Source organism: Methylotuvimicrobium buryatense 5G (assembly GCF_000341735.1).
GTDB lineage: Bacteria > Pseudomonadota > Gammaproteobacteria > Methylococcales > Methylomonadaceae > Methylotuvimicrobium > Methylotuvimicrobium buryatense.
Map to the genome: position 1 here is coordinate 1,734,873 of NZ_KB455575.1, position 57,671 is coordinate 1,792,543.

Consider the following 57,671-nt stretch of genomic DNA (forward strand, 5'->3'; position numbering starts at 1 on the left):
CGGGTTATTGATTGCTTTCAAAATTTTTCAGTCTCGAATTTCGTTAGAGCTTCTATATTTTCCAACGAAAAAAACTGCTGTTGCCAACTTTCGACCTTTGATCGCCCAAGCACCTCGCTCAATTGAGCATATCGAACTTGCACCGAACCCAAATGACGCTCTACTTTCATTCGATTATCGCTTGATAAATAACTAGGGTTTCATATTCTTACCCCAGTTATTCCGGGATGCTTCCCTTTGTTTGTCCTGCAACCGCAATCCTTTATGTGCTTGTATTTAATGACTTGATCTTTCAGGCTAGAAACGGTTTCGCAATTTTGATCCTACCTTTGATTTACTTGGGAACCCTAACTTGAGAATTTAGCATAAAATATAGACTTGACCCTGCTCGCGATATTTGCCCGTATCGATCAGCTCGGCAACCAAAGCCGTTTTATCGACATAATAATAATTGCCCTCGATCAGTTACGAGAACGTTTGTATACCGATTGGCGGCTTTTTCACACATAAACCTTCAATTCGGATGCAAACTCATGTGGATCTAACTCAGCCAATTGTGAGCGCACCCGTTGACGCAATTCTTTTGCCGGCGTTAAAACATACGCTTCATAATCAGAATGATCAGGATTTATCAACAGCAACTTCGATAACGCCGTCGCTAAACGGGTCACGGCTTTAACATCACGAATATCACTATCTTTACTAAAAATTGGGCACTGACCAAAAGGAAATTCAGTCGTGCTCACCGTGCGCAGTTGATGCAGATATTCACCAAATACATCGGCTTTCATGCCCAACCCTTGCGCGGCGTTTCCTGTCACAAAGCGTGGAATTTCCCATCCTGCAATAAACCCATGAAAACGGTCAAGCAACGCGCTTTCATGAAACATCTCCGGTAGATGCCTAATATAATCGGTTCGACGCGGTTTGCTTTCGTACAAATCAATATTCGCTAAAATCATCAAGCCGCAGTCACTGGTGATTTTGTCGCCACCAATCGTGTAATGTCCCGATTCCAAATAATCTTTAAATTTTGCCTGGATATCATCAGCGCCTTTAAAACTAATCGACTGCCCCTCATCTAAAACCAGCACATCGTTTTTCGCTAATAAGCCCACGACTTTGGTGTTTAAGTTCTTAAACAACTGCGCGGGCGTTAAACCACCGCCGCTGTTCAAATAAACATAACGGCTTAAATTCGAGAAAATAAACGATTTACCTGTGCCTTTAGGCGCAAGTTCCATCATGTTCAAATTGTTTTGCAACATCGGCAATAAGCGCAAAATTAAATTCGTTTGTTCGTTATCGCTGTATGTGCATGGTTCATAGCCCATTGCCCGCAAAATAAACGCGATCCATTCCTGCGTTGTAAATTGCTGCCGAGCTTTGATTAATTGCTGCAAATTCACCTTGCCCGACTGCATCGGATTAAATTCAATCAGCTCAATGACTTTTTTATCTTTGCCATCGTCACGCAAAATCAAACGTCCCGCCCCCCATTGCCCGCCTTCAAGCAAAGATTCGTTGTTGTCTAACACCTCATGCGTAACGCTAGCCTGCGTTTCATCCAAAGAGGGAATAGTCACCCGTTGTTTGTTATTTTTTATATCAATCTGTACTTCAAAACGGTCTAACAAAACAAGTGACTCACCGCGTTGCAATAGGCGTTTAAGTTTGTCTTTTTCGGTTTTTGTGGGCAAATGCTTACTCATGAAACCGGTAATCGCTTGATAAATTTCACTGTCCGTTTTTTCAGGTTCTTGAAAACGGGCAATAAGCCATTCTTCAACAAAACTAGGAATCGCCCTATTTTCACGAATTTTTAAACGCCGTACTAAAGCCTTATCAATCACCAATTCAGCAAAATTAGCACGGATTTTCTCGTCCAAATCTTCTTTATTCAAAACATTCCCTCAAAACTTTGTACGCCCCCATCTTTTTTTAATAAAGATGCCGGAAAATTAACATCAATAAACTTAATAAGCTGCTCGTTAGCCCCGGAATGATGATAAGAAATGACTAGCTCTATTCGAATAAGACCTTCTTGTCCATTACTGCAATTAAATCGTAACGCGACCTTCTGGCTCTTATTAACGCGCAAACTATCCACCGTTTCTGCCCCTGAAAAAACGCTGTCATTGATTTTTATGCAAATATCACTAGCGGTTACACTGGAAGTTAATACCAAATCAATTTGCCAATGCTTATCATCTATACGCCGCGCCTGATTATTTTCAAGGCTCACTTCAAGGTGCGTTTCAGGCAACTCAGGTGTTTTAGTGGTTAACGTAATAAACGGAATCAGCACTTCCTCAGGCGTTAAACCGCCGTGGGCGAGATGTCCGTCAGTCGTTAAACGCCAACGTTGTTTAGGAATAACATAGCGATCAATTTGCACAAAACTTGCCGGTATTTCGGTATTAGTTACTTTGCTTTTAAAACAGCGCTCTTTGATGTCGCCGAACGGTACACCCTCATAAAATGCTTGTGTTACTGTCATGCCATGGTCGGCGGTGATGAAAAACACAATATCGCGCCCTAACTGCTGCGCATCTTTAACTAACGTTTTAATTTTGCTTTTAATCCGATGACTAATGGGTTTCAAATCCCCACGATGCTTTTCAAAACTGACGCAATCATGCAGTCGCTCGTCCAGCTCATTTTCAAAAATGACGAACAATTTAGTCTGTGCGTCTAATATTTCATTTTTAGACTCGCGCCAACTGCGCCCTACTTTCAATGAATGAGGTTCGGGCAAAAATGCCTGATAGGTTTCCCGCAACGCCGTTTCTTGGTCGTTTGGCAATTGATTAGCGGGCTTTCCCGTTAGCACCGCCATTTTCCCGACTTCGGTTAAGGTCGGAAGTGGCGCAAATAAGGTTTCTGAAGCCAGCGCCAACTGTTCCTGTTGCGTTAGGGATTCCAGTTCAGCCAGCAATACGTCCCGATTTAATGCCGAAAGCGCATCAACCATAATCACCACAACGGCATAATCGGTGTTTAAAAATTTAGTTATTTGTTGGCTGCAATACAACCAATACGATTCAGAGCGCGAAATTCGTGCATTTTGTGTTAGCAGCCAGTCAGCAAAGCTGCCGTTAATGGTTTCATCAAGCGTCTGCTTATACGAAAACGCATGACGGCAATACTCAAAATAACCTTCGCTCCATGCCAAAACCTCTTCAACACTGGCCGAATTAGCAAGCAAAGGATACGAAGCTTGTTTTAATTTTTTAGCTAACAAGCTTGCTTCGGGGCTAGAAAAAGTGGCTACTTTTTGCGCCAATGCATCGCTGACAATCTCCGGATGGCTTTCAACTGAATCTGTTGTCTCTGTCCAAAGTTCAGGCCAATCGGCGATAAATAAATCGGCCAATGCTTCAGCCGGTATGTCATACGCTAAAACTTTACGTACTGCCGCATTCAACACTAACGAAAACGTTTCGACCAATGAATTAGCGCTTGTGTCATCCAAACAAAACAGCGGCAACCCCAACAATAGCGAGGGCAATGCTTGAGCAGGGAGAGCAATTTCTAACTGATGATAACTGGTAAAACGGCGCAAATAAGACAAATGCTGTTGATGGGCAAGTTTTTTTACAAATACGGATATGTCGCCACTCGCCACTAATTCCGCGATAAAGCACTGCGCAATTTCGTGTTCAATGTTTAAATCAAATTCGAGATGATCAACTAAGGTTTGTTTTATCGGTTCAGACTCAAGCAACAACAAAAACGCGACACCTTGATTTTTTAGCGCATCAGCAAACGCTTGAAAACTTTGCCCCGAAATTAAATCCGCACCGCAAAGGTATAATAAATTTCGTTCAAAGGCTTCAAAAGGTACTTTAATCGACGGATTTTTTAATAATCCTAACGCCACGCAAGTCTCATTCGTCAGCCAATCCGGCAACGTCAATTTAAATTTCTCAGCCACCAAAGCACGAGGAATTAACGTCTGTGTTTTCAAAACACCGTCCAAACCTTCCAGATGTTCAAACCGATGATACAGTGCTTGACTCGTTAAGCGTACCCGATGCAGCACAGGCGATTGCTCACGTAAATACTGATGAATTTGCCGTGTTACCGCTGCAATAGAAGGTTCAGAAGGCTCGACACACAGCGCATCATCAGCATCAACGCCAAAATAATCTAAAATGAGTTGCACGGGCATGAATTAAGCCTCGTAATCGCGCAACAACTCTACCAATGCCTGCTTTACCGTATCAGTGGGTAAATTTAACGCGCTAATGTGCTGACGTAATATCGCGACCACTTCGGTAGGATTTGCCTCCCCTTTTCTAGTTTCGTTAATCTGCGGTGGGTCAATCGGTGGAACTGGCTCAGGTGGCGACTGCGGCGGATGATAATCAACCAATGAATCCAATTGTCCAAGACACCTATGAATTTCCCGCTCTTCGCACTTTTCAACGGCTTGATTCAATAACGCCGAAGTCAAATCATCCGGGCTAACATGGTCACGCTCTAATAAATCACCTACTTTTTTAGCAAAATCACTGGCTCTTTCATGCGTTAAACGCAAAATCAAATTTTCCTTGTCTTGAACAATTTTAGTTAAAAATTCTTTCCAACTTTGGTTGATTTCATGGCGTTTGGCATCTTCGATGCGGGCAAAATCATCTAGCGCGATTTTTAAGGCGTGTCCGGTGTTTTCGGTACCGAACGCGTCTAAAAGTTTGTCGGCGATTTCTTGCTGTGTTTTGCCGACGGCATTAAAAATTTTCACCAACTCCTTGGTCGCTTGGTTCAATTGTGGCGATTGTTTGATGACATCAGGCTTGTGGACGATAAATTCACGCAGTTTAGCGACCGCTTGCCCCGCAAAATCCGCATCAGTTTGATCCGGCTCCCTTGTCAATTCGAAATATTCATTAACGGCTTGCAAAACCTTTAATTGTTTCGAGCTAAAATCATGCAAACGAATCGTAAGCTTGCTGTCGGCAACAAAGGCATTGTTCAAATTCACTGCAAAATCGGTTTCAGTGCCGCAACTTCCCCAGCGTAAGCGATTGACATCATGGCGAATGGCGACGGCGGCAAGAATAGCTATGTTACAAGCGGGAATGCCATAAGGCGGCGATACCAATTTTTTGCGCAAATCGACGACCGAATAAGTTTTTTCGCGTGTGCGCGTCAACGTGTCGAACAAAAGCATCAACACATCTTTGATGCCCCCCTCGGTTTCATCAACTCGCTTAATGTCCCAGCGCTTAGGCTCGCGCTGGATGAACAAATTATTCGCGCCCAACACGCCATCGATCAACGCCGATGTTTCGCTGGTATCATTACGTTCGCCCAGCAAATCAGTTTGATAACTGAGATTGCTATCAAACTCTAAAATGCGTTCAACGATTTTTTGAGATTTCGACTTACCCGTGTAGCTTTCATTATTCAGGCCATTCATATTCATGGCGCGAATAGGAATTTCATTAAGGTATTCGGCTTGAATTTTTTCGGCCAACACTCCTTTAAATTCATACCAGCTTTTGCAATCAATCGCCTGAGTCGCGCCCGCTTGCAAAATCTCACTTCTTCCGCTGGTCAAGCCTTCACGGCCATAAAAAATGTGCAGAAGTCGCTGTAAATCCGTGCGGGATTTTTCCCACTTTGCCGTAAGTTGACGGCGTAAATCATCGGTTGCCGTTTTTTCCTTCAGCAATAATTCAATCGCCAGATAACGACATAATAAGCCGCTAAATTTTAATTCCTTGCCTTCATAACTAACCGACTCAGAACGAATACCGCTAGTTGGCAACCAAAAATAAAGATTAGCGCGAGCCGTTTCTTGAATCCTAGCTTTAACTTGCACGATCTCTTCCGCGTCCTTCGCTAATACCAAATAAACGTGTCCGCTGATAAGCGGGTTAGTCAATTTTAAAGTGTTTGGAAACGGCGGCGTAAGCAAACTGACCTGAAAGGAACGAACAATGCCGCAAAGCGATGGCTCTAAATCGTGCTCTCCTAAAATGGGCAACAAATCCGCTTTCATTTCAGGATGGTCATTTAGCAAGGTTTCCAGGCTGCGGCCCGCAAAATAATTTAATTTTTCTCCGATTAATTTTTCAACATTTATCCCCGTATCCCCCAGCAATGTCCATTGTTGGGTCGCGTCATTTTTCCAAATCAATGCGGCAGCTTTTAGCCAATTCAAATCGGTATTTAATGTCGATGCGGCTAATGAATTCGGTTCTGTATCGTACAAGGCACAGGCTAAAAAAGCTTCATTGGTTTGAAAGTTTTCACCCAAAAATTCACTGAGTAACAGCAATTTTAAAATGTCGTGCTTACCTTGCGATTCGTTAACCGGGATTTTACCCGCAGCGCGTTTATAACGTTCCCATTCGTGGCCGTTATATTTTTTGATGGCCTCGCTGTAGTAATCGACCAGTTCCGGCAGGCGAATCAACTCATCGGTAAAAAGCCCATTTTCGCTTATTGCACGCGCGTTAATCGCGTTTTTGTTATCCCGAAAAAAAGTCAAGGCGGTACGAGTCGCTTGCGCCATAGCTGATAAACCAAACAAGCCAGCGGCCATGACGGGATGCAACGGATAAGTTTCGTTGCTAACTTCATGCAAATGTTGTCCCAAAGTTTTAAACAACGGCAACGCACTACAAACGCTAATCAGTTTTTCTTGATTAGCTTTAGATTGCGCGAATTGTTGTTGACCGAATTCCGTCCATGATTTTTGCATGCCCAACAAGTGATAGCCTTCACTCTCAGCTACCGAAAGTTCGATTTTAAATGCTTTAAAACGCCCGAAAATAGCTTCTAAACGGTTTTTTATCGTCGCGTCGCAATTCATCCGCTGCCCGTATTCGGTAAAAGAAACATGCGTTAAACCGATAAACAGCGTATGCCCCTGAACAGGACTACAAGCGGATTCGACAAAATGTTGCAAGTCAAAAATCTCTGCAACCGCATTACGATAGGGATTACTGATTAACTCCTCCAATGCCAAACCGAATTCATCCCATAGCACCAAAATGCCACCGAATGAATATTTTTCGGCTAAGTTTTTACCCGCCTCGACATAAGCCTTAATAAAATTACTACCGCCTTCACTAGCCGGATTAAACGCTTGTCCGTGACAAACCGCTTGATGCCAACGTTTAAATAATTCCAACGCCATCGGCTGATGGTTTTTTAAATCATCGCACATATCCTCGGTCGTCAGATAATGTTCGGCCAACTGCCATTGAGATAAATCGGCTTTTACAAATTCGGGCGATTGGCTGCACATGGTTTCAAACCGTTTTAGGCACACATCATATTCGGTAGTGGGCAAAATATCGGCGGAATTTATGCTCGGATGGCGTTTGATAGCGTCATAAAGCCCCTCCATGAGCTTATCGCCAAGTGCGGGGGTTTCTGAACCGTATAAAGAAACCAATAAATAAGGTTTTGCATTCTTATCGTCGGCGGCTAGAAACGTGTTATTCAGATTATCAGCAAGCGCGGGCTCGCCAAAATTGCGTAACCGATCAAAAAAATGTTGAAAAGCGCTATCGCCCGAACCGTCGCGCAATAATTGAGCAATGAGCACCGACAAATGGCTCTTTCCAGAACCATAACTGCCGTGGATATTGAGTGCGCGTTGTTCTTGGGTAGCATGTGGCAGAAAAGCCTCGCACAGTTGTTTTAAAACCGCTACCGCCGCTTTAGTGGGCGCAAAACTTTCAACTAAATGGTGATCGCTTAAACTGCGTTGAACGACAATCGCAGCGTCATTTGAATGGGCATTGATGGTAATAATTTCATTTAAGCAAGTCATGAAAAATCCGTGTTAACAAAGTGCTGTTTTTGTTGAAACCCAAGAGGTGACAGGTATAGCATCTAATGCGTGTGGGCTAAAATAATGTTGGTTAATTTTGGCAAAGCTATCGCCCTCGGCAAAAACCACAATAACAGGATGGCCACCGTGCCGTGTGCTTAACGCAGACCAAAAAGCCTGTTTATCCAAAATGTCCCAGCGGGAAAGCCAGTAATCCGGTTGACTAATAATCAAACCGGTATGCGGCGCATCGAAGGCTTGGGCGATAAAATATTGGCGCGGACACGGTAAACTCGGCGCAACGCTAATATCGGGTTTCTCACCATTCCAAACCGTATAATGAGGCAATTGCATTTGTAAGATATGAGTGACTTGCTCAAGCACCGCAAAATTTTTGCTGGAAAATGCCAAATGCCGATAACGCACTATTGGCGCATGATAGTGGGTGATCACGGTTTTAATTTGAGCTTCTAAAAGTGCTTTGTTCATAGCGAGGTATCGTTGGTGTTTTGCAGCAATGAAATAACCGCACTTTTAATTTCATTTAACTTTTCTTCGCCCAGTTTGCCGACAATGCCGGAAAATAAACTTTCATGTGCCGTGAATAATTTACCTACCCTCGCATAACTTACACAGTGCAGGCTACCGTCGATAAAATTGTCATTGTTTATTTCAATAGCCCGAATGTCCGTATAAGCTCTGCTGGTAATTTGGCACGCAACCCAATCGCCCCGTTCAGCATTGGCTAATAACAAAGCGGGACGTGATTTATTTTGCGTTAAATCTGAAAAAGGAAACGGCAACACCACTACTTGACCGGTTGTAAGTGCGCCCATGCTTCATCCTCCTCTGGTTTCAGCCAATCTTCCGATAAGGCTTGCTCCGATAAAAGCGCCGATTCATAATTTATCGGCTCTAACAGGGTTAACAATGCATAGCCAACGGGGAGTTTTTCTGACGATTTCAAAGGAAAAACATGACCGTCATCATCTATCCTAACTTCAATTGTTTGTAACATGCCAGCCTCCTTTGTGCATTTTAAAGCCAAGTATCGTTGCCGTATTGTAATAGCGGCAATAGGGTTATTTTCGGGTCGCAGCGTTCGGTAAACGACACCGAATCTAAGTTCACCGCCTCGGTAAAACTAAAGTAATCTTTCCAAGTGTTGGTTTGGTTCATGCGACGCAAATGTTGTCTTAGTTCTTCAGGCGAGCAGCACAAGAAATGCGCAAACCCCGCTTTAATAATTTCCGAGAAATCGACAGTAGAGCGACTTTTAAAACTGTGAAATTTCAACATGGCGAGAGCATGGATGATGATTTCATCGGTGAGTTTAGGTGAGCCTAAACGAACCTGTATCTGTTTGTCGTCTTCGTGGTTTTTGCGGATTTCAATCAGACCTAAATCCGCGAGCGGGCGGTCGTTTTGGAACATGCCTCGAACACCTTGCAAATTAGAGTCGAGACTTCCTTTTGCGGCATCTTCAATAACTAAATTTATTCTGTTTTTTAAAGAATCCCATTTGAGCCAATCTTTAGAAAGGTTATCCAAGCTTTGGAAAAATGCGGCATAAGGTTCGTTTCTTTCAGAAAAACAAATTGATATATGAATTGCCCACCATGTTGATGATTTGTTTAATACTGGGTCATTACTATAGATGCTGCGAGCAAAATCGGTTAACTCATACTCGCCCGCTTTTATTTTATTGATTAGCTGCGAAGCTTGCATCCAACCTTGAATGCCTTTTACAACGCCTGAGCCTGCAATTAGAGCTTTTTGCGTTTCCCTAAAATTATTTTTAGAAAAAAGATTTCGGTTTTTTCTAACAAGGTCAATAGTTTTACTTGTCCAGAATCTCGATAAAGAGAAAGTTTGATTTCCTATTAATGCCATTGGTGATTTCCTATATTCAAATAAACATTGTTTTTCAGTTATGTTTAATAAGGCAAATACTTTGTCATGTAACTTAGGGTCGATATAGGTTTCCAAAATATAGTTGAAGACTGACCTTAAAATTTCCTTATCTTGATTGAAAGCGTTATATACCTCTTCAATAAAACCGCCTGTTACATTATTATCAAGCAATTCTTTTTTGTATAAATGCCCAACACTTGTGCGCTTTAAAATTTTGCTGCCAGTGACTTCCCAAATACCGTCATTTTCTAATTTGCCGAATGGGTAATGAGCGTTTTCGCTTTTACCTTGAATATCAAGTTTCAAAAAAATATCTTGAAATGCGTTATCAATTCCCTGAAAACCAAGTAATCTGTCTTTGCCATGAAAACATTGAGCCAGAGCGTAAAGCAATAAAATAGGTTTATGCAAACTGATTTGATCGTTTTCTTTATAAACTCTGATTGATTTGAATGTATTTAAGATTTCTTGGTTATTCATATTTACAACATACAGATTAAACAACCTTCGTCATCGTCATCATCATCGCTTGAAAGAGTTTGCATTAAACCTTTAGATTTTTTTTCTTTACTTGAACTTAAAAAAAACTTTGCTTTGATTTCATTTTTTCGCGCTAATAACTCATCCAATGATTCGCCTTGTGACCGTAATCGTTTAGCCCCCCATCACTAAAAAAGTAGCATCTCCCGTTAAAACATGAAAAGCTATAGGACATGACGTTGAGCGACCGAGACCTTAGCCAAATGGACACGGACTATCTGGATGATTTGCCGGAGGGTGAGTTGCGTCCATTGAGTAAGCAACTGTTGGCGGATCTCAAAGAAGCCCGAGAACGACTCAAACAATCCCCGGATACGAGTTCGCGTCCGCCGTCATCCCGGGAGCCTTGGCAATCGAATCAATCCAGCGCCGAACCGTCGGAAGAAGCGCCGGCAACGGACGACTTGTCGGCACTGGATTCGTCTGAGTCTTCGTCAGATGACTTACCTAGCCAGGACTCGGCAACACCTCCGGCGGCGACCGGTNATAGCGNAAAGCCTAAAAAAGCCGGGCGCCAAGTCGGTANCCCAGGCTATAGCCGCAACCTGACCTTACCGGTGACACGGACAATTGAGCATCGCCCGGATTGCTGCGCCGCGTGTAGGCAATCGTTTGCCGACAACACCGACTACCGACCCTGGAACGCCCGGTTCGAACTGGAGCTTGAAATCGGCAACGCCGAATCGCCGAAATTACAAATCGAACATAGCCGACATGACTACTTCTCGGCGACCTGTCCCTGCGGTCATCAAACCCGCGCCGAGCCCGGGCGAGGCGCCGACGAAGATGGCTGGAGCGTAGCCCTGAGCGAATGGCATCTGTGCGGCCCTCGGTTGGTTAGCTTTTTGGTTTATCTCTCATTGTCCCTACGGGCATCGCGCAGCAGAATCCAAGCCTATTTGCGCGATTGGCTGGGAATCTACCTCAGCACCAGCACCATCAATCAATGCATTCATGAAGCGGGACGTGCCGTTGCGCCGGTCGTCGACGAGCAGTTGATCGCGGAACTCAAGGCCGCCGGCCTCTTACATATCGATGAAACACCCTGGAAAGAAGCCGGGCAGTTATTTTGGCTCTGGGTCTTTGTCAGCGCACAGACGGTGATTTATCAAGTGGGCAAACGCCATCGTCTCGTCGTGAACCAGCTCTTAGGGGAAGCGTTTTGCGGCTTACTGATGACCGACGGCTACAGCGTCTATCGCATCTTTCCTAGGCGCTTGCGCTGTTGGGCGCACTTGGTGCGCAAGGCCCGAGCACTGTATCAGTGCCTGGATAGCGAAGGACAAGCTTTCGGCGAAGCCTTGTTATTGGCCATGATCCTGTTGATGCGCAACATCCACCGACTCCGCGAATCGCCGCCGGATGCCGAATCCTTATGGGCGCAGAATCAACAGTTGCTGACCTTGCTGCGCTCGCTCTGCGAGACGCACCGAGACATCGCGCATGTTGACAGCCGACAATTAGCCGGCGAATTTCTCAACGATTGGGAGGCCATCGTGCGCGTGGTCGAAACGCCGGCGCATCCATTGACCAACAACGTGGCGGAACGCAGTTTGCGGCACTGGGTATTGCTGCGCAAAATCACCTTCGGTTCGCGGACGGCACAAGGCAGTCGCGTGGTTGCCTTGCTGGCGAGCGTGATTGATACCGCGCGTTTGAGAGACCTGAATCCTTGGGAGTTTATTGCTCAAACACTGGCCGAACGCCGTAAAAACCAACCCGTCCCTCGTTTGCCTATGCCGGTTTTGGCGTGATAGGAACAGGGGGGGGCTAAACGATTACTTGTGACCAGGTATATCTTTTTCCCGATTTCTCATCGTACTTTTCATATTTTTTAGCATCTTCAAATAAGTCAGGATGGTTTTCGTATAATCCTATCCATTCTATTTTTCGCTGATAAAAACAAAAATGACAACCTGATCGGCTACGCCATTCATAATATTTAGGTAGTCCTAAACCAGAATCTTCAAGTAACTTAATAATATCGCTTTTTACTAAACCATCTTCCTTGAATGGAAATACTGCTTTGATATTTGGTTTTGAAGAAATATAACCTTCCCTTTGCGGTTCGTCTGCTCTAATACCTACATAACTAATAACCTCATCATCACCAACAAATTCTTCGAAAGGTTTGAGTTTTAAATTGATAGTACACCACCTCTGCTGCGCAGATGGTAAAAAGTTATTATGTAACTTAAGGTAATAATCAAACTGCCTGCCACCATTTAACCTTACGATTTCCTTTCCTAAATAATCTTCCATTAAATCAACAAACTCTAAAGTCTCGGGAAGCTCTGCGCCTGTATCGGTAAAGTAATACTCCATCTCCGGTACCTTATCACGCATATAAATCGCAAGCGCCGCGCTATCCTTGCCGCCGGATAAGCCTAATAAATGCCTGACTGGTTTTTGATCGCTCATGATTACATCTTCCTAACATTAAATATTTATAATTGGCGTCAATCTTGATTGCTAATCATACATCAATAACTAGGCTTCAAGTTCTGTTTTTCGCTGTTTTCTAAACGCCGATTTGGAAACCTCTTCACGCAAGCCCTTGCTTGCCGGTTCGTGAAGCTGGAGCTTCTCATACTGCATTCCCAAGCAAAGAGCTTTGGAATGAGTGAAGACGTAAGTATTCAGACCCCGTTGGCAAATTACCGCAATCCAGGCGTATTGTTGGCCTCCCCTTTGAAAAAGGGGATTGAGGGGGCTTTATTTAAAAAATCTCCCCTAGCCCCTCTTTTTCAAAGAGGGGGACTGAATACTTACGTGAAGACTAATCCAATATTCAGTATTAACTATTGTCGATGGGTAATTGTATTTTGATAGCCTTCTCTATCAATTATTGCTTCGAATAACCGCTACGCTTTATTGAGGTACGGCGCAACAAATACTTTCACGCTTTCGAGAACCTCAAGCAGCCGTTGCGCTAATTCGAATGCCTTATTCAATGTTATCGCTTGCAACTCGGGATCCTCCGGTTAGTCTTGCGAAAAAGAGTTTCTGACTTCTCGCATAAGCAGCCAATCGTCCGCCGAATCGATTACACCGATTTTTTCCAAGTGATAGAGCTTATCGATGAATGCTTTTAATTCGCCGGGCTCTTTAGTCAATTCCAATACTGCCGGAAATAACTGCGCCCCCATCAGATCTTGTAGCTTTGAAAAACGCGTCGAAAACTGATCAAGTATTGCAAGTTCTACATTGCTTAATCGCGATAACGCATCTGCTGCAAATGGCGAATGCGGCTGTAATTCTGTCATAGCCCAACGGAGCCGTTCGGCATGACGGTCACATATTTTCAATACGCCTTCGATTTGCTCTTTCATTGCAATCGCACCCCAGTCTGTTTAGCTATCCGATAGATCGGCAAATCGACTGACGTAGCGGCTCTGTGCAAAACGATATCGATTTTTTGATCGCCGATTTTTTTTTGTGGAGTTCGCGTAAAAACTGTAATTTGGCCGTTATCAATTCCTCGGCATTTTGTGTTGGTGTTTCGATATACAAATCAATATCGCCGCCTTTGCGTGTATCGTCAACTCTCGATCCGAATAACCAAACCTGCACTTCCTTGCCGAAGTAGCGTAACGCACTTTCACAGATGGCTTGCTTTTGCATGGGGCTTAGACGCATGATTCGTCCACGTTTCTGATTGGGCACATCTGCCTGATTTGCCGCGGCATTGGGATTGCCATGCGCCCAGAAGGCAGCATCTCACCCGCCGTGCTCATCCAGCCATGTTTGTAGATCGCTCAATTCTCTGAAATCCAACAACGCATCGGCCAAGTCTTCCAGAGCTTCGAGTGAGAGTGCGGGTAATCTTGACAGCAGTTGTTCGAGCGTTGGTTGTAGCCCGAGTTTTCGGCGCAATTGACGGTTTATTAGCGCCATGCATTCGCTTTTACGACCTTCTTCGCGACCTTCTTCGCGGCCTTCTTCGCGACCTTCTTGTCTCAGTAATTGTGCTATACCCATGGTTTCACCTGCTTCTGATAGATAACGCTCACAATAGTTTTGTGTTTCTTGCTCGGTAAGATCCGCATAGTAATCAATAAATTCCACATATTTCAATTGCTTTTCCGGATTGCGTTCCAACGTCGCCAAGCCTATTTGCGCATCGGAATAGATGTCCAGTTTGTCCTCCGGCGCATACTGCATATTCGGCAGATTCAGCCGAGCCACGATGTTATCGCTCTGACGATAGTGTTCCGCCGGCAGGCGCTTTAGTTCGCACGCTAAATAAAGAAACTGCAAATAGCAGTATCGTTCACCGCCCAATTTCAATTCCTGTGGACGTCTGCCTTCGTTCAGAAATATGACAACCGGGACAATTCGATCGGTATCCATCAGTTCTGACAAATCCAAACAATAATGCGCCAGTCGGTGTATCGAAAAACGGCGCTGTTCGGTTTCTTCTTCGAGCACGAATAAAATTGCTTCTTTTCTGCCATCCGGCCATTCCACCAACAATGGCACGTCCAATTCACGAAAGCGGTCTCCTAGGCGATTTTTCAACTGTTCTTGACGAATTGGAATGATACGCGCTTGTGCGAAGTCAGCTGTCGCTTCTTCAGCCGCGAAAAACTCCAGCGCTTGAAGCGGATAATCTAAAATCAGGTTTTTGAAGTTTTGATCATGCATGAAAATTCATTACCTTTATTTCTTTCAATTAACACGAGTAACGGCTATATCAATTCCTTCATGAACCTCCCGAGAATAGCCTGTTTTAGCGCTTTGTTTCCTTGATCTAGCCGGGGGCGATAGCCGTAACCCGATCATCAATTGGGTACCCTGCCGGGTTACGCTCAAGCTAACCCGACCTACATTACTACTTTCTTATTCAAATAAACGACTTAATAGTTCGTCTCGGGTTAGATTAAAATGCGATGCAACATCGTTCAATATGGCTGATAACACACCCGTTCTCAGCGGATTATGTGCTGGGATTGTTATGTGATGTTCGCCTTTTTCTAATGTCGTTAACCGCATGTGGCTACCTGTTTGCCGCGTTATTTGGTAGCCTAGAACCGCTAATTTTTTAGCGAGTAATATTCCTGTTAGATCTCGCGGCAACTTCATGCTGCAATCACTTCGTCACGGACAAAATGCAAACGAATAATGCTCGGCTTGTCTTCCGACTCGAAGTGGCAGGCGACCGCATCTCGAACATTAGCATGCAGTTGTTCTATATCATCCGCCTCGGTATATATTGAACAGCCAAGCGCTTTAGCGATAAAACCGCCCTCCGCGGCTTCTTCTACAACAAAAATTATTTCGTTCATTTGCGCATTATCTCAGTTGTTTTTAATAATAATCCTAGAAAGAGCAGTTGGCATGTGTTGTAGACCGTTCGTGCTGAGCCAAGTCGAAGCATGAAGGGTCTACAACACTTTCACCGGCCTGGTGAAGCCTCAAACTACCGTTCACCCTTCGACAGGGCTCTCCTGAGCGCAGTCGAAGGGCTCAGGGCGAACGGTAGTTTGAGGCTCTCAGCTGCTCTTTTTAGGATAATCGTTTCACGATCATAACCCGAATATCTATAGAGTAACTATTCAGTCCCCGGCAATTATCGTTCCCACGCTCTACACCACTGCCATTAAGTTAAGCCGTCACAGAGATAAGTAATGCTTGCATTCAGGCTCTAATGTGCCTCAAAAGCTTGCCATCCATGGCACTGGATTCCTCCACAAATCCGTACGGAACGGATTTGAATTTACCCGAAGGGCTCCGGGCAGGATAGCCCGGAGTGAATCCATGACGGAATGACGGGTTTCCCTTAACTTAATGGCAGTGACGCTCTCCCGCTCATCGTTATACATAAGTCAAAAATTTCTCTTTTGCAATCTTAGCCAATGAGAGCTCGATACCTTTATTGTCATTTAACACACTCGGCTATCCTTCACCTAGCGCTAGGCGATCCGCGTAGGGTACGCTGTGCGTACCATGGTAACCCCGCAATGTTCATGTGCCAACCGAACCGTCAGGGCACGGCTTTGGTACGCGCAGCGTACCCTACAATTTATGTATAACGATGAGAGCTCTGCGTAGGAACGATAGTGGGATACGAATAATTACTCGATCGACACCCTTATTCAAGATGACCACTCCTTTATCAATCGCGCAAGAATAGCCTGTTTCAATGCCTGGCTTCCTTGATCCAGCTTCAGTTCCGCTATTTTGGCGTCGGCCTGTTCTTTTAATTCTTCGGTCAAATAGGCCACTTGTTTGTATTCGCCATTTTCGCTCACGATGCGGATCAACGTCGCTTCACTGCCGGCTTCTGCTTTTTGTTGCTCGGCGTGGACGATCGCAAGCTCTTTCAGTCTTCCGCTTAATTCGATTAAACGATAAGCGGCTTCGGTGGTGTTGTTTGGCTTCCATTTATCGGGCGGCGCTTTGCCTAAAAATGCGGCGACCGATTCCAACCAAGCCGTATCGGTGTCTTTGTCGTTCTGCAATCGGATAATGAATGCCTTCAAGCCTACGCCATCGATTGTATAGTTTTCCAGGCCGGAATAGCGTTGTTTCAACGTTTGCCTCAGACTTTTTAGATCGACATTTTCGTTCATGTCGAACGCCTGGCTAAGTTGCTGTTGAAATTGCACCAATAAATTTTGATAGGCTTTGTTCAGGATATTCAGGCTTTCAACCAGAACATTTAAAAAGTCGTTCGGATTGCTATCGTTAAAGTGTGTTTCGTCGGTATATGCATGGAAACCGCAGGCTTCCGGCAACTCTTTAAATAAGAGTTGCATTGGGCTTTGAGTGTTCTGGAATGCATCGCGCACGGCCTGAGCTTTTTGATCCAAATTTCGGCTCGCTAAGGTATAAGGCGGCAATTGATGAATGAATTTGGCCAAGGGTTTGACGATGTCTAACAGTGTGCTGTTTTCCGGCGATTTTCCGACCAATTTTTCTAAATATTGATTAAAGAGATCGGCTCTAATACCACTAAAATCAAAGGCTTCAATGGAAAATAATTCAGGCCGCTTTAATAAAATTTCAAAATATTCTTGTGACACATGCGGACAAAACACACCGCTTTCGTATAAAGCTAAGGAGCGTTGTTTTGAGAGGTAATAGGCGATAAAAAGCAGCGGCACAACACCTTGTTTAATACCGTACGGCGGCTTGCTCAACAATTTATAAAGCGCCGTCAACGGTTGCGGACGGCCGTCGGATTTTAAATAGTTATCAATGCCTTGCCATACACGAAACAATTGATAGGCATTATCGGGCGACGGTTCGACAATCTGCCAAAAGCCATTGCGATTGACATGAATGCCGGTTTCTTTAAAAACCGCTCGGTATATGGATTTTTCGGGGGGATATTTGGTCGAGTCAAACCCTAAGTCTTCTAGGTGCGCATGGTTTAATAAGGCCGCTACTAATTTATTTCTTGCCGAGCTTGCTTGCGCCGAGATTTTGTTACGGTTGACTAATTCATTTTTGATAATCGGCGTTTTGGCGTAAACAGTCTGCAAAATTGTAGACAATTGATGTTGCAATGTCTTTTTGTTCGCTATGTTTAGCGTATCGGCTCGCCAAATCCACAGATTTTGTTCCGGTTGTTCCAGTATTTGATTTAACAGAAACGCTTCCGTTTGCCGTGCAGCGTTCAATCTGTCTTTCAATTCCCTCCCCGCAACGGGGTCCGATTTTATCTCCGGACTTTCGGTTTGAATTCTTTCCAAGGCCAATACTTCAACTATCGCGTTGTACAGTTGAGTTACATTGTTACACAAGGCAAATAATGTCAGTTCGTTTGCTTCTTTCGTGATGTTGTAAAAAGCATTGAGTGCGTCCGAATCCTCCGCCAAAAAGAAAATTATGCGCGGCGAATCGTTTTGCTTAATCTGCTTTAAGCTCTGTTGAGACGAGGCATATATTGGCTGAAAGTAGCGCAATGTCCCGGTTGCAATGGAATATCTTCTGGCTACGATCGGCAGTAGCGTTTTACGCTTGTTTAATACGTCGGACAAATCGATTCGGCCTAGCTGCTGAGTAACTTCATTGACTTGCGCTTCTAGGTCAAAATCACTGCCTTCCCAGATTCGATACTCGGCGCTGAATTTACGATAGGTGATAATCGATTTAGTTTGCAATGACTCAAGGTCTACAATGACCTGGTCGGTATCTGGGAAGCATTGTTGCAACAATGGGTAACTTGCTTTTAATCCGCCGTGGGCGCCCATGATATTGAATAAGCCGATGGTCTTTAGCAGTTTGATTTCACTATCTTTAGCATCCCCTAAGCGCTCGATCGCAATCAAAACTTCTGTCCAACGTCGATGCGTCGCATGGTCGGAGGTCATGGACGGTTGATTTAGAATAAAGTATTCAAATATTTCCCAAGGCGGCACCCAATCGCCGACATTATGCAGGCGTTTTAGTCCATCTTGAAATCCGTAATGCTCTTGGCTGCCTAAATAGCTGAATAAGGTGCGCTCATTCTGCGCCACTTTTTGACATAACACCGGTAAAATCAACGCGGCAATGGGATGTAACGGGTAACATTTTGCTAGTATGTCTTCGGCAATTGCGGCTGATACCGAGACCGGTAGGGCATTTTGTTTAGCAAGTACCGAAATGATTGTTTGGGTCTGTTGTCGTATCGCTATACGCTGAGATTCTGTTAAGTTCGATTTAAAAGCGGCGGCAACGACACGTAATGTTTGTTCGGCTGATTCCAGGAAAGGTATGCTTTCAAAACGCCCCTGTACTTTTACCCATTCGTTAAGCAGCGTTTCTCCGAGGCCTTTTGAATATTGTTCAAAAGCCTGATGCATAAGGACGACGAGTAACACATTGGCTTCTCCGCCTTTATAAGCATATTCGGCTAATGCCTGTAACAAATAAATATCGTTAGCACCCTGATGTCGTGCTTCGTACTCAAGAAACTTACCTAATTCGTCAATAACAATGAGAACGCCTCTGCCTCGCGCGTGAAGAACGGCTTGTTTCAATCGATGCAGTAAAGCGAGTATTTCGCTAACCGTTGCGCCTTCCTGTGCCGCGGCTGCAAGTTCTTTTATGATGCTTGGTTTTTTGCCTTGTTTTTCTTGCCAAAAGCTTTCCGCCGCCCAATGCATCGCTTTCAGCAATCGCCTACTCAACGATTCGGAACTACCTGTTAATATCACAGTGCAATAAGCATTGGATTCTTGCGTATGGGCAATATATTTTTGCGCCAACGCAGGATTGTGTTTTGTTAACAAGCCTTCTGCCGTAACGCTTGTCATGTAGTTTGGGTGTTCTAGTAAATGTGTCAGGAAAATGGCAAATGACGATTTTCCGGAGCCATAAGGCCCCACTAATGACCATGCTCTTGGCATGGATTGGTCATTAAACGTCGAGGCAATTTTGTTCAACACCAGCATCGCTTTTGATGTTGGAATGTAGGCGTTTAAAATTGGACTTGAATCGATGTCTCTTTCGAGATTGATGGATCGAGTATAGTGCGTATCGACTTGTACGAATGCTTCCATTATGCGTTAACCCATTCCCTGTTTTCATAGTGATGGCGTAAAAAACTTAACGATTCGACGTTTTCATCATCGCGAAATAATTGATTAATCCCTGCGGTCTCATTGATTTGGTAAACGCGCGGATAACGCTCGATTAAGCGCTCAAGCTTGGCTAATAATTCGCTTTCCGTTAAGCGAAATATGCTGCCGATAGCAACCCCTTGTTTTTCGCCATACATTAATTCGGCTATAGGCAATGTTGATATTTTACGATGATTAAAAATTTCATTAACAGCGTAACCGAATACAGCCAAAGGCAAGTGATTACGACGTTTCAGACGCGTTAAATAATGCTGAGGCGAGGTTCCTGCCGATATCAATTGCAACGAAGCCAACGGCACATCTAAGATATCTTCCAGGTCTACTTTTGCCGTGGCTTTTGTCTGGCTATACATTCTTAAAATAAGATTTATTTCGTTCTTGACAGTTCTTTCCGAATGTTTTCCTGTCAACTCTTGATTAACAAAATCGACAAGCGAGTTGGCCGCTTCATCTACTGTAAACTCGGACTTGTGGAAACAATTGAAAAACCAAAACCAAGCCGTTGCCAATTCAGCATTAGAGGCTAACATCCAATGGATTAACCATAGCGTTGCTTCATCTTCAAGATAAGGATCCCAACCCTGTTCTGAAAATAACGCATTTCCGATTTCCGTTGCGTGTAACCCATCCTGACTGACTTCTAACATTTGTGTTGCGCGCAACCAATAACGGATAGCATTCACCATGTTTTTGCCCACGCCGAGTTGAACGGTGGCTTCATCGGAAGAGAATATCTCGTTATTGTGCTGAAACGCTTGAAATCCTTTTGTTAGCCAGCCGTAACGTAGAGCAAATGTTTCATGTCGGCCAAAAGCCGCCTTATTGGGCGTGAGAGATTTGATTAAGCAATCCATGTTTATGTGTAAATTCAATTTTATGAGCAGGCGGCATTATACATTTATCCGTAACTAACTTTAAGGCTGTGCATGCATTAGCAGCTGAAGCATAAGTATGAGGTCGGGTTACTTTCTTATCCCCGCTCGCCGGCATAACGCCTCTCGATGGTCTTGAACCCGACGATACGCCCCCTGCATTGATGCGTGTCATGCCATTTTAGACCGGATCGGGTTAATCGTCAGATTCACCAAGAAACGACTTACAAACTCAATGAAACTCTTGTACTATTGGCTGGTCTGAATTATCCGTAAGTTATTAATTGACATAGGAGTCATTAAACATGAGATTGAATACCGCAGTTTCACGCCCGGAAGCCAGCATTCTGGCGACCAACAAAATGCTGAAAAACACTTATATGCTGTTGTCGATGACCTTATTGTTCAGCGCACTGACAGCAGGTCTGGCAATGACGCTGAATCTGCCTCACCCCGGAATGATCGTCTCGATGATCGGCTATTTCGGCTTACTATTTCTGACGACCAAATTCAGTAACAGCAGCCTTGGCCTAGTCTTTGTATTTGCATTGACCGGTTTCATGGGGCTGACCCTGGGACCTATCTTAAGCATGTATATCAATGCATTCAGCAACGGTCATGAATTAATCCTGACAGCACTAGGCGGCACCGGCGTAATTTTTCTGGGCCTTTCCGCCTACGCACTGACGACCCGCAAGGATTTCAGCTTCATGGGGGGATTCTTGATGGTCGGCATTCTCGTTGCCTTTTTGGCCGGAATCGGCGCGGTCGTATTTTCGATGCCCGCACTGTCCTTGGCTGTATCGGCAATGTTCATTCTGCTGATGTCGGGCATGATTTTATTCCAAACCAGCGCCATCGTTAACGGCGGCGAAAGCAATTACATTCTGGCGACGGTCTCGTTGTATGTGTCTATTTACAACTTGTTCCTGAGCTTGTTGCAATTGCTTGGCGTCTTCGGCGGCGATGATTGATCGAAACACACCGCGCGTCAAAAGCCCGGTATTTGCCGGGCTTTTGTTTATTTGTTTCGCATTGAGCGGCTGCGAAAGCGCAAAAACACCCGACGAAGTCACCCGCTCTTTCTGGACTGCTCTAATCGATAACGACTTGGCTACCGCCGAAAACTACGTAACCGATGCCAGCAAGGCCTCGCTTGCCGCATCTTCTCACGATTATTCAAACATCACCTCGCTCGAAACCGGCAAAGTGATCATCGACGGCGAAATTGCTTCCGTCGAAACGATCCTTAAACCCGAAGACACGAGCCTTAGTACTCGACCCTTTGAAACGGCATTGGTCATCGAAAACGAATTGTGGCGAATCGACTACCGCCGAACACGGCAAAACATGGCAGGAACCGTATTCGACGGTTTTTTCAAAAGCCTGGAAAACCTCGGCGAAAAATTCCAAAACCAATTCGAAAAACAACTGCCCTTGCTTGAAAAAGAGATCGAATCGTTCGGGGAGAAAATGGAAAAACAACTGGAAGAATTCGGCCGCGAATTAGAAAAAAAACTGCCTTCGAAACAACCTGAACCGCAACCTGATACGATTTAACAAAAATATCAGTTATACCTTTCGCACTTCAAATTTCGGCAGTGCTTGAGGAGGCGCTGGGGTGTGCGGCAAAGACTTTGACAGCATGGAGTTGCATAGAGCCTACAAGAACGTATTCGCCCGGCGCCGAAATTTAACTCGCAAAGGGTATAATAGCGTCTCACTCAAAAACAGTACTTCCACTTTTTTCACAAATTATTTTTTAAATGACAGGAATCAAACTATTTGTCGGCCTTGGCAACCCCGGCAAGCAATATGAAGATACACGACATAATGCCGGCTTTTGGTGGGTAGACCATATCGGTCGACTCAACAATACTCGAATGAATGCCGAAGCCAAGTTTTTCGGAAACGCCGGCAAACTAAACACTTCGGGCCATGAGGCATGGCTTTTAAAACCTTCAACCTTCATGAATCTCAGTGGCCGTTCGGTTAGCGCGCTGGCAAATTTTTACAAAATCCCCCCCGAAGAAATCCTAGTCATTCATGACGAGCTTGATCTCCCCCCCGGTACTTGCAAGTTGAAGAAAGGCGGCGGACACGGCGGCCATAACGGCCTAAAAGACATCAATGCGCAATTAGGCAGCAACGAATACTGGCGATTAAGACTCGGCATAGGTCATCCGGGCGATAGAAATGCCGTTGTCAATTATGTGCTGCACACACCCTCAAAAAACGAACTGCAAGTTATAGAACGATCGATAGAAGAAAGCGCTTCAGTCTTATCATTATTGCTTCAAGGGCAATTCGATCAAGCCATGCAAACGCTACATAGCAAATCAGCGTAAGCCACGGTCGTGGGGCAGCCCTGCAATACTAGGCTATCGAAAAAGCCATTTTTAGCTAATTGCTGTGTTCCCGCTTTTTAATCTCAAAATTTATCCTGATTAGCAAGTTTCTTCAGCTAAAGCCCAAAGATCAGCATATCCTTAGCAGGACGGGGTTCGCAAGCCATGCGCGCCAAGCTAAAAACGGCCAACCCACATCACGCTCTTTCCCAAGCTCCAGCTTGGGAAAGACACCCCGGAAGCTCCAGCTTCCTGTGACCGACACAACCTCCGCACATTCTCAATCAATCCCGACTCGCTCGTTCAATCTTTCTTGATTGTCGGGAAGCTAGAGCTTCCCGAACAGGTTACCCAAGCTGGAGCTTGGGTAACAGCATATTTTAGTTTTTGCGACTACGACTGGCCCCTGCTCGGACACTTGGCTTCGGCAAGCTGAAGCATCTTGCTAATCAGGAAATTTATTGGAAATTGTTTGATGATCATAGGTTATAAAATGCCAGTCATTTTTTCTGACATGACAATTGGTAAATTTTGACACCCTACAGCAACACCCAATTTGGAAATCAACAAGAGCGAGAAGTGTGCTTGGCGAAAAATAATCGTTGTAATGAGCTCGAAACAGACAGAAGAAACCAAAGTATGCCAAAATGCGCTTTAAACCACACTGCCCAACACAGGTCTCATTATGAATGATTGTTTTATGATTGAAATTACAGCTAACGAAGCGCGTAGACTCGTTCGGCGGGGGATAGTGGACTCTTTTAGGATCAATAACGACTCAAACCGCATTCGGGTATTCATCGTTATCGGTAGCGAAGCCGGACACGTATTAAACACATCCTATCCAACAATCGAGTCGGCTCAAAGAGCGATTGACGAACTTAATTGGACCGGAGCTGTCGTCATTGACTGATAATCGATAACCTGGGTAAAGCGTATTGAAAGATAGGATCAGCAGAAATTGACGCAAATAAGGATGTATTCACGGCACCTCACTGGCGAGTAGCCAGTAGCCGCAATCCCAAGCTCTTTCATTTTCCTGGAGGAGTTGAAAGCATATTCTTGAGCGTTAGATAAGCATTGAAGCACCTATAAATGGCACCTCGAAATGACAGCATTATGACTTAATCGAAAATCACAAGCTTTTGAATCAATTGGTCGGGGCGAAAGGATTTGAACCTTCGACCCCTTGCACCCCATGCAAGTGCGCTACCAAGCTGCGCTACGCCCCGACGATTTGAAAAAGAATCGAATGATACTGGATATTCGTTAAAAAGTGAATACAAACTTAATTATTCCGACCTATCTTTTGAATAATAAAGCGTGCCAATTATTTAAGAATTTCCAGTATATCTTCTAATTCGCCGATCATTTGATGAATCAACTGCTTGGTCCTAGTTGAGTCTTCCTTAGCATCGTCGCTTGATAAGTGCGCCCTCGCGCCTCCTATCGTATAGCCTTGCTCATAAAGGAGCGATCGAATCTGTCGAATCATCAATACATCGTGCCTTTGATAGTAACGACGGTTACCCCGCCGTTTTACTGGGGCTAGCTCTGAAAACTCCTGCTCCCAATACCTTAGTACATGCGGCTTGACCGCACATAACTCGCTGACTTCACCTATCGTAAAATAGCGTTTCGCCGGTATCTGTGGCAGTTCATTATTATTACTCGGTTCCAGCATAAGCTTCTACTCGGGCTTTTAGTTTTTGACCGGACCTGAATGTTACCACACGACGGGCGGTAATAGGTATTTCTTCACCTGTTTTCGGATTTCTACCCGGCCGACTGTTTTTGTCCCGAAGTTCGAATTTGCCGAATCCCGATAATTTGACCTGTTCTCCGTTTTCCAAAGATCCTTTTATTTCTTCGAAAAACAAATCCACCATGTCTTTCGCTTCGCGCTTGTTTAATCCAAGCTCGTCAAATAGCCTCTCGGCAAAATCAGCTTTCGTTAATGCCATAAATTTAATCCCTCAGTTTTGCATTGGTCTTATCGGCTAAAGCCGCTAACAGTTTGCTAAATATAGCATCTATTTGCGAATCGGTAAGAGTTTGTGAAAAATCTTGAAAAACCAGCCCTAAGGCAATGCTTTTGCAACCGGCTTCGACACCAGCTCCACGATACACGTCGAAAATCATAATGTCTTGTATCATCGGTTCGTTACAGCTTTTTATCGTATCGACGATTTGACCGGCCGTCACTTTTTCATCGACGATCAAGGCCATATCACGGCGTACCGAAGGAAACTTCGATAATGGTTTGAACGCAGGAATCGCTTTATTCAGCAACAAATCTTGGTCCAACTCAAACAGGAAAACTCTCGAATCGAAATCGAGCTGCTTTTCGAGCAACGGATGCAACATGCCTAACCAGCCTACATTTTCTCCTGACGCAGAAAGAATTTGCGCCGACTGACCAGGATGTAAAGCGGGATTCATTGCCGCCTCAAAACGAAACTTCATACCGGTTAAGGCAAACAGGGCCTCAAGATCGGCCTTAACATCGAAAAAATCGATTGCACGGCCATTATCTCCCCATTGCTCGGCATAAACATCGCCGATCGCGAGACCTGCCAGCATTTTTTGCTGATGAGTCGCGCCGCCCCGACGCACGAAACGTAAACCGGTTTCGAATAACCGGACCCGAGTATGCTGCCGATTGATATTATGCAAGGCGGCACGCAGCAAGCCGCACCATAAAGTGGTTCTCATCACAGCCAATTCCGATGAAATCGGATTCTGCAATGGAATAAACTCATCATCCGGCGCGATGATTTTTTGTATCGCCTCATCGACGAAACTATAGGTGATCGCTTCTTGATAACCTCTATCGACTAAAAAATCCTTCGCTCTATCGAGTTCGAGTATCGCTTCCGGCGCCTTGCTCAACTCCGAGCGCATGAATAATTCGCTTTGCGGCAGATTGTTGTAGCCGACAATACGGGCCACTTCCTCGATCAAATCAGCCTCGATGGCGATATCAAAGCGGAATCCGGGCGGGGTAACCTGCCACCCCTCTTCCGCTGTTTCGACCGACATGCCCAGACGCTCGAAAATATCGGAAATCACCTCATCTTCAAGCTCGACGCAAAGAATGTCCAAAACTTGTTGTTTGCGCAATAAAACCGGCAAGCGCTTCGGCAAGGCCGTTTCGGTTTTGACTTCCGTAACCGGACCTGCGCTACCGCCCGCAATCGAAAGAATCAGTTGCGTCGCTCTTTCCAGAGCTCGAGATTGTAAATAAGGATCGACACCACGTTCGAAACGATGCGAGGAATCGGTATGCAAACCATATCGCCGGGCTTTGCCCATAATGGTATCCGGCGAGAAATACGCGCATTCCAAAAAGATATTGCTTGTTTTATCGCCGACAGCGCTTTCGCTACCGCCCATTACGCCAGCCAAGGCCAACGCACGGCTATCATCGGCGATGACCAGCGTTTCGTTATCGAGCACGATTTCTTGATCGTTCAACAGGCTCAGTTTTTCACCGGCCTCGGCTAAACGCACCCGAATTCCGCCGGTCAATTTATCGGCATCGAAGGCATGTAAAGGTTGCCCCATCTCCAACAATACATAGTTGGTGACATCGACCAAAGGCCCGAGACTACGCAATCCGGATCTTCGCAGACGCTCCTGCAGCCATAAAGGGGTTTCGGCGTCAGGATTGACATTTTTAATCAATCGACCGGTATAACGAGGGCAATATTCAACAGCCTCTACCGCGACCGCTAGCGTCTCTTGATGAGCCGCCGAAACCGGCATCACATGTTCCGGTTTAAAATCCAAGCGATTCAACACCGCCACTTCACGAGCAATACCTTCGACGCTCAGGCAATCGGCCCGGTTAGGCGTTAAATCAACCTCGATCATATTATCGTTCAGCGACAAATAATCTCGAATATCGGTTCCCACCGGCGAGTCGGCGGGCAATTCCATCAAGCCTTCGGCATCTTTTGCCAAACCCAGCTCTTTTTCGGAACACAGCATGCCGAACGATTCGACGCCGCGCAGTTTCGACTTTTTGATTTTGAAATCACCGGGCAATACCGCTCCGATCAGTGCCGCCGGAATTTTCAAACCGACGCGAACATTTGCAGCCCCGCAAACGATTTGCAGCGGTTCGGCTTCACCGACCTCAACCTTACAGACTCGCAATCGGTCGGCATCCGGATGCGGCTCCATCGCCAAAACTTCACCAACCACGACACCGTTAAATTCGGCCGCCGCAGGCGTCACCGAATCGACTTCGAGACCGGCCATTGTCAATTGCTCGACCAGTTCCGCCGTCGTAATCGGCGGATTGACCAACTCCCTTAACCAAGCTTCACTTAATTGCATGATCCGACCTTAACCTACCTAAATTGCTGCAAAAATTTCAGATCGTTTTCGAAAAACAATCTTAAATCGTTGATCCCATAGCGCAGCATCGCCAGGCGCTCGACCCCCATACCGAATGCGAAACCTGAATACATCTCATTGCTTATTCCCACCGATTTGAACACTTCGGGATGAATCATGCCGCAACCCATCACTTCGAGCCAGCCGGTATGTCCGCAAACGCGGCAGCCTTTTCCTTCACACATAACGCACTCGATATCGACTTCGGCGGAGGGCTCGGTAAACGGAAAATAGGATGGCCGGAAGCGTACTTGAATGTCTTTTTCGAAGAAGGCGCTCAGAAATTCATAAACAACGCCTTTTAAATCGGCAAAGCTCACGCCGCTATCGACCAAAAAGCCTTCGACCTGATGAAACATCGGCGTATGCGTGATATCCGAATCGCAACGATAGACACGCCCAGGCGCAATGACTTTCAAAGGCGGGCGCTGCGTTTCCATAACGCGTATTTGTACCGGTGAAGTGTGGGTGCGGAGCACTGTATGGGCATCGAAATAAAAGGTATCGTGCATGGCTCGCGCCGGATGATGATCCGGAATATTCAAGGCGCCGAAGTTGTGATAATCGTCCTCGATTTCAGGACCTTCGACGACATCGAATCCAACGCCGGCGAATATTTTTGCGATGCGGCGCAGGGTACGGCTAACCGGATGCAAACCTGCAACCTGTTGCCCTCGTCCCGGCAGTGTCACATCGACAGACTCGCTCGCTAAGCGCTGTTGTAGCGCCGCTTCTTCTAACGCTTGCTTCTTCGCGTCAAGCGCTTCTTGAAACTGGTTTTTTGCTTGATTGATGACCTGCCCGGCTTCTCGTCGCTGCTGCGGCTCGAGGTTGCCCAATTCTTTCATCTGCAGCGTAAATAGGCCTTTTTTGCCTAGATAATGAACGCGCACCTGATCCAACTGATTGAGGTCTTGAGAGTTCGCAAGTTCTTGTAAAGCTTGCGCCAGGAGATCTTCGAGAGTAGCCGACACTGCTCAACTCGCTATTAGAAATGAATGGGAAATATCGAAAAAGTGCGGCCGCTGCATTGCTGAAGCGGCCGCACTATGAAACGTGTATTTTAAAGAAAAACGCTTGGGGAGTCGGTCGCACTCGAGGAAGGCGCGCGATGCGCACCCTGCGTCATAGCTATTTCGAAAAATCGCGAAAAGCTGGAATGAACCGACCCGACCGGTTTTTCTTTTTTAGGGCTTACTGCAGTTGGCTTGCGCAATTTTAGCCAGTTCCGCGAAAGCTTCCATATCACGCACGGCCAAATCGGCTAACACTTTACGATCGACCGCAACATTGGCTTTATTCAAACCATTGATGAAACGACTGTAGGACATTCCGCACAGACGCGCAGCGGCGTTGATACGAACGATCCACAAGGCGCGGAATTGACGTTTTTTCTGTTTGCGGTCGCGGTAAGCATATTGGCCTGCCTTGATCACTGCTTGCTTAGCAACGCGATAAACCCGGCTACGTGCGCCGTAGTATCCTTTCGCTTGCTTTAAAATCTTTTTATGTCTTGCTCTGGCAGTTACGCCACGTTTAACTCTTGCCACTGTTCTTCTCCTGTCGTTTTAACTGTAAGGCATCATACGTGTCGCCATGCGCACGTCGGACGGGTGAAGATGGGCCGCTTTACGCAACTGTCTTTTTCTTTTGGTGGACTTTTTTGTCAAAATATGACGGCGATGCGATTGTCCGCACTTAAATCCGCCTGCGGTTTTCTTAAAACGCTTTGCCGCACCGCGATTAGTTTTAATTTTTGGCATTTGTTTGCTCCGATTAAAAATAGTAAGTTTCCTTGAGATTTAAACCCGACAAGGCAAAATGCAAGGCCCTGAAGAATTTGTGTCGCATTACTCTAAGCAATGCTTTCTGTTGCATTCCTAGCAACAAGGACGTACAAACCACGCCCTTTTATTTTTTCTTTTTCGGCCCCATAACCATAACCATTTGACGGCCTTCCATTTTAGGGAACTGCTCAACTAAGGCCAGCTCTTCCAAATCCTTTTCGATACGCTTCAATAAATCCATGCCCAACTCTTTATGAGCCATTTCGCGACCGCGAAAACGGAGCGTGATTTTGGTTTTATTGCCTTCTTCGAGAAACTTAGTCAGGTTTTTCAATTTAACCTGATAGTCTCCTTCTTCGGTGCCCGGACGAAACTTGATTTCCTTAACCTGTATCTGTTTTTGCTTTTTCTTGGCGGCCTGCTGTTTCTTGTTTTGTTCGAACTGAAACTTGCCGTAATCCATGACTTTACAAACCGGCGGATCCGCATTCGGTGAAATCTCCACCAGATCCAGGTTGTTATCATAAGCCAGCTGCTTTGCTTCATCGATCGATATTATGCCAAGCGCTTCGCCATCTGCACCAACGACTCTCACCCTTCTACAGGTGATCGTGTCATTTATGCGCACTTCGTCTTTTTTCGCTGAGATACCCTAATCCTCCAAACTATGATTATTTTTTGTCTTCAATCTCGCTACCAAGCCGTTCGGTCAATTGATCGATTGAAAGACTGCCTAAATCTTCACCCTTTTGCGTTCTAACCGTAACTACCTGATTGTCCATTTCTTTATCTCCGATAATCAAAAGATACGGCACCCGCTGCATCGAGTGTTCGCGAATTTTAAAGCCTATCTTCTCATTTCTCAAGTCAATTATCGTTCTGAAGCCTTGTTTTTCAAGCTTACCTACGACTTGTTCGGCATATTCGGCTTGTCTGTCGGCAATATTCAACACGGCAATTTGCACCGGAGAGAGCCAGAGAGGGAATGTGCCGGCATGTTGTTCGATCAGGATACCGATGAAGCGTTCGAGCGAACCGAGAATTGCTCTATGCAACATGACAGGTACTTGTTTAGAACCGTCTTCGGCGATATAACTCGCACCAAGCCGGCCAGGCATTGAAAAATCGACCTGTATCGTACCGCACTGCCAGACCCTGCCGATACAATCCTTTAACGAGAACTCGATTTTAGGTCCGTAGAAAGCGCCTTCACCGGGCTGCAATTGCCAATCCAGACCTTTGTTGTTCAATGCGACTTCCAGCGCATTCTCGGCCTTATCCCAAACAGAATCGTCACCCACCCTATTTTCCGGGCGAGTCGATAATTTGATAATGACTTCGCGGAAACCGAAATCTTTGTAAACTTCAAACAATAAGTCGATAAAGATCGATACTTCCTGTTGAATTTGATCCTCGGTACAGAAAATATGCGCATCATCTTGCACAAAGTTTCTAACCCGCATTAAACCATGCAAGGTTCCAGAAGGCTCGTTACGATGACAGGAGCCGAATTCGGCCATGCGAATCGGTAATTCGCGGTAGCTTTTCAGACCGTGATTGTAAATCTGCACATGGCAAGGACAGTTCATCGGCTTAATCGCATAATCGCGATTTTCCGAATGCGTCGTGAAAATCATATCGCCGAACTTATCCCAATGTCCGGACTTTTCCCACAACGATCGATCGACGACTTGCGGCGTTTTAACTTCTTGATAGCCGTTTAGACGCAGTTTATTACGGATGTATTGCTCAACCTGTTGATAGAGCGTCCAGCCTTTGCTGTGCCAGAACACCATGCCGGGCGCTTCTTCCTGAGAATGAAATAGATCCAACGCTTTCGCCAATTTACGGTGATCGCGTTTCTCGGCTTCTTCCAGACGATGCAGATAGGCCTTCAGCTCTTTGCTATCGCCCCAGGCAGTACCGTAAATGCGCTGCAGCATTTCATTATTGGAATCGCCGCGCCAATAAGCACCGGCAATCTTCATTAATTTGAAGGCTTTTAATTTACCGGTACTCGGCACATGAGGACCACGGCATAAATCGGTGAATTCGCCTTGGGCATACAAAGACAAATCTTCATTCGCCGGAATCGACTCGATGATCTCGGCCTTATAAGCTTCGCCTTGATCCTTAAAAAATTTGACCGCATCGTCGCGCGTCAACAAGAAACGCTTGATCGCGATATCCTCGTCGACGATTTGCTGCATCATTTTTTCGATCGCCGCAAGATCGTCCGGTGTAAACGGTCTTTTATAGGAAAAATCGTAATAAAACCCGTTTTCGACTACAGGACCGATCGTTACCTGCGCATCGGGAAACAATCTCTTAACCGCCTGAGCCAACAGATGCGCCGTGGAATGCCGAATCACGTCGACGCCTTCCTCATCTTTAGCGGTTACAATCTGCAAATGGGTATCTTGTTCGATGACCGTTTCGGCATCGACTAACTTATCGTCGACACGGCCGGCCAATGTAGCTTTTGCCAAACCGGAACCGATAGATCGCGCCACATCCATAACCGTGACGGCATGATCGAATTGACGCTGTGATCCATCGGGAAGTGTGATTACCGGCATGTTAATTTAAGCTTTTGAAAGTTCACTAACAAAAAAGCACCGATATACGGTGCTTTGAAATTTGGTAGGCGCGATTGGACTCGAACCAACGACCCCCACCATGTCAAGGTGGTGCTCTAACCAACTGAGCTACGCGCCTAAGGTCTATGTGTTCAGGCCGCCTATTATAACGATCCTTCTGTTTTTTGCAACGTTTTAAATCGATTTTTTTTCAGCCCAATTTAATTTCGTCATCGCAGCGAGCAAAAACGACGCCCATACGAATACAAAAACCATTGATATACCTTTCGCACTTCAAATTTCGGCAGTGCTAGAGTAGGCGCCCGGGTGTCAGACAAAGGCTTTGCCAGCATGGCACTGGCATAGAGACTACATGGGCGTATTCACGGCGTCCTTTGGCGGACACCCAGGCGCCGAATTTTGATCTACGACGGGTATAACCCAGCAATTTAATTTCATTGACACCAACCACATGCAATATTAGCCTGACAAGGTTTTTCAATAAAATCGATCGCATCGTGACCCGACAAAACCTGCAACAGCCGGAAATTCAAAATGACGACCATATCGATACGCGTAAAATGCGCGCTTGCCTTGATCTTGATCGCGATCGCCGGCATAGGTCCAGTCCCGATTACGTCGACACTCGGCGCCTTCGTTGCGTTGTTCCGCCCGCGTTGGTTCAAGACCCTGGTCGACAATGTATATGACAACGACCCGCAAATACCGAAGTCATTCAAAGCATCAGCACCTCATACTGACCGCCCTACCCTGAAGCACCGCGAAACGGCGCAGAACAACCATTCCTCGATCAAAACCCGCCTTTTATTTTTTTTACGATGCTCTCGGTGATGCTGCTTGACATCGGCCCGATACCGATAGCCAGCCTAATCGCGTTGTTCGCCGTCATCTTCCGCCCGCGCTGGTTTCTGGAACTATTCGAACGAGTCTATCAGGGCAAAACCTAATCATTTTTCCTGATTAGCAAGTTTCTTCAGCTAAAGCCCAAAAACCAGCATATCCCTAGCAGGACGGGGTTTGCAACCCCGTCCTAAACGTTTTGACTTTGGCCGAAGTCAGCCGAAATGTTTAGGGCAAACCGAAACGTTGGGGACGGGTTAAATAACCCGTCCCGCAGAAGTGGCTACGACTGGCCACTGCTCGGACAGTTGGCTTCAGCAAGCTGAAGCATCTTGCTAATCAGGTCATTTTTTGAGCATAAAGGGAGTATATGCTCAAATCTTTTGATGACCTCGACCGGCGGGCCGGTAGGCAACAGACTCGCTAACGGTCTCTAACTTTCGCCGACTTGAACGCCGAAACGCTCTCCGCACAAGTGGTTCTCCAATGCTGTAAAAAGCGATACGGCATAATCGCCGGCAACACACCAGTCGCTTTGCGGGCAATAGGCCTCGGCAAACAACCAAAAATCGCGCCAGCGCTGTTGTGTAAACGTGCCGTAACCGGTATAAAATTCGACCGGCAGGCCAGCATGTTTCGAAGTCAACGATTTGACGATCATCTGCCCGCCAAGCGTCGCGCCTTCGAGCACATACAACGCGGCAATCAATTCAGCGTCTTGCTCCAAATCCGGCATCGTCTCGACGGGCGGAATCGACTTTCGACCAAGCCTTAATAAATCGTTTGCAAGCAACGGCAATTTGACGCGTTCACGATAATCGAACGGCAGCGCCGATTGCTCGAGATAAGCTAGAATCTGCGGTTCGATAGCCGCATAAAATGCAAACATCGCTTGCAAAACATCCCCATAAACGGATTCGGTCAATTCGGTGTCCAGCAAGCTTCTCAGCATGCCGTTCCGATCGAGCCGGCGATGCGAATCCCGGGTTCGCTCTTTTAAAAAACTGTGTAACGATTCGGCAAAATTCTCGTTCATAACCAATGCAACATGATCTTTCTGAATTTTGTCGCGAGCAATTTATCCTGATCAGTCCATGGCAGGCTATAGCCTGACCTTACTTCCACCCACTTTTCGAACGACCGGCGCGGCGATAAAACGATCGCATCGGCTTTTTCCAAAATCGGCTTGTTCGGATTTCCCGCCCAAGGGATTTCCTGTTTTTCCTCTTTGCGAAACCAAAAAAAACGAAAATTACCTCGCCGCCCCAAATCGATTTTTATCGCCAGCATCCCGCTTACTATCGCCAATAACAACGGGTAATCGGGAAAAATATCACATAGTTTTTCATACGAGACGACCTCGTCGGTTTGCCGCCCGAACCAAGCGTCGATAGCGGCCATATCATTCATATCGGGAGTTGAGCCGACGCTGATCACGTCTTGATCGAAGATCGCCGCGAAACCGTCCGCTTGAAAAAATGCCATGATTTCCCGTTGGTTATCGTCGATATTGTCCAACGGGTTACCCGAGACGAAAATTTTATTGAGGAGCTGTTTCGCCTTACGCTCTAAATTATCGAGAGTTTTCAAACGATTACCGTTGAAGTAATTGGTCAATCCCAAGTTGTAGGATGCGACCAATTCGATACAGAGATGACGTTGATAACGCGATAATTTGAGCGGTGCATGATGATGGCCGGCGATCAACCCCCACAATTGACCGTTGAGCTTGATCGGTAACGACAATGAAGCCGCGACGCCCATGTTCTCGAGATATTGAATGTGCATCGGCGATACGCTGCGTAAATCGGTACGACTGAGATCGACCGGTTGATCGCCTAAGCCAATGATCGGTATCGGTTGCGCTTTGATATCGGGAATCGAACGAATCGGATTGAGTAAATATAAATTTCTCGCAATCGCCGGAATATCGCTGGCCGGGTATCGCAAGCCCATATAACTGCCCAAACCGGAAGCGGCCAGCTCGGCGATGACTTCTCCCGACCAGTCCGGATGAAACCGGTAGACCATGATTCTGCTCAAGCCGGTGACGACATTCAAAACTTCCAGAATCATCTGGTGATAGGCTTCCAGTTCGTTAGATTCTCGAATCGGCTTAATCAATTGTTGTCGATAATACTGAATGTCGTAATGAACGTCCGGAAGTTCATTACGTTCGATTTCAACCAACACGCCGTTTTCGGTACGAATCATCGCAACATCGAGCCAATCCCGCAGCTTGACGGCACGTTCCCAAAAAAAAGGTTTTCCATACTTGTCGCTCAATCGGCTGAGTCCTTCACGCAACCAATCATAACTATCGATCGATTGTTCCAGCATCTGACTGGATTCGATACCGGCGATCGAAGGCAAATTTTCGCTGGCATGCGTAATCAAATTATCGTCGGTATCGAGCCTTAATAAAGCACCGAACGGTTGTATCGCTCCGGAATGATGCAACGCTTCTTTTTCGCATTGCAGAGCCAATTCATCGATATTCATTTCCTTCATCAGTCAATCGTAAAATTATTGTGTTCGTCATCGATCCGGCTTTTCGCTATCGCGCTAAAAGAGCCTGAAATTGGTTCGCCGATAACGGCCGGTAATAGTAATATCCTTGAACGATATCACAGTCGAGGCTGCGCAACACGCGCAATTGCGCTTCGGTTTCGACGCCTTCGGCAACAACTTGCAAATGCAATGCATGAGCCATGTTGATAATGGCATGGGTAATAGAGCGGTCTTCGGATTGCTCGTCGATCCCGTCGACGAAACTCCGATCGACTTTCAATTCGTCGATCGGCAATTTTTTTAGATAAAACAGCGATGAATAACCGGTGCCGAAATCGTCGACACTAATCTTAAAGCCTTGAGTGGATAAATCCGCCAACAATCGCTCGGTTTCTTCGATACGCTCCATCAACATGCTTTCGGTAATTTCCAACGTTATCGCTTGCGCCGGGACATCGAATTCGCTTAAACGTGACATTAGGGTATCGCCGAAACGTTTTTCTCTTAACTGATGCACCGACAGATTGATCGAAATAGGCGGAACCTCAATCCCTTTTTGTTTCCAAAAATGGATATCGGCGGCCACCATTTTTATGACCTGATCGCCGATCTTATTGATCAGGCCGCAATTTTCGGCAATCGGAATGAATTGTGCCGGCGATACGTTGCCCAAATTCGGATCGTGCCATCGCAATAAAGCCTCGGCTCCGACGATCAAGCCGCTCGATAAGTCGATTTTTGGTTGATATTGCAAAAAAAGCCTTTGGTGCTCTATCGCGAGCCGCAAACCGGTTTCGATCGTCAAACGCTGCAAAGCTTTCAACTTCATTTCGTCGGCGAAATATTGAAATTGATTTTTGCCTTGATCCTTAGCCCGATACATCGCGGTATCGGCATTTTTCAACAAACTCGTGCTGTCCTCCCCGTCCTGCGGGTAAATACTGATGCCCATACTGCACGAAACAAAACAGTCTCGATCGTAAATACGAAACGACGCCGACAACGAATCGACGATTCGTATCGCGATTCGATTGATATCGGCGCCGTCGATATTGTACAAAACCGCGACGAATTCATCGCCACCCAAACGGGCCAACGTATCGGCATCGCGCATGCACGCCAATAACCGATCTGTCGCTTGTTTCAATAATATATCGCCGGCTTCGTGTCCCAACGCGTCATTGATATTTTTGAAGTTATCCAAATCGATGAATACAACCGCGAGCGACTCGTTCTTGCGCTTGGCTTGAAACAAATTATGCTTCAGGCGATCCATCAACAGGGTGCGGTTCGGCAAGCCGGTCAATTCGTCGTGCGTCGCCAAATGCTCGATACGATTCTGAGAAGCCTTGATAGCAGAAATATCGCTGAATATGCCGACATAATTCACCAACGCGCCGCTGACGTCGTGCACCGCGCTGATCGTCAACCACTCTGGAAAAATCGTACCGTTGGCGCGCCGGTTGTTGATTTCGCCTTGCCAGGAACCGTTTTCCTTGATGCTTTGCCACATCGATTGATAAAACACATCATCATGTAAGCCCGACTGCAGGATAGAAGGATTGCGTCCGATCACGTCGCCGGGCTGATAGCCGGTAATCGTCGTAAACGCATCGTTGACCTTGATGATGCGACCGGACGCGTCGGTAATCATGATTGCCTCGCCAGCCCGGTCGAACACTTTGACGGCCAGTCGTAATTGCTCTTCGGCTTTTTGTTTTTGCGTCACGTCGATCGCTTGCATGCAAATCGAACGGGCAACGCCGCTTTGGTCGAATATCGAAAAATGCGTCGACTCCAAAAACACGGACCGGGAGCCGATTTTAAATTCCTGCTTCGCCTGAACCAACGATTGATGTTCCATCGCCTCCAAATCGCGGCGGCGCAACGGATCGGCGATTTCCGGCGAGAAAAGCTGCCGGTCGGTTTTACCCAAGACCGACTTGCCGCTAACGCCGAACAGTTCGCAGAAGCGATAATTCACGAATTCGTATCGTCCCGCCGTATCTTTCAACGATACCAAGTAAGGCGAATGATTCATGATCGACAGCAGTTTATCTTGCGTTTCCTTAATCAAGCGATTCGCGGCAACCAGTTCGGTATTGTCGATGATGAACAGCACGATGCTTTGCGTGACGCCTGTGGCGTTTACCGTGGGCGTGATATAAACCTGATACGAGCGATCGTTGAAATAGGTCGTGTAATTTTCTTTGCGCTGTTTATCGGCGGCATTCAGCAAACGCTTTTCGATATCGATCAAATAAGGCGGAAAGTCGATACGCGACACATGACGGTTATTACCGGACGTCGAAATATCGAATTGCCGCATCGCACTCAGATTGGAGCGCTTAAGTATCAGATGGCAATCGAAGACGAGGATCGGAAAATCCATCGTATTGTAAAGGTTTTCGAACTCGCTGTTCAGCGCGGCCAGTTCGGCCGATTTGATCAGACTTTCTTCATTGACGCTAATCAACTCTTCATTGGTCGCTTGCAATTCTTCGTTCGCAGCTTCCAACTCTTCGTTCGTCGCCTGCAACTCTTCGTTGGACGCTTGCACTTCCTCATTGAGCGCTTGCATTTCCTCGTTCGAAGAGGCCATCTCTTCGAGCAAGGTTTGCAAGTGCTCGCGTACGGTTTGCAGCTCATCGTCGTCGCCGGCTTCGTTGGCCAATGCCAACAAATTCACCGAGTCGGATTTGTTGCCGTCCGATTTTCCGGCTTCCTCGAATGCAACCAGATAAATTTCGTTTTCCCGATAATCCTCGAGCGGATGTACGGCCAGGCGCCAGGTTTGAAAGCCGAGTGACGCGATACGCCGTTTACGACTATAAACACTGGTTTGATGACGGCGGACACGATGTAGCGTGGTCAGCAGTTCGTTACGAAATTCGGGCACGATGATTTGCGCCAGATTCATATCGGGTCTGCCGCTTGGAAAATCGATGAATTTATTGATCGATCCTTGCAAATAAACGATATTGAACGCCGAATCGATCAACATCGCATACGGCGCATAAAACTTTCGCACCGCTTCGAAAAATTGGCGCTCATGGGTATGATCTTGTTTTTTCGGCGGCAGCGTCAACGGCAGTCGGCCGCGCCGACTCATTTTAATATCCAGCGCGCTGCCTCCACCGCGACTCTGAAAGATACGCGCGCGACGATCCAGGACGGTAAACAGCGTATCCTTTTGACTGACACTTTCGGATTTGCCGAGAAACAGCAAACCGTCGGGTTTCAAGGCAAAATGTAAGGCACTCAGAACCTTGGCCTGCAAATCGGCATTGAAATAAATCAATACATTACGGCACGAAATTAAATCGACTTTAAGAAACGGCGGGTCACTGACAATGTCTTGTCGCGCAAACACAATACAGTCGCGTAATTCCTTGATCGGTTCAAAGCCGTTACCGAACGGGCGAAAATAACGATTGAGATATTCCTGGGGCACTTCGGCCATTGCCGCGCTGTTGAAGAATCCGCGTCGAGCAAACGATAGCGCATCGTTGTCGATATCGGTCGCGAAAACCTGAAGCCTCGCCTTGCTGTTTTGCGAACGAATATGTTCGTTGAACAAAATCGCGAGCGAATAAGCCTCTTCGCCGGTCGCGCACCCGGCAACCCACACACGGATTTCCTCGTTAGCCTTTTTGCGCGCGATCAATTCTTTGATATAGCGTTCCAAAGCCTTTTGCGACTCTTTGTCGCGAAAAAATTCGGTCACCGAAATCAATGTTTCTTTCGCCAGACAATCCAGCTCGTTCGGATTCTGCTCGATATAGTCCAAATAAGCGCTCAGATCTTCGGTTTCGGTCGCCAAAAAACGCCGTTGCAATCGCCGTAAAACCGTCGATAGCTTGTAACTCGAAAAATCGATCTTGGTTTTCTGCCGTACTTCGTCGAAAAGACGCGACAGTTCCGAAGACTGTTCATCCGTATCGTCATGCAGTAAATCGACGCTCGGAAACTTGATCAAGCGCTCCAAATCCCGCCCCATCTGATCGGGCATCATGATGCGGTCAACCACGCCGGATTCGATTGCCGAGCGCGGCATACCGTCGTACTTGGCCGATTCAGGCAGTTGTGCAAACGTGATACCGCCGGCCGCCTTGATCGCTCTCAAACCGCTTGTTCCGTCCGACCCCGTTCCGGACAAAATAATGCCGACCGCACGTTCATCGTAATATTCCGCCATCGATTGAAACAATAAATTGATCGAGGGTTTCGGCGAAATTTCCGGCAATGGAGGTTGCAATCTAAACACGCCTTCACATATTGAAAGATTGAAACCGGGCGGGACAACATAAATATTTTCGGACTCCGGCACGCAACCGTCGATCACTGTTTGGACCGGCAGTATGGATTCTCTCGACAATATATCGACCATCATGCTGCGATGATTCGGCGACATGTGCTGCGCAATGATGTACACACACCCGAGTCCCTTAGTTATGTTGCCGACAAATGCCGACAACGCCTCGAGACCACCTGCGGAAGCACCGATACCAACGATATGGGATTGAGCGGAACTGATTTTTGATTCTGAACAGCTAAGTTCGGATGAGTCGGACATGTTCGAAATGTGCAAGACGATCGTCAACCCAGCGAGTCATATCGGACTTCCGTTGGAACAGAAATCAGAACATCGTTTAGAGTGACCATGAATGATTATCGAAAAACGAAAATGTTAACTCATAGCACAATAATAACGAAAACTTTTTATCCTAAACTCGGCAATTCAACCATGAAGCACCTGAAGTTATTGAAGTGTTTCAAGAGGATTTTCATAAAACTCGAGCAACCTTTCAGGAGAGCAAAGCTGTTTTGCAAAAGCGCGGCGGGGTGTAATGAATGCAGAAAATGCATTACGCCCCCGGCGCCGAATTTTGATCTACGATGGTAATATCCCTGGCGCACAGGATTCATGCCTCAAATCTCTCAACCTCGACGCATAGAAAGTCATAAAATCGCAATGGCTTCTGTCGTCGGCTCCGGAATTCCGGGGCAATCTAGATCCGGAATATGCTCAATAAAAATACGCATATCGTTCATAGAAACATTTCCGAAAATTGTCGCTATTGAAACATCGGCGGCATCGCGTCCCGTGCCGATACGCACGATCCCGTTTTGCGGCGCCAGACGGGTAGCATCGAATAAATACCAACGATTACCCAAATAGGCTTCGAAACAGGCGTGAAAATCGGGGATTGTCAATCCATAGGCATAACTGGAGACAAATCGCGCCGGAATATTTAAGGCCCTGCAAAACGCGATGCCCAAATGCGCAAAATCCCGGCATACCCCGATTCGCTCAGTAGCGGTATCGAATGCGGAAGTATGTGAGCTACTGGTTCCGTATTGATAATAAACCTTGTCAAAAATCCAATTACAGATAGCCGTAACTCTGGAATAGCCCATCAACTCCCCACCGAACTCCGAAAGCGCTAGGTTAACTAATCGGTCCGATTGACAAAAGCGACTGGGATAAAGGTAAGGCCAGGTCGCTTTCGGCAATTCCGCCGGCTGAATTTCCATAATCTGATTCGGATCCCCGTAAAAATGCGACATTTCAACTTCTGCTCTATACGAAACACGCAAATTCGTTCCGGGCGATACATTGACTCTGAAATATCGATTTTCTAAAACAGGCGCCGCAAACTCATCAATATGAACATCTGGATCAAGCTGCAGATGTTCACTAATAATCTTTTGGCAGTCGATCTGCGCGATACGAAAGTTAAAGATAAACGTACTAAAGGAGTCAACCTGATAATCGAGATCGCAACCTAATTTATATTTCATTGCCTATCCTCCCAAAACCACAACAAATAAACCATCACCCACTAAACCCAATGCCTTTAAGTACCTTCACAGAATAAGTCAAGCGCGCCAAGATTTTTCGCGAAAGCTGAAATGGGGTCCGTCCGATTTCAGCAGCGAAAAATGACTTGGCGATTATTGCCTTCGGCGGCCCCGATTCGCCCTGCGTCCGTGCCACTACGCCACATCATCGTATACTCGATGCGGCTCCGTAGCACTCCCACAAATGGCTTTACGCCGTGTCGCGATGCCTTGTATTTTGCCTCCGCCTGCGCTATTCGCGCAGACTCCGGCAAAACACCCGGCGCTACGGCTATCGGGGACTAAAAATCTTCACTTCGCTAACGCTCCGTTTCCACGATTTTCAGCGGATGCCGGCATTCAGGATCGAATGCGCCTCAAAAGCCTGCCATCCATGGCGGAATGACGAGCTTCCCTTAACTTAACCTGATTAGCAAGATGCTTCAGCTTGCCGAAGCCAACTGTCCGAGCAGTTGCCAGTCGTAGCCACTTCTGCGGGACGGGTTATTTAACCCGTCCCCAACGTTTCGGTTTGCCCTAAACATTTCGGCTGACTTCGGCCAAAGTCAAAACGTTTAGGACGGGGTTGCAAACCCCGTCCTGCTAGGGATATGCCGGTTTTTGGGCTTTAGCTGAAGAAACTTGCTAATCAGGTAACTTAATGGCAGTACCCACTAAACCTACCAACACTCTTTCCTCTTTCCTCTTTCCTCTTTCCTCTTTCCTCTTGCCCCTTGCCCCTTGCCCCTTGCCCCTTTCACCTTTCACCTTTCACCTTTCACCTTTCACCTTTCACCTTTCACCTTTCAAATCATTCAATCACATAAATCTCCTGCAACAATTTAATCTCATCCCTAAGACGCGCCGCTTCTTCAAACTCCAGATTCCGAGCATGCTTATACATTTGCTCTTCCATTTGCTTGAGCTTCTTGCTTTTTTGTTTCGGCGTCATTGCTTTATAGTCCGCATCGGGCTCGGTCACAGCCAAGGCCTTCGCCGCCGGTTGAAAGCCGGCGCCCGGAATCGCGATTTCCAAAATATCCTTGACCGACTTGAATACCGTCGCCGGCGTGATATTGTTGAGCTCGTTAAACCGACTCTGTTTTTCGCGGCGCCTCACGGTCTCATCGATCGCCTGCTGCATCGAACGCGTTATTTTATCGCCGTACAAAATCGCCTTACCACGTACATTGCGCGCCGCGCGGCCTATCGTTTGCACCAACGACACGGTCGAACGCAAGAACCCTTCCTTGTCGGCATCCAAAATCGCGATCAACGAAACCTCGGGAATGTCCAACCCTTCGCGCAGTAAATTGATACCGACCAGCACATCGAATTTGCCGAGCCGTAAATCGCGAATAATTTCGACGCGCTCAACCGTATCGATATCCGAATGCAGATAACGCACGCGCACGTCATGGTCGGCCAGATATTCGGTCAAGTCCTCGGACATGCGCTTGGTCAACGTCGTAACCAAAACACGCTCGTTGACCTTGACACGCTTGTTGATCTCCGACAACAAATCATCGACCTGAGTCGTCGCGGGACGAACTTCGATTTCAGGATCGAGCAAGCCGGTCGGCCTGACGACCTGTTCGACAAAGACGCCGGAATGTGCTTTTTCATAAGGTCCAGGCGTTGCCGAAACATAAATTCGTTGCCTGGATTTCGCTTCGAACTCTTCGAAGGTCAACGGGCGGTTATCAAGCGCCGACGGCAATCTGAACCCGTATTCGACCAAGGTTTCTTTACGCGAGCGATCCCCTTTATACATCGCGCCTATCTGCGGAATCGTCACATGACTCTCATCGATAATGACCAAGGCATTATCCGGCAAATAATCGAACATCGTCGGCGGCGGCTCACCCGGGCCGCGACCGGACAGATAACGCGAATAATTTTCGATGCCGGAACAATAGCCAACCTCCAAAATCATTTCGAGATCGAACAATGTTCGCTGCTCCAAGCGTTGCGCTTCAACCAATTTATTCAGCGAATACAAATGCTCGAGACGCGCTTTCAATTCGATTTTAATCGCGTCAACTGCTGTCAACAGTTGATCCCTTGGAGTGACGTAATGATTCTTCGGGTAGACCGTGAAACGCGCGATGCGCTGCTTGATTTCGCCGGTCAACGGGTCGAACAGCGACAGTCGCTCGATTTCATCGTCGAACAACTCGATGCGAAGCGCCTCCTGTTCGGATTCGGCCGGAAATATATCTATGACTTCGCCGCGCACGCGATAGGTCGCGCGGCGCAATTCGGTTTCATTACGCGTATATTGCATTTCAGCCAAACGACGGACGATCGCGCGTTGATCGATCAAATCGCCGCGCACCAAATGCAAGACCATTTGAAAATACGATTCCGGTTCGCCTAAGCCGTAAATCGCCGACACGGTTGCGACGACGATCGTATCATCGCGCTCGATCAGCGCCTTGGTCGCCGATAAACGCATTTGTTCGATATGTTCATTCAGCGAAGCATCTTTATCGATGAAGGTATCCGAGGCCGGCACATAGGCTTCCGGCTGATAATAGTCGTAATACGACACGAAATACTCGACGCTATTTTCCGGAAAAAACTCCTTCATCTCACCGTACAATTGCGCGGCTAATGTTTTATTCGGCGCTAAAATCATCGCCGGACGCTGCACCCGATCGATCACATTCGCAATCGTAAAGGTCTTGCCCGAACCGGTCACGCCGAGCAAGGTTTGATGCACTTCGCCGTCGCTCAATCCTTCGACCAATTGGTTGATTGCCGCCGGCTGGTCGCCTGCCGGTTGAAAACGGCCTTGAATATTAAATGCCTTTTTCACAACTCACTCTCTAATGGAATTTCAACAGCTATTATACATAGAGTATAATCATGCCTACTTTTACATTGATTTGACAGGTGATTATGAGCATAAAACTTTCCGGCAGAGTCCAATCGGTTAAACCATCGCCAACCCTGGCTATTACCGCAAGAGCCGCCGCAATGCGCGCCGCCGGCAAGGACATCATCGGCCTCGGCGCGGGCGAACCCGACTTCGACACGCCGGACCACATCAAAGCCGCAGCAATAGAAGCAATGAACAAAGGCTTTACGAAATACACTCCGGTCGACGGCACCGCGAGCTTAAAAAAAGCGATCATCGAAAAATTCAAAAAAGACAACGGCCTCGATTATCAACCGAAACAAATCTTGGTTTCCTGCGGCGGTAAGCAAAGTTCTTACAACCTGACGCAAGCGTTGCTGAACGACGGAGACGAAGTCATTATTCCAGCCCCTTATTGGGTCTCGTATCCTGATATGGTGCTGCTTGCCGGCGGCGTGCCGGTCGTCATCGAAACAACACAGGCGCAGCACTTTAAAATATCGCCGGAACAACTGCGCGCGGCGATTACCGACAAGACCCGATTAATTTTCATCAACAGCCCGTCGAATCCGACCGGCGTCGCCTATTCGCTCGACGAACTGAAAGCACTCGGCGATGTGTTGAAAGATTTTCCGGACATCATCATCGCGACCGACGACATGTACGAACATATCACCTGGAAAAAAGGCGCGTTCGTCAACATTCTGAACGCGCACCCGGAGTTCTACGACCGCACCGTCGTTATGAACGGCGTGTCTAAAGCTTATTCGATGACCGGCTGGCGCATCGGTTACGCGGCAGGCCCTATCGATTTGATTGAAGCGATGGGCACGATTCAATCGCAAAGCACCTCGAATCCGACCTCGATTTCACAATATGCCGCCGAAGCCGCGCTGAACGGCGATCAAGGCTTCATCGACATGATGATGACCGAATTCAAGAAGCGCCATGATTTCGTGGTCTCGGAACTCAACAAAATCGACGGCATCGATTGCCTTGAAACCGACGGCACATTCTACGTATTCCCGAACGTGGAACAAGCAATCGCCAAAATGGACAACATCAAAGACGACTTGGATTTTTCAGAATACCTGATCGAAAATGCCGGCGTAGCGCTAGTGCCGGGCTCGGCCTTCGGTTGTCCGGGACACGTCAGAATATCGATCGCGACCAGTATGAAAAACTTGGAAAACGCGCTGGAGAGAATTAAAAAGGCGGTTTGAGAAACGAACCGGTCATTACTCCAGGAATCGAAAGATTAAGAACGAATGCTGTCGGACGATTCGCCAAACTAGATCATGTTCAAATTTGGCGAATGCTCCGACACTTAAGCCCTTCATATATACCTTTAGCACTTCAAATTTCGGTAGCGCCGAATTTTGATCTACGACGGGTATAAATGTCAGCAAAGAAAACGAATCGCGGCTAACGGCTCTTGCTATCGCAAAGACGTTTACAACAAACGATAAATATTAAGCACGCCTTCCCTCTAAAATACTGACTTGGAAACCGATGTTCAAACTCTATTTTCTGACAAAGCCAATCAATAACGCCCCATCCTTATCGAGTAGCTTTAGTCGATCGCCATCGATTTCATAACGGACGACCCGAGCCATAACATTCAAAAAATTCGCTTCGAGCTCCATGACGCCATCTTCGGCGCAAAACATTCGAGTCGTCTGCGCAGAATCGATTCTGAGTTTTTCATCTTGCTTTGTATAAGCCGCCGAATATCGATTGCAACCCGCTTTGCCTTGGACAGTGCCATCGGCAAAATATGCATTCGCTAAAACGGTATTTTTATCCGACACGACGCCACCCTTGCCGTTGTTGATGCCGGATGCCTGCCATTGGGTTTGTTCCAGTGCCGGCTGGGTTTTTGTATTGAACACCAATAATGGATTTCCTTCTAGGTCCGAAAGCGTCAGTAATCGAGCGTCTTCATCGTAGCGATAGCCCCCGACTTTAGCGAACCAATCGAAATAGCGGCGCTCTTGTTCGTTGATAATCTCTGAACAAGCCATCATCGTTGAGCCGACTGGGCTGACCATTAGTTTAGACTCTTCTGTGACCTCAAACTTTCCAAAATAACGATTACAACCGCCGCTTCCGGATAATTGACCTTTCGAAAACAAGGCATCGATAACCGTATCATCTATAACGCTTGTCGTTTTGCCGTTAGGCTCGACAAAATGTTCGAGTTGCCAAGCAATATTGTCCCACTTGAATTGTTGCTCATCTTCGTTTTCCTCTCGACTAGCATCAGTTGCGCACCCTATCAGCACACTGCATAACGCAAAAGTAATCCATCGTTTCATCATACTTTTCTCTCAAGTTTGCTAGGATTTATTGAAGGCTTTGCCTACCGGTAACCGCTATTTTGCATATATACCTTTTGTACTTCAAATTTCGGCAGCGCCTAAGTAGGCACCGGGTGCTCAACAAAGGCTTTGCCTACATGGATGTATTCACGGCGTACTTTGACGGGTGCCCCGGCGCCGAATTTTGATCTACGATGGGTATAAAACCGCTAGACGAGCAATGAAAATATTAGTATACCTTTCGTACTTAAAATTTCGGCATGTGCGTATAGGGACAGCGGACTGTTCGTCTCTAACGGGATAACTGCCGCCAAACCCCTATTCACAACTAGAGGTGCATTATGAGTAAATTTCTTTTCATTATCAATTTAACCATTCTAGTAACGGCTTGTGCACAACAAGTTAAGCACGATTCCTTAAATCCCTTTCATTTCGACGGCACCCCGGTTACAAGCGGCATCATAGAAGGAAGCGGTTGGCGAAGCAAAATAGTCGTTTATCATTGCCATCCCGACACCGAATTGCAGGTCGCTTATTTAAACCTACAATCCGGCGAATCGTTCGCCGCCCTTTATTACCAGGGTTTGCTAAGTCTAATGCAGATTCGGAAAGCAGCTTCCGGCGCGCTGTATATTGCATTGGACGAGCAAAAAAGCCTTCGTTGGCATACGAAAGGCGATTCCGGAATTTTAAAATTCCTTGCCGCCGATGATACCGCAACAGAACAAATTTTGCTAAGCGATTGCAAGGCTATATAGCCAGAAGAACGGTTTGAGGTTTAACAAGTTTTAAGAAATTAAGGGACAAGAGTTGTCGACCTTTACTTCTTCAGCTTGAACTTATGGAGCGAATGCATTACTTAGCCTAATTGGCGAAGGTATTCAAGCTTCAACAACCCTGCCCACTTGATTAACGCCGAATAGCCTCTCTTCTAAAGTTGCTCATGGTGGCTGTTGCAAAATTCAAGACGTGACCTCATAGCTCGGAAGTGCTAGAGGAGGCGCCTCACTGCCATTAAGTTAAGGATTTTTCCGTTCGCCCTGAGCCTGTCGAAGGGTGAATGGAAAAATCCTGGGTCGATAAGTTAAGCCGTCCATGGTTCGACAGGCTCACCACGAACGGCTTAACTTAATGGCAGTGAGGAGGCGCCTGGGTGTCCGACAAAGGCTTTGCCAGCATGGAGCTGGCATAGAGCCTACACGGACGTATTCACGGTGTCCTTTGGCGGACACCCAGGCGCCGAATTTTGATCTACGACGGTTATACATAAGTCAAAAATTACCCTTTTGCAACCTTAACCAATGAGACCTCGATACCATTTATTGTGACTTAACACTTTCGGCCTCGAGATCGCGATCAGGGGATCGCTCCCACAGAGCCTCCGCCGCTCTCTGTGGGAGCGACGCCTTCGTCGCGACTATCGAAGCCAGTAACGCTCAAACACCAATAGCCTTTCCGGACAACACAACCATTTAGCGCTCGATCGCTACTTTTTGCACAATTAGGTATATTTATACTTAATGTATAAAGACGAGAGATCGAGCTTGGGTAACAGGGGCCCGTACGGGGTTGGGTCTTAAAATTTGCATCAAGTCTCGTTTATGCAGGCACGTATTTGCAAAACTCCAGCAATTCCCAGTTTGAGCATTTTCGCCGATCTTAGGTGTAGGGTATGCCTGTCGAGGAATGCCATAAACCCATCCATGGAGGCTCGGCGGCAGATCGAACGCCAAGGATGTCGCCAAGCACACTCCACACCCTTTTTGATCCCAAAATTGGGAATTGCTGTCAAAATTCAAGATCTTACCCCCATAGCTCCTTACACGTTTAGTGTAGCTGATCAAAAACTTCGGGGTGTTGCTCGACTATGCGTAGCAGTGCGACTGCTGGCCCTTGTGGAGCCCTCCGTCCTTGTTCCCAATCTTAAAGTGTTCGCATGCTTACGCCAAGCAATCCGGCAAAGGCGGACTGTGACATTTTTAATTTAGAACGAATTGCCTGCGGTGGCGAAGGCTCGGAAAGCTGCGTGGTTTTTAGAGTAACCTTGCCTTTTTAAACTCTTTGATTTCTTTAATGCTATCTAGGATTTCAGCACCGATATTTCTATGGCTCATGATCGATTGCCTCCGCAATTTGCTTCAATATATGGCCGGGAATGGTGGAACGCTCCGATTTGCTATAAATCGTAAGCATCCAGATTTCATGATCTGGGTTTTTCCAGTAGTAGATAATACAAACCCCGCCACTTTTTAACTCTCCCTTCTGGCGCCCACCGAACTTTCCTTACACCGCCTGATTCTTTAACAATATTGCCCGCATCCGGCTCATCCGGCTTGGGCAGAAGATAAGTCTGAAGGGCTCAATATTCGTCATCATTAAGATAGGCCGCGAGTAGCTTTCTAAAAAGTGCAGGATATTAGCAAGAACTATATTTGGACGCGTAACGCCTCAAGAAGGGGCGCAGCTTTGAGACGGAGCGTTACCGGTGTCCGCTTGTACCGAGTTAAGTAGGATGATGTTTTAGTTTACTCTGAAAAAATGGATTGAATTATAAAATAAACCCGGACCTTTTATTTTTACATTTACAGAAAAGGCTATGAATATAGACCTGACCCTGCCGCTTGGATTTAGAAGACAATCATCATCGAAAAATAGCGCATTCTTATTTGCAGGATGTGAGCGATTGGGTGGGTGGCATTGCGGGGGCCAAAGAAGAGCTTTGGGAATATGACATTCCGCCCTTGGATGAAGCGATAACGACCATTGTCGTCAGTCTTGATGGCGCTTATGTATTGATACGTGAGGACGGTTACCGGGAAGCGATGGTGGGCAATATTTCGCTTTATGATGTGACCGGCAAACGTCAGCATACCATCTATATCGGTGAAGCCCCCGAATATGGGAAAGGCACATTTTTTCAGCGTTTGGAAAAAGAAATTGTTACCGTCAAAAAACACTATCCCGATGCCCTCTATTTAGGTATTGCCGATGGTGCAAAAAATAATTGGTCGTTTTTAGAGCAACATACCAGTCGTCAATTACTGGACTTTTTCCACGTCACTGAGTATCTGGCAAACGTCGCTTATGCTGCCTATCCAGGAAAAACGGACAAACCCAAGCGCATAATTTGGCTAGATGAACGCTGTAAACAGCTAAAACGTGAACCCGGTGCAGTCGAAACACTGATCAGTGAAATGGAAAAATTGGCCCAAAAAACCAGCCTGACAAAAACAGTCAAAGAGAATTTGGAGGCCGCGCTAACCTATTTTAAAAACCATAACCAGATGATGGATTATGCAATGCATACAGAAAAAAACTTACCTATTGGCTCAGGCGTCACCGAAGCTGCTTGCAAGACGCTGGTGAAGCAACGGCTTTGTGGTTCAGGTATGCGCTGGAAAAACCAAGGGGCTAAAGTGATTTTATCTTTACGTGCATTGGTTCAGTCTAAAGGAAGATGGCAACAGTTTTGGGATAAGATTGATCAATATGGTTCCCATGTGTGCGTATAATTCACATTATTCAAAATCAACACCCGTTTCTTTGAAAACTATAAGAAATTGAATTATCTTCCAAGGCATCCTGACAAGAAATCTCAAGAGCAATCCAAGCAGTTAAAATTGTCCATCGAACATATGTTCCTCTATCCCATTTATTACTCGTTTGAGTAGCTAATTGGCGTGCATGAATTGCATCCGTCCAAATATGATAGTGATTTGATTCAACGAGCTTCGTAATCATTGTTCTACCAATGCATAACTATTGATTATCAGGCAAATCTACCCGATAAGTTGATATTGGCGATCTTTTCAGGCACATTTGCCCTGATAACTCCTAAACCGGGCAAATGTGCCTTGGTAACCTGATATTAGCCATAAATTCGGGCAGATTTGCCTTTAGCCTGACCACAGCAGCTAACGACCTTATGTCTAGTTCAAAATCGCCGACCTTGTTGGAAGATGTTCGCCGCGTCATGCGGCTCAAGCATTACTCGCTGCTTACCTAAAATAACCTTAAAAACCTATGCAGGTCTAGGCTTGCCACCCCGTCCTTACGTTACCTACTTGGATGTAGTTAAGGGGCGTGAGCAAGAGCAAAAGCTTTTCGACCATGCCCAAAGCAAACCCTAATGATCGGAGCGGTTTAAATAACCCGCCTACTCTTCCTCTTCTTCGAGCAATTTCAATTTTAGCCAATGAATTCGCCGGCTGTCCGCTCGAACCACTTCGAACCTGAGCTTGCCTTCGATCACTTTTTCGCCTTTTTGCGGCAGGTGTCCGAGCTTGGTCACGATAAAGCCGCCGACCGTATCGTATTCCTCGCTGGATAAATCGCAAAAGAAATATTCGTCGAAGTCCTCCATCGGCGTCAATGCCTTGACCATATATTCGTTTTCGTTGCGCTGCACGATGTAGCCCTCATCGGGCTCCTGGTCGTGTTCGTCCTCGATTTCGCCGACGATTTCTTCGAGTATATCCTCTATCGTCACCAATCCTGCCGCAGTTCCGTACTCGTCGACGACGATGGCTAGGTGATTGCGATTGGTACGAAACTCCTTTAACAACACATTCAAGCGCTTGCTTTCCGGCACGATGCTGACCGGACGCATCAATTCCTCGACTTTGATATCATGATTGGTCTCGGCCAGAGCATAAGGCAGCAAATCTTTTGCCAACAAAACGCCGACCACTTTACTGCGGTCCTCTTCGATCACCGGAAAACGCGAATGACCGTGTTCGAGCACCAACGGAAAAATGGTTTTCAAGTCGGCATCCCGCGGCACTACGACCATTTGCACTTTCGGAATCATGATATCCCGTGCCCGCATTTCCGAAACCTGAAGCACGCCTTCAATCATTGCCAGCGCATCAGGGCCTAGTAAATGTTTTTCCCGAGCTTCCCGTAAAATCTCAAGAAGGTCTTCCTGATCTTGCGGTTCGCCGCTCAAAAGTTGTCCTAGTCTGCCGATCCAACTTTTTTGCGGCGTCTGACTCGGATAGGGTTCGTCGTTCATACCTCGTTTGCCTCGTTATACGGATTATCGATGTTCAATTGTGCCAATATTTCGATTTCTTTCGCTTCCATTAATTCGGCTTCGTTATCTTCGACATGATCGTAGCCCAGCAAATGCAGGACTCCATGCACGATGATATGCGCCCAATGATGCTCTAAGGTCTTGTGTTGCGCCAACGCCTCCTCGGCCAAGACCGGCGCGCATACAACCAAATCGCCAAGCAAGTTGGTTTCTATATAGTCCGGCACGTCGAAAGGAAAACTCAAAATATTGGTCGGGCCCGGTTTAGCTCTATAGTGTTCGTTGAGTTGACTGATTTCGGGTTTATCGACGATACGGATCACCAGCTCGGTATCGTCCGGATAATCCTTTAGCGAGGCATCAACCCAAGTTTGCAATAGACCGCTATCCGGCACACCGTCCGAAGCGATCTCCTGTTGGATTTCAATACTGTTCATCAAGGGTTCGAATGTTTTTTCTCATAGGCCTCATAGGCAAGGACAATTCGCTGTACCAACGGGTGTCTGACGACGTCTTTCGCGCCGAAAAACGTAAAACTGATGCCTTCGACATTGTCCAATACCTTCAACACATGACGCAATCCCGACATTTTTTCGGACGGCAAATCGATTTGCGTGATGTCGCCGGTAATTACGGCGGTCGAACCGAAACCGACCCGCGTTAAAAACATCTTGATTTGCTCGACGGTCGTGTTTTGCGCTTCATCGAGAATAATGAAGGAATCGTTCAAGGTTCTGCCGCGCATGAAGGCTAACGGCGCTACCTCAATGACATCGCGGTCGATCAATTTTTCGACGCGTTCGAAGCCGAGCATTTCGTACAAGGCGTCGTACAGAGGACGTAAGTAGGGATCGACTTTTTGCGCCATATCGCCGGGCAAAAAACCGAGTTTCTCGCCCGCCTCCACGGCTGGACGGACCAATATGATTCGGCGGACTTTTTCGTTTTGCAAGGCTTCTACCGCGCAAGCGACCGCAAGATAAGTCTTCCCGGTTCCTGCAGGTCCTACGCCGAAATTGATGTCGTGAGTCGTGATTTTTTTCAAATAACTTTGTTGATTGGCGCCCCTACCTTTAATAACGCCGCGCCTGGTCTTGACCGTCACCTGATGTTGAGCCGCCGTTTCGGCCTTGACCGCCTCAAGGGCTTCGTCGATGCTGGCATCCTGCATCGATAGATGCACCTGCTCGGGAGTCAATAATTCCAGTTCGGTGCTGTCAAATAGCTTATGCATCACCGCGCAAGCCGCTTTGACTGCCTGCTCTTCACCGCTGATTTTGAAATGATTACCTCGATTAGCGATTTCCACCATCATGCGTTGCTCGATCTGACGCAGATGGCAATCGAATTGGCCGCAAAAATTGGAGAGTCTGCTGTTATCGGCCGGCAACAGCGTAATTTCTTGAGTTGACATCAATTGCTTAAGCCACCGCAGTTATTTTTGCGGTCGAAGATTCGACCATACGCCCGCGAAGAGAGTTAGGCAAAGCCTCGGCTATGTACACGTCGACGAATTGCCCTGCTAATCGAGGATGACCGATGAAATTGACGACGCGATTATTTTCGGTTCGACCTTGCATTTGTAACGGATTCTTTTTCGACGGGCCTTCAACTAAGACCGTTTGCACGGTGTCGACCATGCTCGCCGAAATTTGGGCCGCCATTTCATTAATGCGGTTTTGCAAACGTTGCAAACGCTGCTTTTTGACTTCGACCGGAACATCGTCCGGCAAATCGGCAGCTGGCGTACCTGGCCTTTGACTGTAAATGAAACTGTAGGAAAGATCGAATCCGATCGTCTCGATCAAATCCATCGTATCGTCGAAGTCCCGATCGGTTTCGCCCGGAAAACCGATGATGAAATCGGACGACAGAGAAATATTGGGACGGACTTCACGCAATTTGCGAATAATCTCGAAATACTCGGCGCGCGCGTGGCCTCGCTTCATTTTTTTCAAAATCGCATCGCTACCGCTCTGCACCGGTAGATGCAGATGATCGACTAATTGCGGGATTTCGGCATAGGCTTCAATCAGGCTGTCGCTGAATTCGACCGGATTCGACGTCGTAAAACGAATACGGTCGATACCGTCGATCGCAGCGACATGATGTAGTAAAAGCGCGAAATCGGCGATATCGCCGTCCGCCATCAGCCCCCGATAAGCATTGACGTTTTGTCCGAGCAGATTGACTTCGCGAACGCCCTGCTTCGCCAAAATCGTGATTTCGGTGATCACATCGTCGAGCGGACGACTGATTTCCTCCCCTCGCGTATAGGGAACGACGCAAAACGTGCAATATTTGCTGCAGCCTTCCATCACCGATACGAAGGCTTTAGGACCTTCGGCACGCGGTTCCGGCAAAGCGTCGAATTTTTCGATTTCGGGAAAGCTGATGTCGATGACACGCTTATGCTTATTGCGAGCTTCGTCAAGCAATTGCGGCAATCGGTGCAAGGTTTGCGGACCGAAGACAATATCGACGAACGGCGCGCGCTTTTGTATCGCCTCGCCTTCTTGACTCGCCACGCAACCTCCGACGCCGATGATGACATCGGGCTTCAGCTCCTTGAAAGGCCGCCATACGCCCAAAGCCGAAAAGACTTTTTCTTGAGCTTTTTCGCGCACCGAGCAAGTGTTGAGTAATAAAACATCGGCCTCGTCGGGTTTGTCGGTCAACTCCAGACCGTGAGATGCTTTCAGTACATCCCGCATTTTGTCGGAATCGTACTCGTTCATCTGACAACCATTGGTCTGAATATATAATTTTTGCGTCATTGTATGTACATCTAAAAAAAACACCCCGTCATTACAACGGAGAAAAGTGGCGGCTATTTAATCACCAAATCGAAAACAAAAAAAGCCCTAATGAAAGTGTATGGTGAACGGGAAACGGTGAATAGTGAATAGTGAATAGTGAATAGTGAATAGTGAATAGTGAATAGTGAAATGATGTGAATTTTCTACCATTTGTCAAGCACAAACTTCCCCTTTCATCTTTCCCCTTTCATCTTTCCCCTTTCATCTTTCCCCTTTCATCTTTCCCCTTTCATCTTTCCCCTTTCCCCTTTCCCCTTTCACCTTTCACCTTTCACCTTTCACCTTTCACCTTTCACCTTTCATTTTCACCTTCAATATCGCGCCGAATTTCGGATGATCGAAATAATGCTCTTCATTAAACTTAATTCGCCTCGCTTCGGACATTCTAAAAAATCGCTCGGGATCGGGCTGATACTCAAGATCTAGTGTCACGGTCAAAAAATCGCCTCGTTCGAGCTGAAAAAAACCGTCCAACACATTAGCGGCATCCTGAATTCGAACCGCATCGCCGGCGCTGTCTTCATTGATGACCTGAAACCATGCATAGTGGTCGATCGGTTGATACGTTGAAGAACGCGAAAGCGTAGCGTAGACATGGGATAACGATTTTTGTTCCGTGGCGGCCTGAGCCAATGCCGACACTTCGACGACCTGACTCGGCCATTGAATCTCGCTACGGGTCTGATCGAACAATTCGGTCGTCGCCATGTCCTGTGCGAATACGATTAATTCGACTTGAAAACGATCTTCGGCTGAAGCAAATGAGGTCCGCCAAATCAACAACACAAACCAGACCACACGAAACGCATTTTTTTTATTCTTCATCATGATTTCTTTACTATCTCAAATACCTTTGTAACCGGACGTAATCGGATAACGCCGATCGCGGCCGAAGGCTCGAGGGGTTATCCTAATACCGGGCGGCGATTGTCGACGCTTGTATTCGTTGCGATCGACCAGCGTAATCGCCCTGACGACATGCTCTGCGGCAAATCCTGCTGCAATAATTTCGTCCGCCGATTGATCGAACTCGACATAGCGCTCCAAGATCGGATCCAGAACTTCATAAGGCGGCAATGAATCCTGATCGACCTGATCCGGCGCCAATTCCGCCGACGGCGGCCGCGTTATCACTCGATCCGGAATGACTTTCGAAATCGAATTTCGGTAACGCGCCAATGCATAGACCAATAGCTTCGGGACATCTTTGATCGGCGCGAATCCGCCGGCCATGTCGCCATAAAGCGTCGCATAACCGACACTCATCTCGCTTTTATTGCCGGTGGTTAGCAACAATTTACCTTGCTTATTCGACAAGGCCATTAGCAAGACGCCGCGACAACGAGCCTGAATATTTTCCTCGGTCGTATCCTTGGCGCTGCCGGCAAATACCGGGGCCAACATCTCGTTAAATGCCGTGACAGCCGGTTCGATTGGAATCATGTGATAGTTCACACCCAACGCATTGGCTTCCGATTCGGCATCTTCGTTGCTCATCGCTTGCGTATAGCGCGAAGGCATCAACACCGCTTCGACTTTATCTGCGCCGAGCGCATCGACTGCCAATGCCAGTACCAGCGCCGAATCGATGCCTCCGGATAAACCCAATAAGGCCCCGTTAAAGCCGTTTTTGCTGACATAATCGCGAATCCCCAAGACCAGAGCCTGATATTCGCTCGACACCGGCCGATAAATCGGGGCGCATATCGATTTAATCGGTTGTTTGCCGGCAAATTCGACGACACTAAGCTGCTCCCGGAATTCCTCGGCACGAAACACGACTGAACCTTCACTATCGACAACAAATGACGCACCATCGAAAACCAATTCGTCTTGTCCGCCGATTAAATTGACATAAACTAAAGGAACGCCGGCAGCTTTAACTTGATCGCAGACGACCTGCTCGCGCTGATGAATCTTACCGGCATGGAAGGGCGACGCATTTAAGGTCAAAACGATATCCGCGCCGGCCTGACGGTTTTTGGCGATCAAACCCGACTGCCAAACATCCTCGCAAATCGTCAATGCCAGAGTCAAACCTTTCAGGTTGAATAACGCAGTCTCGGAACCGGCAGTGAAATAACGCTGTTCGTCGAATACACCGTAATTCGGCAAAACATTCTTATGATAGCGCGCAATAATTTCTCCCGACCTGCACACTACCGCCGAGTTAAACAACTTGCCGCCGGACTGTTCGGGGTATCCGAAAACCACATCGATGTCTTGCACCTGTTCGACTATCATTGTCGCGGCATGCTGGGCCCGGGCGATAAAATCCGGTCTCAGCAACAAATCCTCCGGCGGGTAACCGGTTACCGAGAGTTCCGGAAAAATAACAATATCGGCTTTTAGCCGGTCGCGGCTGTCTAGTGCCTGGACGATAATTTTTTCGGTATTGGCTTTGATATCACCAACCCGAAAATTGCTTTGTGCAATGGCTATCCTGAGAGTCGTAGCACTCATAAAAAATAATTTTCCTCTCTAAAATTCCTGTATCGCGGCTAGGCATGATCGAAGGCAAAAAGACAACCGAGTGTCCTGGTCACTGTTTCCGCTGTTTCCCAAGCTCCAGCTTGGGAAACAAACCTCGGAAGCTCCAGCTTCCCGAGACCGACACCACCGCCGTTAGGCCCCAATCAAACACCGCTCGCCTAGGCACCGATTGCAACCAGGCCGTCTTATATACTTCGCACGGCCACATTTTCAGTTTTCTGGCGCGCTCTTTTGTCCGGTAGCTGCGTTGCGAAAACAGTTACATAGCTTGCTATGCGCCTGTTTTCGCGCCTTGCTACCGAACAAAATAGCATTGCCATAAAAGCCGAAAACATGACCGTGCGAAGTATATCAACATTTTTGTAAACCGCCGCCCGCGTGATGAATCGTCTGTTCAATCTGTCTTGATCGCCTAGAAGCTAGAGCTTCCTGAGCAGGTTTCCCAAGCTGGAGCTTGGGGAAACAGCATAAAAAGAAGGGGGACTGAATATTTACGTCCTGTCATTATTCGGAGTGATTTTACAGGAACCGGAAAAATAGTTCGCGATTGGTATTAAGTAGACTCTGTCGCAACCGGGCGATTTTTATTGCGTATCCATTCGCTCCAAGATCCTGCATAAAGCTTGGAGCCGGACAAACCCGCGATGTCCATCGCCAATAGATTATGACAAGCAGTCACGCCGGAACCGCACATATGTACGACGTGTTCGGCTGGTGTGACACCGATCAATGCAGACCATTCATCGCGCAACTCTTGCGTCGCTTTGAAACGTCCGTCCGCTTGCAGATTGAATTGAAACGGCCGATTAAGCGCGCCGGGCACATGCCCCGCAACCGGATCGATAGGCTCTTGGCGACCCGAAAAACGTTCCGGAGTCCTGGCATCGATCAATTTAATCGATTTTCGTGCCAATCCGTTTTGCACTTGTTGTGCACTGAGCCAATTCGAATCGTTTAGGTAAGGCCTAAACAATGCGGGTTGAATCGAAGGTAATGCCGTCGTGATGGGATAAGCGCCTTTCCTCCACTGTTGAATCCCTCCATCGAGTACTGCGACCCGATCGTGCCCTAAACAACGCAGCAACCACCACAATCGGCCGGCAAAGGCGC

The 57,671-nt window shown here is 46.9% G+C and carries 47 protein-coding genes and 2 tRNA genes (1 of these 49 only partly in view); 9 read left to right on the top strand and 40 right to left on the bottom strand.

Annotation, left to right across the window (positions count from 1 at the left end; translation table 11 throughout):
- Window positions 1-196 (top strand): hypothetical protein (locus tag METBU_RS28565; protein ID WP_208976560.1); only part of this gene is annotated, 196 nt, incomplete at its 5' end.
- A 304-nt stretch (window positions 197-500) separates the two neighbouring features.
- On the opposite strand, the gene brxL is transcribed toward METBU_RS28565, so the two are convergent.
- From brxL to METBU_RS28015, 8 genes are read right to left on the bottom strand one after another with little or no spacing between them, the layout of a single operon-like run.
- Window positions 501-1,904, bottom strand: coding sequence for a BREX system Lon protease-like protein BrxL (gene brxL, locus METBU_RS0107800; RefSeq protein ID WP_017840082.1), 1,404 nt, complete (start codon window positions 1,902-1,904; stop codon window positions 501-503).
- Window positions 1,901-4,174: a PglZ domain-containing protein gene (locus METBU_RS0107805; RefSeq protein ID WP_017840083.1), complete on the bottom strand. Its 2,274-nt coding sequence runs from the start codon at window positions 4,172-4,174 to the stop codon at window positions 1,901-1,903. The genes brxL and METBU_RS0107805 overlap by 4 nt, the downstream gene beginning before the upstream one ends.
- Before the next feature lie 3 nt (window positions 4,175-4,177).
- Window positions 4,178-7,795: a hypothetical protein gene (locus METBU_RS0107810; RefSeq protein ID WP_017840084.1), complete on the bottom strand. Its 3,618-nt coding sequence runs from the start codon at window positions 7,793-7,795 to the stop codon at window positions 4,178-4,180.
- A 12-nt stretch (window positions 7,796-7,807) separates the two neighbouring features.
- Window positions 7,808-8,284 carry a hypothetical protein gene (locus METBU_RS0107815; protein WP_017840085.1) on the bottom strand — a complete coding sequence of 159 codons (477 nt, stop codon included), beginning with the start codon at window positions 8,282-8,284 and terminating at the stop codon, window positions 7,808-7,810.
- Window positions 8,281-8,631, bottom strand: coding sequence for a type II toxin-antitoxin system PemK/MazF family toxin (locus METBU_RS0107820; protein WP_040575299.1), 351 nt, complete (start codon window positions 8,629-8,631; stop codon window positions 8,281-8,283). Before METBU_RS0107820 ends, METBU_RS0107815 begins: the two co-directional genes overlap by 4 nt.
- Complete coding sequence (locus METBU_RS0107825) at window positions 8,604-8,813, bottom strand: hypothetical protein (protein ID WP_017840087.1); 210 nt, start codon at window positions 8,811-8,813, stop codon at window positions 8,604-8,606. The genes METBU_RS0107820 and METBU_RS0107825 overlap by 28 nt, the downstream gene beginning before the upstream one ends.
- A 20-nt stretch (window positions 8,814-8,833) precedes the next feature.
- A complete protein-coding gene (locus tag METBU_RS0107830; protein WP_017840088.1) occupies window positions 8,834-10,189 on the bottom strand; it encodes a DUF4007 family protein in 1,356 nt (451 codons plus the stop codon).
- 2 nt (window positions 10,190-10,191) lie between these two features.
- Window positions 10,192-10,338, bottom strand: coding sequence for a hypothetical protein (locus METBU_RS28015; protein ID WP_017840089.1), 147 nt, complete (start codon window positions 10,336-10,338; stop codon window positions 10,192-10,194).
- Window positions 10,339-10,452: 114 nt separating this feature from the next.
- On the opposite strand from METBU_RS28015, the gene tnpC reads away from it, so the two are divergent.
- Window positions 10,453-12,003: an IS66 family transposase gene (tnpC, locus tag METBU_RS0107840; RefSeq protein WP_017840090.1), complete on the top strand. Its 1,551-nt coding sequence runs from the start codon at window positions 10,453-10,455 to the stop codon at window positions 12,001-12,003.
- Between the two features lie 16 nt (window positions 12,004-12,019).
- Here the strand turns inward: tnpC and METBU_RS23645 are convergent, their stop codons facing one another.
- The 8 genes from METBU_RS23645 to METBU_RS0107880 all read right to left on the bottom strand — a co-directional run bounded on the left by METBU_RS23645 (window position 12,020) and on the right by METBU_RS0107880 (window position 20,678).
- Window positions 12,020-12,670 carry a phosphoadenosine phosphosulfate reductase domain-containing protein gene (locus tag METBU_RS23645; RefSeq protein WP_017840091.1) on the bottom strand — a complete coding sequence of 217 codons (651 nt, stop codon included), beginning with the start codon at window positions 12,668-12,670 and terminating at the stop codon, window positions 12,020-12,022.
- 563 nt (window positions 12,671-13,233) lie between these two features.
- Complete coding sequence (locus METBU_RS23650; RefSeq protein WP_017840093.1) at window positions 13,234-13,581, bottom strand: hypothetical protein; 348 nt, start codon at window positions 13,579-13,581, stop codon at window positions 13,234-13,236.
- Between the two features lie 25 nt (window positions 13,582-13,606).
- The gene (locus tag METBU_RS23655; protein ID WP_201764848.1) at window positions 13,607-13,888 is read right to left on the bottom strand and encodes a nucleotidyltransferase domain-containing protein; all 282 of its coding nucleotides are present in this window, start codon (window positions 13,886-13,888) and stop codon (window positions 13,607-13,609) included.
- A gap of 81 nt (window positions 13,889-13,969) precedes the next feature.
- On the bottom strand, window positions 13,970-14,896 hold the full coding sequence (locus tag METBU_RS0107860) for a DUF4351 domain-containing protein (RefSeq protein ID WP_017840094.1): 927 nt from the start codon (window positions 14,894-14,896) through the stop codon (window positions 13,970-13,972).
- A gap of 195 nt (window positions 14,897-15,091) precedes the next feature.
- Window positions 15,092-15,334, bottom strand: coding sequence for a type II toxin-antitoxin system HicA family toxin (locus METBU_RS28990; RefSeq protein WP_017840095.1), 243 nt, complete (start codon window positions 15,332-15,334; stop codon window positions 15,092-15,094).
- Window positions 15,331-15,537 (bottom strand): 2-oxoisovalerate dehydrogenase E1 subunit beta, encoded by a 207-nt coding sequence (locus METBU_RS0107870; RefSeq protein ID WP_014147666.1) that lies wholly within the window; start codon window positions 15,535-15,537, stop codon window positions 15,331-15,333. The genes METBU_RS28990 and METBU_RS0107870 overlap by 4 nt, the downstream gene beginning before the upstream one ends.
- Window positions 15,538-16,347: 810 nt before the next feature.
- Complete coding sequence (locus tag METBU_RS0107875; protein WP_017840096.1) at window positions 16,348-19,743, bottom strand: P-loop NTPase family protein; 3,396 nt, start codon at window positions 19,741-19,743, stop codon at window positions 16,348-16,350.
- Window positions 19,743-20,678, bottom strand: a complete 936-nt coding sequence (locus METBU_RS0107880) for a DUF4007 family protein (protein ID WP_017840097.1) — start codon at window positions 20,676-20,678, stop codon at window positions 19,743-19,745. Before METBU_RS0107880 ends, METBU_RS0107875 begins: the two co-directional genes overlap by 1 nt.
- Before the next feature lie 323 nt (window positions 20,679-21,001).
- On the opposite strand from METBU_RS0107880, the gene METBU_RS0107885 reads away from it, so the two are divergent.
- From METBU_RS0107885 to METBU_RS27395, 4 genes are all read left to right on the top strand, one after another.
- Window positions 21,002-21,670, top strand: a complete 669-nt coding sequence (locus tag METBU_RS0107885; RefSeq protein WP_017840098.1) for a Bax inhibitor-1/YccA family protein — start codon at window positions 21,002-21,004, stop codon at window positions 21,668-21,670.
- Window positions 21,663-22,256: a hypothetical protein gene (locus tag METBU_RS23660; RefSeq protein ID WP_017840099.1), complete on the top strand. Its 594-nt coding sequence runs from the start codon at window positions 21,663-21,665 to the stop codon at window positions 22,254-22,256. Before METBU_RS0107885 ends, METBU_RS23660 begins: the two co-directional genes overlap by 8 nt.
- A 206-nt stretch (window positions 22,257-22,462) precedes the next feature.
- Window positions 22,463-23,044 carry an aminoacyl-tRNA hydrolase gene (pth, locus tag METBU_RS0107895; RefSeq protein ID WP_017840100.1) on the top strand — a complete coding sequence of 194 codons (582 nt, stop codon included), beginning with the start codon at window positions 22,463-22,465 and terminating at the stop codon, window positions 23,042-23,044.
- A gap of 700 nt (window positions 23,045-23,744) precedes the next feature.
- Window positions 23,745-23,957, top strand: a complete 213-nt coding sequence (locus tag METBU_RS27395) for a hypothetical protein (protein WP_138767120.1) — start codon at window positions 23,745-23,747, stop codon at window positions 23,955-23,957.
- A gap of 242 nt (window positions 23,958-24,199) precedes the next feature.
- On the opposite strand, the gene METBU_RS0107900 is transcribed toward METBU_RS27395, so the two are convergent.
- From METBU_RS0107900 to uvrB, 16 genes are all read right to left on the bottom strand, one after another.
- Window positions 24,200-24,276: transfer RNA gene (locus METBU_RS0107900), tRNA-Pro, on the bottom strand.
- Window positions 24,277-24,374: 98 nt separating this feature from the next.
- Window positions 24,375-24,728, bottom strand: coding sequence for a MerR family transcriptional regulator (locus tag METBU_RS0107905; protein ID WP_017840101.1), 354 nt, complete (start codon window positions 24,726-24,728; stop codon window positions 24,375-24,377).
- Window positions 24,712-25,008, bottom strand: a complete 297-nt coding sequence (gene ihfA, locus METBU_RS0107910) for an integration host factor subunit alpha (protein WP_014147396.1) — start codon at window positions 25,006-25,008, stop codon at window positions 24,712-24,714. Before ihfA ends, METBU_RS0107905 begins: the two co-directional genes overlap by 17 nt.
- Before the next feature lie 4 nt (window positions 25,009-25,012).
- Window positions 25,013-27,388, bottom strand: coding sequence for a phenylalanine--tRNA ligase subunit beta (pheT, locus tag METBU_RS0107915; RefSeq protein WP_017840102.1), 2,376 nt, complete (start codon window positions 27,386-27,388; stop codon window positions 25,013-25,015).
- 14 nt (window positions 27,389-27,402) lie between these two features.
- Entirely contained in the window at window positions 27,403-28,422 is a 1,020-nt protein-coding gene (gene pheS, locus METBU_RS0107920) for a phenylalanine--tRNA ligase subunit alpha (RefSeq protein WP_017840103.1), read from the bottom strand.
- A 213-nt stretch (window positions 28,423-28,635) separates the two neighbouring features.
- Window positions 28,636-28,998, bottom strand: coding sequence for a 50S ribosomal protein L20 (gene rplT, locus METBU_RS0107925; RefSeq protein ID WP_017840104.1), 363 nt, complete (start codon window positions 28,996-28,998; stop codon window positions 28,636-28,638).
- A gap of 18 nt (window positions 28,999-29,016) precedes the next feature.
- A complete protein-coding gene (gene rpmI / locus METBU_RS26055; RefSeq protein ID WP_083877669.1) occupies window positions 29,017-29,211 on the bottom strand; it encodes a 50S ribosomal protein L35 in 195 nt (64 codons plus the stop codon).
- 148 nt (window positions 29,212-29,359) lie between these two features.
- On the bottom strand, window positions 29,360-29,863 hold the full coding sequence (gene infC / locus METBU_RS0107935; protein WP_235726392.1) for a translation initiation factor IF-3: 504 nt from the start codon (window positions 29,861-29,863) through the stop codon (window positions 29,360-29,362).
- A 43-nt stretch (window positions 29,864-29,906) separates the two neighbouring features.
- Window positions 29,907-31,814, bottom strand: a complete 1,908-nt coding sequence (gene thrS / locus METBU_RS0107940; protein ID WP_017840107.1) for a threonine--tRNA ligase — start codon at window positions 31,812-31,814, stop codon at window positions 29,907-29,909.
- Between the two features lie 62 nt (window positions 31,815-31,876).
- Window positions 31,877-31,953: transfer RNA gene (locus tag METBU_RS0107945), tRNA-Val, on the bottom strand.
- 316 nt (window positions 31,954-32,269) lie between these two features.
- Complete coding sequence (locus METBU_RS28020; RefSeq protein ID WP_017840108.1) at window positions 32,270-32,434, bottom strand: hypothetical protein; 165 nt, start codon at window positions 32,432-32,434, stop codon at window positions 32,270-32,272.
- A gap of 674 nt (window positions 32,435-33,108) precedes the next feature.
- Complete coding sequence (locus tag METBU_RS25215; RefSeq protein WP_017840110.1) at window positions 33,109-33,711, bottom strand: biliverdin-producing heme oxygenase; 603 nt, start codon at window positions 33,709-33,711, stop codon at window positions 33,109-33,111.
- Window positions 33,708-35,186, bottom strand: coding sequence for a GAF domain-containing protein (locus METBU_RS0107970; RefSeq protein WP_017840111.1), 1,479 nt, complete (start codon window positions 35,184-35,186; stop codon window positions 33,708-33,710). The genes METBU_RS25215 and METBU_RS0107970 overlap by 4 nt, the downstream gene beginning before the upstream one ends.
- A gap of 46 nt (window positions 35,187-35,232) precedes the next feature.
- Window positions 35,233-39,762 carry an EAL domain-containing protein gene (locus METBU_RS0107975; protein WP_040575303.1) on the bottom strand — a complete coding sequence of 1,510 codons (4,530 nt, stop codon included), beginning with the start codon at window positions 39,760-39,762 and terminating at the stop codon, window positions 35,233-35,235.
- Between the two features lie 386 nt (window positions 39,763-40,148).
- A complete protein-coding gene (locus METBU_RS0107980; protein WP_017840113.1) occupies window positions 40,149-40,991 on the bottom strand; it encodes a transglutaminase-like domain-containing protein in 843 nt (280 codons plus the stop codon).
- An 850-nt stretch (window positions 40,992-41,841) separates the two neighbouring features.
- Window positions 41,842-43,851, bottom strand: coding sequence for an excinuclease ABC subunit UvrB (gene uvrB, locus METBU_RS0107985; RefSeq protein ID WP_017840114.1), 2,010 nt, complete (start codon window positions 43,849-43,851; stop codon window positions 41,842-41,844).
- Window positions 43,852-43,934: 83 nt separating this feature from the next.
- On the opposite strand from uvrB, the gene METBU_RS0107990 reads away from it, so the two are divergent.
- Window positions 43,935-45,116: a pyridoxal phosphate-dependent aminotransferase gene (locus METBU_RS0107990; RefSeq protein WP_017840115.1), complete on the top strand. Its 1,182-nt coding sequence runs from the start codon at window positions 43,935-43,937 to the stop codon at window positions 45,114-45,116.
- Between the two features lie 300 nt (window positions 45,117-45,416).
- Here the strand turns inward: METBU_RS0107990 and METBU_RS0107995 are convergent, their stop codons facing one another.
- Window positions 45,417-46,214: an META domain-containing protein gene (locus tag METBU_RS0107995; protein ID WP_017840116.1), complete on the bottom strand. Its 798-nt coding sequence runs from the start codon at window positions 46,212-46,214 to the stop codon at window positions 45,417-45,419.
- Window positions 46,215-46,555: 341 nt separating this feature from the next.
- Between METBU_RS0107995 and METBU_RS25220 the strand changes: the two genes are divergently transcribed.
- Together METBU_RS25220 and METBU_RS23680 are read left to right on the top strand one after the other, a co-directional pair.
- On the top strand, window positions 46,556-46,972 hold the full coding sequence (locus METBU_RS25220) for an MliC family protein (RefSeq protein ID WP_017840117.1): 417 nt from the start codon (window positions 46,556-46,558) through the stop codon (window positions 46,970-46,972).
- Between the two features lie 1,863 nt (window positions 46,973-48,835).
- Window positions 48,836-49,726, top strand: a complete 891-nt coding sequence (locus METBU_RS23680) for a hypothetical protein (RefSeq protein WP_017840119.1) — start codon at window positions 48,836-48,838, stop codon at window positions 49,724-49,726.
- Between the two features lie 644 nt (window positions 49,727-50,370).
- Here METBU_RS23680 and METBU_RS0108015 read toward each other — a convergent pair.
- The 7 genes from METBU_RS0108015 to METBU_RS0108045 form a co-directional block, all read right to left on the bottom strand.
- Entirely contained in the window at window positions 50,371-51,228 is an 858-nt protein-coding gene (locus METBU_RS0108015; RefSeq protein ID WP_017840120.1) for an HlyC/CorC family transporter, read from the bottom strand.
- Entirely contained in the window at window positions 51,225-51,686 is a 462-nt protein-coding gene (ybeY, locus tag METBU_RS0108020; protein WP_017840121.1) for an rRNA maturation RNase YbeY, read from the bottom strand. The genes METBU_RS0108015 and ybeY overlap by 4 nt, the downstream gene beginning before the upstream one ends.
- Window positions 51,686-52,663 (bottom strand): PhoH family protein, encoded by a 978-nt coding sequence (locus METBU_RS0108025; RefSeq protein ID WP_017840122.1) that lies wholly within the window; start codon window positions 52,661-52,663, stop codon window positions 51,686-51,688. Before METBU_RS0108025 ends, ybeY begins: the two co-directional genes overlap by 1 nt.
- A gap of 7 nt (window positions 52,664-52,670) precedes the next feature.
- Window positions 52,671-54,026, bottom strand: a complete 1,356-nt coding sequence (miaB, locus tag METBU_RS0108030) for a tRNA (N6-isopentenyl adenosine(37)-C2)-methylthiotransferase MiaB (protein ID WP_014147373.1) — start codon at window positions 54,024-54,026, stop codon at window positions 52,671-52,673.
- Window positions 54,027-54,353: 327 nt separating this feature from the next.
- A complete protein-coding gene (locus METBU_RS0108035) occupies window positions 54,354-54,893 on the bottom strand; it encodes a CsiV family protein (RefSeq protein WP_017840123.1) in 540 nt (179 codons plus the stop codon).
- Between the two features lie 18 nt (window positions 54,894-54,911).
- A complete protein-coding gene (locus METBU_RS0108040; protein WP_017840124.1) occupies window positions 54,912-56,531 on the bottom strand; it encodes an NAD+ synthase in 1,620 nt (539 codons plus the stop codon).
- A gap of 583 nt (window positions 56,532-57,114) precedes the next feature.
- Window positions 57,115-57,671, bottom strand: the 3' portion of a protein-coding gene (locus METBU_RS0108045; protein ID WP_017840125.1) for a sulfurtransferase. The gene runs 295 nt beyond the window's last position; 557 of the gene's 852 nt are visible here — the last part of the coding sequence; its start codon lies beyond the right edge, outside the window — the gene reads right to left on this strand; its stop codon occupies window positions 57,115-57,117.

Bases quoted from the DNA above. Each gene is read 5' to 3' on its own strand.
- METBU_RS0107805 (WP_017840083.1), bottom strand. From the start codon at position 4,174: ATGCCCGTGCAACTCATTTTAGATTATTTTGGCGTTGATGCTGATGAT.
- METBU_RS0107810 (WP_017840084.1), bottom strand. From the start codon at position 7,795: ATGACTTGCTTAAATGAAATTATTACCATCAATGCCCATTCAAATGAC.
- METBU_RS0107815 (WP_017840085.1), bottom strand. From the start codon at position 8,284: ATGAACAAAGCACTTTTAGAAGCTCAAATTAAAACCGTGATCACCCAC.
- METBU_RS0107820 (WP_040575299.1), bottom strand. From the start codon at position 8,631: ATGGGCGCACTTACAACCGGTCAAGTAGTGGTGTTGCCGTTTCCTTTT.
- METBU_RS0107825 (WP_017840087.1), bottom strand. From the start codon at position 8,813: ATGTTACAAACAATTGAAGTTAGGATAGATGATGACGGTCATGTTTTT.
- METBU_RS0107830 (WP_017840088.1), bottom strand. From the start codon at position 10,189: ATGAATAACCAAGAAATCTTAAATACATTCAAATCAATCAGAGTTTAT.
- METBU_RS23645 (WP_017840091.1), bottom strand. From the start codon at position 12,670: ATGAGCGATCAAAAACCAGTCAGGCATTTATTAGGCTTATCCGGCGGC.
- METBU_RS23650 (WP_017840093.1), bottom strand. From the start codon at position 13,581: ATGAAAGAGCAAATCGAAGGCGTATTGAAAATATGTGACCGTCATGCC.
- METBU_RS23655 (WP_201764848.1), bottom strand. From the start codon at position 13,888: ATGCGTCTAAGCCCCATGCAAAAGCAAGCCATCTGTGAAAGTGCGTTA.
- METBU_RS0107860 (WP_017840094.1), bottom strand. From the start codon at position 14,896: ATGCATGATCAAAACTTCAAAAACCTGATTTTAGATTATCCGCTTCAA.
- METBU_RS28990 (WP_017840095.1), bottom strand. From the start codon at position 15,334: ATGAAGTTGCCGCGAGATCTAACAGGAATATTACTCGCTAAAAAATTA.
- METBU_RS0107870 (WP_014147666.1), bottom strand. From the start codon at position 15,537: ATGAACGAAATAATTTTTGTTGTAGAAGAAGCCGCGGAGGGCGGTTTT.
- METBU_RS0107875 (WP_017840096.1), bottom strand. From the start codon at position 19,743: ATGGAAGCATTCGTACAAGTCGATACGCACTATACTCGATCCATCAAT.
- METBU_RS0107880 (WP_017840097.1), bottom strand. From the start codon at position 20,678: ATGGATTGCTTAATCAAATCTCTCACGCCCAATAAGGCGGCTTTTGGC.
- METBU_RS0107885 (WP_017840098.1), top strand. From the start codon at position 21,002: ATGAGATTGAATACCGCAGTTTCACGCCCGGAAGCCAGCATTCTGGCG.
- METBU_RS23660 (WP_017840099.1), top strand. From the start codon at position 21,663: ATGATTGATCGAAACACACCGCGCGTCAAAAGCCCGGTATTTGCCGGG.
- pth (WP_017840100.1), top strand. From the start codon at position 22,463: ATGACAGGAATCAAACTATTTGTCGGCCTTGGCAACCCCGGCAAGCAA.
- METBU_RS27395 (WP_138767120.1), top strand. From the start codon at position 23,745: ATGATTGAAATTACAGCTAACGAAGCGCGTAGACTCGTTCGGCGGGGG.
- METBU_RS0107905 (WP_017840101.1), bottom strand. From the start codon at position 24,728: ATGCTGGAACCGAGTAATAATAATGAACTGCCACAGATACCGGCGAAA.
- ihfA (WP_014147396.1), bottom strand. From the start codon at position 25,008: ATGGCATTAACGAAAGCTGATTTTGCCGAGAGGCTATTTGACGAGCTT.
- pheT (WP_017840102.1), bottom strand. From the start codon at position 27,388: ATGCAATTAAGTGAAGCTTGGTTAAGGGAGTTGGTCAATCCGCCGATT.
- rpmI (WP_083877669.1), bottom strand. From the start codon at position 29,211: ATGCCAAAAATTAAAACTAATCGCGGTGCGGCAAAGCGTTTTAAGAAA.
- thrS (WP_017840107.1), bottom strand. From the start codon at position 31,814: ATGCCGGTAATCACACTTCCCGATGGATCACAGCGTCAATTCGATCAT.
- METBU_RS28020 (WP_017840108.1), bottom strand. From the start codon at position 32,434: ATGCCGGCGATCGCGATCAAGATCAAGGCAAGCGCGCATTTTACGCGT.
- METBU_RS25215 (WP_017840110.1), bottom strand. From the start codon at position 33,711: ATGAACGAGAATTTTGCCGAATCGTTACACAGTTTTTTAAAAGAGCGA.
- METBU_RS0107970 (WP_017840111.1), bottom strand. From the start codon at position 35,186: ATGAAGGAAATGAATATCGATGAATTGGCTCTGCAATGCGAAAAAGAA.
- METBU_RS0107975 (WP_040575303.1), bottom strand. From the start codon at position 39,762: ATGTCCGACTCATCCGAACTTAGCTGTTCAGAATCAAAAATCAGTTCC.
- METBU_RS0107980 (WP_017840113.1), bottom strand. From the start codon at position 40,991: ATGAAATATAAATTAGGTTGCGATCTCGATTATCAGGTTGACTCCTTT.
- METBU_RS0107990 (WP_017840115.1), top strand. From the start codon at position 43,935: ATGAGCATAAAACTTTCCGGCAGAGTCCAATCGGTTAAACCATCGCCA.
- METBU_RS0107995 (WP_017840116.1), bottom strand. From the start codon at position 46,214: ATGATGAAACGATGGATTACTTTTGCGTTATGCAGTGTGCTGATAGGG.
- METBU_RS25220 (WP_017840117.1), top strand. From the start codon at position 46,556: ATGAGTAAATTTCTTTTCATTATCAATTTAACCATTCTAGTAACGGCT.
- METBU_RS0108015 (WP_017840120.1), bottom strand. From the start codon at position 51,228: ATGAACGACGAACCCTATCCGAGTCAGACGCCGCAAAAAAGTTGGATC.
- ybeY (WP_017840121.1), bottom strand. From the start codon at position 51,686: ATGAACAGTATTGAAATCCAACAGGAGATCGCTTCGGACGGTGTGCCG.
- METBU_RS0108025 (WP_017840122.1), bottom strand. From the start codon at position 52,663: ATGTCAACTCAAGAAATTACGCTGTTGCCGGCCGATAACAGCAGACTC.
- miaB (WP_014147373.1), bottom strand. From the start codon at position 54,026: ATGACGCAAAAATTATATATTCAGACCAATGGTTGTCAGATGAACGAG.
- METBU_RS0108035 (WP_017840123.1), bottom strand. From the start codon at position 54,893: ATGAAGAATAAAAAAAATGCGTTTCGTGTGGTCTGGTTTGTGTTGTTG.
- METBU_RS0108040 (WP_017840124.1), bottom strand. From the start codon at position 56,531: ATGAGTGCTACGACTCTCAGGATAGCCATTGCACAAAGCAATTTTCGG.